General features: G+C 55.1%; 60 protein-coding genes and 2 tRNA genes (2 of these 62 only partly in view). 27 read left to right on the plus strand and 35 right to left on the minus strand.

From position 1 onward, the window contains the following. Positions 1 to 374, plus strand: the final stretch of a protein-coding gene (locus ABR39_RS23685) for an MFS transporter (RefSeq protein ID WP_047349000.1). It extends 841 nt beyond the left edge of the window; only the last 374 of its 1,215 coding nucleotides appear in the window; the start codon falls outside the window, past its left edge; the stop codon is at positions 372 to 374. A gap of 75 nt (positions 375 to 449) precedes the next feature. Here the strand turns inward: ABR39_RS23685 and flgL are convergent, their stop codons facing one another. The 11 genes from flgL to flgB all read right to left on the minus strand — a co-directional run bounded on the left by flgL (position 450) and on the right by flgB (position 10,346). Further along, a complete protein-coding gene (flgL, locus tag ABR39_RS23690) occupies positions 450 to 1,403 on the minus strand; it encodes a flagellar hook-associated protein FlgL (RefSeq protein WP_047349001.1) in 954 nt (317 codons plus the stop codon). A gap of 14 nt (positions 1,404 to 1,417) precedes the next feature. Then, positions 1,418 to 3,058: a flagellar hook-associated protein FlgK gene (flgK, locus tag ABR39_RS23695; RefSeq protein WP_047349002.1), complete on the minus strand. Its 1,641-nt coding sequence runs from the start codon at positions 3,056 to 3,058 to the stop codon at positions 1,418 to 1,420. Positions 3,059 to 3,133: 75 nt separating this feature from the next. Next, positions 3,134 to 4,087 carry a flagellar assembly peptidoglycan hydrolase FlgJ gene (gene flgJ / locus ABR39_RS23700; protein WP_047349003.1) on the minus strand — a complete coding sequence of 318 codons (954 nt, stop codon included), beginning with the start codon at positions 4,085 to 4,087 and terminating at the stop codon, positions 3,134 to 3,136. Continuing rightward, on the minus strand, positions 4,087 to 5,184 hold the full coding sequence (locus ABR39_RS23705; protein WP_029740346.1) for a flagellar basal body P-ring protein FlgI: 1,098 nt from the start codon (positions 5,182 to 5,184) through the stop codon (positions 4,087 to 4,089). Before ABR39_RS23705 ends, flgJ begins: the two co-directional genes overlap by 1 nt. A 12-nt stretch (positions 5,185 to 5,196) precedes the next feature. After that, a complete protein-coding gene (flgH, locus tag ABR39_RS23710) occupies positions 5,197 to 5,895 on the minus strand; it encodes a flagellar basal body L-ring protein FlgH (RefSeq protein WP_023335267.1) in 699 nt (232 codons plus the stop codon). A 57-nt stretch (positions 5,896 to 5,952) separates the two neighbouring features. Next, entirely contained in the window at positions 5,953 to 6,735 is a 783-nt protein-coding gene (flgG, locus tag ABR39_RS23715) for a flagellar basal-body rod protein FlgG (protein WP_008500810.1), read from the minus strand. 11 nt (positions 6,736 to 6,746) lie between these two features. Continuing rightward, the gene (locus ABR39_RS23720; RefSeq protein ID WP_029740347.1) at positions 6,747 to 7,502 is read right to left on the minus strand and encodes a flagellar basal body rod protein FlgF; all 756 of its coding nucleotides are present in this window, start codon (positions 7,500 to 7,502) and stop codon (positions 6,747 to 6,749) included. Positions 7,503 to 7,522: 20 nt separating this feature from the next. Beyond that, positions 7,523 to 8,773 (minus strand): flagellar hook protein FlgE, encoded by a 1,251-nt coding sequence (gene flgE / locus ABR39_RS23725; protein WP_047349004.1) that lies wholly within the window; start codon positions 8,771 to 8,773, stop codon positions 7,523 to 7,525. A gap of 26 nt (positions 8,774 to 8,799) precedes the next feature. Next, a complete protein-coding gene (flgD, locus tag ABR39_RS23730; RefSeq protein ID WP_047349005.1) occupies positions 8,800 to 9,510 on the minus strand; it encodes a flagellar hook assembly protein FlgD in 711 nt (236 codons plus the stop codon). Between the two features lie 11 nt (positions 9,511 to 9,521). After that, complete coding sequence (gene flgC, locus ABR39_RS23735) at positions 9,522 to 9,926, minus strand: flagellar basal body rod protein FlgC (RefSeq protein ID WP_008500814.1); 405 nt, start codon at positions 9,924 to 9,926, stop codon at positions 9,522 to 9,524. 3 nt (positions 9,927 to 9,929) lie between these two features. After that, positions 9,930 to 10,346, minus strand: coding sequence for a flagellar basal body rod protein FlgB (gene flgB, locus ABR39_RS23740; protein WP_047349006.1), 417 nt, complete (start codon positions 10,344 to 10,346; stop codon positions 9,930 to 9,932). 157 nt (positions 10,347 to 10,503) lie between these two features. Between flgB and flgA the strand changes: the two genes are divergently transcribed. From flgA to flgN, 3 genes are all read left to right on the plus strand, one after another. Further along, positions 10,504 to 11,163 (plus strand): flagellar basal body P-ring formation chaperone FlgA, encoded by a 660-nt coding sequence (gene flgA / locus ABR39_RS23745; protein ID WP_047349007.1) that lies wholly within the window; start codon positions 10,504 to 10,506, stop codon positions 11,161 to 11,163. Between the two features lie 93 nt (positions 11,164 to 11,256). After that, positions 11,257 to 11,550, plus strand: coding sequence for a flagellar biosynthesis anti-sigma factor FlgM (flgM, locus tag ABR39_RS23750; RefSeq protein ID WP_047349008.1), 294 nt, complete (start codon positions 11,257 to 11,259; stop codon positions 11,548 to 11,550). A gap of 4 nt (positions 11,551 to 11,554) precedes the next feature. Beyond that, a complete protein-coding gene (gene flgN, locus ABR39_RS23755) occupies positions 11,555 to 11,980 on the plus strand; it encodes a flagella biosynthesis chaperone FlgN (protein ID WP_008500818.1) in 426 nt (141 codons plus the stop codon). A 59-nt stretch (positions 11,981 to 12,039) separates the two neighbouring features. Here flgN and murJ read toward each other — a convergent pair whose 3' ends face one another. The 4 genes from murJ to rimJ form a co-directional block, all read right to left on the minus strand. Next, the gene (gene murJ, locus ABR39_RS23760; RefSeq protein WP_047349009.1) at positions 12,040 to 13,575 is read right to left on the minus strand and encodes a murein biosynthesis integral membrane protein MurJ; all 1,536 of its coding nucleotides are present in this window, start codon (positions 13,573 to 13,575) and stop codon (positions 12,040 to 12,042) included. Positions 13,576 to 13,704: 129 nt separating this feature from the next. Further along, complete coding sequence (locus tag ABR39_RS23765) at positions 13,705 to 14,628, minus strand: Gfo/Idh/MocA family protein (RefSeq protein ID WP_047349010.1); 924 nt, start codon at positions 14,626 to 14,628, stop codon at positions 13,705 to 13,707. A gap of 2 nt (positions 14,629 to 14,630) precedes the next feature. Continuing rightward, positions 14,631 to 15,281, minus strand: a complete 651-nt coding sequence (locus tag ABR39_RS23770; RefSeq protein WP_047349011.1) for a YceH family protein — start codon at positions 15,279 to 15,281, stop codon at positions 14,631 to 14,633. Positions 15,282 to 15,290: 9 nt separating this feature from the next. Continuing rightward, the gene (gene rimJ, locus ABR39_RS23775) at positions 15,291 to 15,875 is read right to left on the minus strand and encodes a ribosomal protein S5-alanine N-acetyltransferase (RefSeq protein WP_008500822.1); all 585 of its coding nucleotides are present in this window, start codon (positions 15,873 to 15,875) and stop codon (positions 15,291 to 15,293) included. A gap of 236 nt (positions 15,876 to 16,111) precedes the next feature. On the opposite strand from rimJ, the gene mdtH reads away from it, so the two are divergent. The 9 genes from mdtH (at position 16,112) to ABR39_RS23815 (ending at position 22,786) form a co-directional block, all read left to right on the plus strand. Further along, positions 16,112 to 17,320: a multidrug efflux MFS transporter MdtH gene (mdtH, locus tag ABR39_RS23780; RefSeq protein ID WP_047349012.1), complete on the plus strand. Its 1,209-nt coding sequence runs from the start codon at positions 16,112 to 16,114 to the stop codon at positions 17,318 to 17,320. Positions 17,321 to 17,443: 123 nt separating this feature from the next. Beyond that, positions 17,444 to 18,004 carry a lipoprotein gene (locus ABR39_RS23785; RefSeq protein ID WP_047349013.1) on the plus strand — a complete coding sequence of 187 codons (561 nt, stop codon included), beginning with the start codon at positions 17,444 to 17,446 and terminating at the stop codon, positions 18,002 to 18,004. A 126-nt stretch (positions 18,005 to 18,130) separates the two neighbouring features. Further along, entirely contained in the window at positions 18,131 to 19,177 is a 1,047-nt protein-coding gene (gene pyrC / locus ABR39_RS23790) for a dihydroorotase (protein ID WP_047349014.1), read from the plus strand. A gap of 74 nt (positions 19,178 to 19,251) precedes the next feature. Beyond that, positions 19,252 to 19,497 (plus strand): DNA damage-inducible protein I, encoded by a 246-nt coding sequence (gene dinI, locus ABR39_RS23795; RefSeq protein ID WP_008500826.1) that lies wholly within the window; start codon positions 19,252 to 19,254, stop codon positions 19,495 to 19,497. 274 nt (positions 19,498 to 19,771) lie between these two features. After that, on the plus strand, positions 19,772 to 20,026 hold the full coding sequence (bssS, locus tag ABR39_RS23800) for a biofilm formation regulator BssS (protein ID WP_008500827.1): 255 nt from the start codon (positions 19,772 to 19,774) through the stop codon (positions 20,024 to 20,026). A 116-nt stretch (positions 20,027 to 20,142) separates the two neighbouring features. Continuing rightward, positions 20,143 to 21,261 carry an N-methyl-L-tryptophan oxidase gene (gene solA, locus ABR39_RS23805; protein WP_047349015.1) on the plus strand — a complete coding sequence of 373 codons (1,119 nt, stop codon included), beginning with the start codon at positions 20,143 to 20,145 and terminating at the stop codon, positions 21,259 to 21,261. 59 nt (positions 21,262 to 21,320) lie between these two features. Beyond that, entirely contained in the window at positions 21,321 to 21,434 is a 114-nt protein-coding gene (locus tag ABR39_RS24300; RefSeq protein WP_048339068.1) for a DUF2770 family protein, read from the plus strand. Between the two features lie 208 nt (positions 21,435 to 21,642). Further along, positions 21,643 to 22,209 (plus strand): cytochrome b, encoded by a 567-nt coding sequence (locus ABR39_RS23810; protein WP_047349016.1) that lies wholly within the window; start codon positions 21,643 to 21,645, stop codon positions 22,207 to 22,209. A 1-nt stretch (position 22,210) separates the two neighbouring features. Next, complete coding sequence (locus ABR39_RS23815; RefSeq protein WP_047349017.1) at positions 22,211 to 22,786, plus strand: YceI family protein; 576 nt, start codon at positions 22,211 to 22,213, stop codon at positions 22,784 to 22,786. Positions 22,787 to 22,827: 41 nt separating this feature from the next. Here the strand turns inward: ABR39_RS23815 and ABR39_RS23820 are convergent, their stop codons facing one another. Beyond that, positions 22,828 to 23,877: a rhodanese-related sulfurtransferase gene (locus ABR39_RS23820; RefSeq protein WP_047349018.1), complete on the minus strand. Its 1,050-nt coding sequence runs from the start codon at positions 23,875 to 23,877 to the stop codon at positions 22,828 to 22,830. A 221-nt stretch (positions 23,878 to 24,098) separates the two neighbouring features. Between ABR39_RS23820 and ABR39_RS23825 the strand changes: the two genes are divergently transcribed. The 3 genes from ABR39_RS23825 to ABR39_RS23835 all read left to right on the plus strand — a co-directional run bounded on the left by ABR39_RS23825 (position 24,099) and on the right by ABR39_RS23835 (position 26,858). Beyond that, positions 24,099 to 25,025: a Kdo(2)-lipid IV(A) acyltransferase gene (locus ABR39_RS23825; protein ID WP_047349019.1), complete on the plus strand. Its 927-nt coding sequence runs from the start codon at positions 24,099 to 24,101 to the stop codon at positions 25,023 to 25,025. A 143-nt stretch (positions 25,026 to 25,168) separates the two neighbouring features. After that, positions 25,169 to 26,386 (plus strand): multidrug efflux MFS transporter MdtG, encoded by a 1,218-nt coding sequence (mdtG, locus tag ABR39_RS23830; protein WP_047349020.1) that lies wholly within the window; start codon positions 25,169 to 25,171, stop codon positions 26,384 to 26,386. A 97-nt stretch (positions 26,387 to 26,483) separates the two neighbouring features. Continuing rightward, entirely contained in the window at positions 26,484 to 26,858 is a 375-nt protein-coding gene (locus ABR39_RS23835; protein WP_020884694.1) for a MysB family protein, read from the plus strand. A gap of 6 nt (positions 26,859 to 26,864) precedes the next feature. Here ABR39_RS23835 and ABR39_RS23840 read toward each other — a convergent pair whose 3' ends face one another. From ABR39_RS23840 to mdoG, 3 genes are all read right to left on the minus strand, one after another. Next, positions 26,865 to 27,092 (minus strand): YceK/YidQ family lipoprotein, encoded by a 228-nt coding sequence (locus ABR39_RS23840; RefSeq protein ID WP_047349021.1) that lies wholly within the window; start codon positions 27,090 to 27,092, stop codon positions 26,865 to 26,867. Positions 27,093 to 27,176: 84 nt separating this feature from the next. Continuing rightward, complete coding sequence (gene mdoH, locus ABR39_RS23845) at positions 27,177 to 29,705, minus strand: glucans biosynthesis glucosyltransferase MdoH (protein ID WP_047349022.1); 2,529 nt, start codon at positions 29,703 to 29,705, stop codon at positions 27,177 to 27,179. Next, positions 29,698 to 31,251, minus strand: coding sequence for a glucans biosynthesis protein MdoG (gene mdoG / locus ABR39_RS23850; protein ID WP_048339070.1), 1,554 nt, complete (start codon positions 31,249 to 31,251; stop codon positions 29,698 to 29,700). Before mdoG ends, mdoH begins: the two co-directional genes overlap by 8 nt. A gap of 254 nt (positions 31,252 to 31,505) precedes the next feature. On the opposite strand from mdoG, the gene mdoC reads away from it, so the two are divergent. Beyond that, positions 31,506 to 32,645, plus strand: a complete 1,140-nt coding sequence (gene mdoC, locus ABR39_RS23855) for a glucans biosynthesis protein MdoC (RefSeq protein ID WP_047349023.1) — start codon at positions 31,506 to 31,508, stop codon at positions 32,643 to 32,645. A gap of 34 nt (positions 32,646 to 32,679) precedes the next feature. Here the strand turns inward: mdoC and ymdB are convergent, their stop codons facing one another. The 5 genes from ymdB to csgB form a co-directional block, all read right to left on the minus strand. Beyond that, positions 32,680 to 33,222 carry an O-acetyl-ADP-ribose deacetylase gene (gene ymdB, locus ABR39_RS23860; protein WP_045908290.1) on the minus strand — a complete coding sequence of 181 codons (543 nt, stop codon included), beginning with the start codon at positions 33,220 to 33,222 and terminating at the stop codon, positions 32,680 to 32,682. Between the two features lie 106 nt (positions 33,223 to 33,328). Further along, the gene (locus ABR39_RS23865) at positions 33,329 to 33,649 is read right to left on the minus strand and encodes a hypothetical protein (RefSeq protein ID WP_047349024.1); all 321 of its coding nucleotides are present in this window, start codon (positions 33,647 to 33,649) and stop codon (positions 33,329 to 33,331) included. A gap of 160 nt (positions 33,650 to 33,809) precedes the next feature. Next, on the minus strand, positions 33,810 to 34,142 hold the full coding sequence (csgC, locus tag ABR39_RS23870) for a curli assembly chaperone CsgC (RefSeq protein ID WP_047349025.1): 333 nt from the start codon (positions 34,140 to 34,142) through the stop codon (positions 33,810 to 33,812). Positions 34,143 to 34,203: 61 nt separating this feature from the next. Further along, complete coding sequence (gene csgA / locus ABR39_RS23875; protein WP_025755853.1) at positions 34,204 to 34,659, minus strand: curli major subunit CsgA; 456 nt, start codon at positions 34,657 to 34,659, stop codon at positions 34,204 to 34,206. A gap of 41 nt (positions 34,660 to 34,700) precedes the next feature. Then, on the minus strand, positions 34,701 to 35,156 hold the full coding sequence (gene csgB / locus ABR39_RS23880; RefSeq protein ID WP_047349026.1) for a curli minor subunit CsgB: 456 nt from the start codon (positions 35,154 to 35,156) through the stop codon (positions 34,701 to 34,703). 765 nt (positions 35,157 to 35,921) lie between these two features. On the opposite strand from csgB, the gene csgD reads away from it, so the two are divergent. Genes csgD through csgG form a run of 4 tightly spaced genes read left to right on the plus strand, consistent with a single transcriptional unit; the run spans position 35,922 to position 38,263 of the window. Further along, positions 35,922 to 36,572 carry a biofilm master transcriptional regulator CsgD gene (gene csgD, locus ABR39_RS23885; protein ID WP_047349027.1) on the plus strand — a complete coding sequence of 217 codons (651 nt, stop codon included), beginning with the start codon at positions 35,922 to 35,924 and terminating at the stop codon, positions 36,570 to 36,572. 4 nt (positions 36,573 to 36,576) lie between these two features. Next, positions 36,577 to 36,966: a curli production assembly/transport protein CsgE gene (gene csgE / locus ABR39_RS23890; protein WP_047349028.1), complete on the plus strand. Its 390-nt coding sequence runs from the start codon at positions 36,577 to 36,579 to the stop codon at positions 36,964 to 36,966. A gap of 23 nt (positions 36,967 to 36,989) precedes the next feature. Then, positions 36,990 to 37,403: a curli production assembly/transport protein CsgF gene (gene csgF / locus ABR39_RS23895; protein ID WP_047349029.1), complete on the plus strand. Its 414-nt coding sequence runs from the start codon at positions 36,990 to 36,992 to the stop codon at positions 37,401 to 37,403. Between the two features lie 26 nt (positions 37,404 to 37,429). Then, on the plus strand, positions 37,430 to 38,263 hold the full coding sequence (gene csgG, locus ABR39_RS23900; RefSeq protein WP_047349030.1) for a curli production assembly/transport protein CsgG: 834 nt from the start codon (positions 37,430 to 37,432) through the stop codon (positions 38,261 to 38,263). Between the two features lie 43 nt (positions 38,264 to 38,306). Here the strand turns inward: csgG and ABR39_RS23905 are convergent, their stop codons facing one another. The 4 genes from ABR39_RS23905 to ghrA form a co-directional block, all read right to left on the minus strand. Next, positions 38,307 to 38,789 (minus strand): DUF1097 domain-containing protein, encoded by a 483-nt coding sequence (locus ABR39_RS23905; RefSeq protein ID WP_131701719.1) that lies wholly within the window; start codon positions 38,787 to 38,789, stop codon positions 38,307 to 38,309. Positions 38,790 to 38,885: 96 nt separating this feature from the next. Next, entirely contained in the window at positions 38,886 to 39,440 is a 555-nt protein-coding gene (locus ABR39_RS23910) for a TorD/DmsD family molecular chaperone (RefSeq protein WP_047349032.1), read from the minus strand. A gap of 20 nt (positions 39,441 to 39,460) precedes the next feature. Then, positions 39,461 to 40,198 (minus strand): phosphatase, encoded by a 738-nt coding sequence (locus ABR39_RS23915; protein ID WP_047349033.1) that lies wholly within the window; start codon positions 40,196 to 40,198, stop codon positions 39,461 to 39,463. Between the two features lie 84 nt (positions 40,199 to 40,282). Beyond that, positions 40,283 to 41,221, minus strand: coding sequence for a glyoxylate/hydroxypyruvate reductase GhrA (gene ghrA, locus ABR39_RS23920; protein ID WP_047349034.1), 939 nt, complete (start codon positions 41,219 to 41,221; stop codon positions 40,283 to 40,285). A gap of 232 nt (positions 41,222 to 41,453) precedes the next feature. Between ghrA and ABR39_RS23925 the strand changes: the two genes are divergently transcribed. After that, positions 41,454 to 41,541 (plus strand) — tRNA-Ser (locus ABR39_RS23925). A 242-nt stretch (positions 41,542 to 41,783) separates the two neighbouring features. On the opposite strand, the gene ABR39_RS23930 is transcribed toward ABR39_RS23925, so the two are convergent. Continuing rightward, positions 41,784 to 42,689: a LysR family transcriptional regulator gene (locus ABR39_RS23930; RefSeq protein ID WP_047349035.1), complete on the minus strand. Its 906-nt coding sequence runs from the start codon at positions 42,687 to 42,689 to the stop codon at positions 41,784 to 41,786. 109 nt (positions 42,690 to 42,798) lie between these two features. On the opposite strand from ABR39_RS23930, the gene ABR39_RS23935 reads away from it, so the two are divergent. The 3 genes from ABR39_RS23935 (at position 42,799) to ABR39_RS23945 (ending at position 44,593) form a co-directional block, all read left to right on the plus strand. Continuing rightward, positions 42,799 to 43,665: a pirin family protein gene (locus tag ABR39_RS23935; RefSeq protein ID WP_047349036.1), complete on the plus strand. Its 867-nt coding sequence runs from the start codon at positions 42,799 to 42,801 to the stop codon at positions 43,663 to 43,665. A gap of 14 nt (positions 43,666 to 43,679) precedes the next feature. Then, positions 43,680 to 44,357: an isochorismatase family protein gene (locus tag ABR39_RS23940; protein WP_025755865.1), complete on the plus strand. Its 678-nt coding sequence runs from the start codon at positions 43,680 to 43,682 to the stop codon at positions 44,355 to 44,357. A gap of 148 nt (positions 44,358 to 44,505) precedes the next feature. Then, positions 44,506 to 44,593: transfer RNA gene (locus ABR39_RS23945), tRNA-Ser, on the plus strand. Positions 44,594 to 44,810: 217 nt separating this feature from the next. Here ABR39_RS23945 and phoH read toward each other — a convergent pair. From phoH to efeU, 4 genes are all read right to left on the minus strand, one after another. Next, a complete protein-coding gene (gene phoH, locus ABR39_RS23950; RefSeq protein WP_008503509.1) occupies positions 44,811 to 45,599 on the minus strand; it encodes a phosphate starvation-inducible protein PhoH in 789 nt (262 codons plus the stop codon). Positions 45,600 to 46,099: 500 nt separating this feature from the next. Further along, positions 46,100 to 47,383: an iron uptake transporter deferrochelatase/peroxidase subunit gene (efeB, locus tag ABR39_RS23955; protein ID WP_047349037.1), complete on the minus strand. Its 1,284-nt coding sequence runs from the start codon at positions 47,381 to 47,383 to the stop codon at positions 46,100 to 46,102. A 5-nt stretch (positions 47,384 to 47,388) separates the two neighbouring features. Continuing rightward, the gene (efeO, locus tag ABR39_RS23960; protein ID WP_047349038.1) at positions 47,389 to 48,516 is read right to left on the minus strand and encodes an iron uptake system protein EfeO; all 1,128 of its coding nucleotides are present in this window, start codon (positions 48,514 to 48,516) and stop codon (positions 47,389 to 47,391) included. A 40-nt stretch (positions 48,517 to 48,556) separates the two neighbouring features. Further along, entirely contained in the window at positions 48,557 to 49,390 is an 834-nt protein-coding gene (gene efeU, locus ABR39_RS23965; protein WP_047349039.1) for an iron uptake transporter permease EfeU, read from the minus strand. A gap of 251 nt (positions 49,391 to 49,641) precedes the next feature. Between efeU and ABR39_RS23970 the strand changes: the two genes are divergently transcribed. Then, positions 49,642 to 50,826, plus strand: a complete 1,185-nt coding sequence (locus ABR39_RS23970; protein WP_032638697.1) for a NupC/NupG family nucleoside CNT transporter — start codon at positions 49,642 to 49,644, stop codon at positions 50,824 to 50,826. A gap of 71 nt (positions 50,827 to 50,897) precedes the next feature. Here the strand turns inward: ABR39_RS23970 and ABR39_RS23975 are convergent, their stop codons facing one another. Next, entirely contained in the window at positions 50,898 to 51,317 is a 420-nt protein-coding gene (locus tag ABR39_RS23975) for a DUF3574 domain-containing protein (protein WP_047349040.1), read from the minus strand. Between the two features lie 116 nt (positions 51,318 to 51,433). Continuing rightward, positions 51,434 to 52,942, minus strand: a complete 1,509-nt coding sequence (gene putP / locus ABR39_RS23980; RefSeq protein ID WP_047349041.1) for a sodium/proline symporter PutP — start codon at positions 52,940 to 52,942, stop codon at positions 51,434 to 51,436. Between the two features lie 423 nt (positions 52,943 to 53,365). On the opposite strand from putP, the gene putA reads away from it, so the two are divergent. Beyond that, positions 53,366 to 55,525, plus strand: the 5' portion of a protein-coding gene (putA, locus tag ABR39_RS23985; protein ID WP_047349042.1) for a trifunctional transcriptional regulator/proline dehydrogenase/L-glutamate gamma-semialdehyde dehydrogenase. 1,803 nt of this gene lie beyond the right edge of the window; the window shows 2,160 of its 3,963 coding nt (coding positions 1–2,160); its start codon is at positions 53,366 to 53,368; the stop codon falls past the right edge of the window.

Raw genomic sequence — 55,525 nt, forward strand, 5'->3', positions numbered from 1 at the left:
CGCAGCTTGGTGCAGTCCTGGTCACCGTCTCCTTCGCCCTGATGTTCCTGATGCCCACGCTGGGGGTCCATGGACAGCTGGTTTTGATCGCCCTCTCCGCCGTCGGGTTCGATCTGGGCCTGCAGTCCAGCCTGGTCGCCCATCAGAACCTGGTATACAGCCTTGAGCCGCAGGCGCGTGGTCGCCTGAATGCCCTGCTCTTTACGGTGGTGTTTATCGGGATGGCGCTGGGTTCAGCGTTAGGCAGCAATATCTACTCGCTGGCTGGCTGGACGGGCGTGGTCGCGCTGGCGACGGTCTGTGGCGTCATTGCGCTGGCCATCCGTCTGATTGAAAGTGCACGCGTTGCCTCTGCACCAGCAGAAGCCGCATAAAAAAAATGCCCAATCCAGACGGATTGGGCAGTAAAACATGCCCAGTTTCAAGACATGCTCTAAGAGGTCAAGATGTTATTTGTTCAGCTGGAACAGGGACATACCCTGCATATCGCTAAACGCTTTATAAGAGGCCTGCAGGGCCGCCTGCTGCATGGTGTAAGAGGAAATCGCTTCGTTCCAGTCGACGTCAACCAGATCGCTCATCTGCTTGGTCTGACCCAGCGCGCGGTCATCACCCAGCGTATCGAGTTTTTCCAGCTCGTTCATCTTGGTTCCCACATCCGCAACAACCGTCAGGACATTGTTCTGGGCGTTCTTAATGCCGATTTGCGCGTTGGCAATCACCTGGCTTTGCGCCGTTGCGGCAGCCGGATCGTTCGCAATCGGCGTCTTCAGCGACGCAATGGCCGTATCAAGGATTTTGAACATGTTTGTTTCGCCATATCCACCGCCCGGCAGCTCTTCCGCATTACTGGTAATGCTGTTAAAAATCTGCTGACCGGTATGGCTAATCGCCATATTTCGCGCCGTATCGACCTGCTGCGTGATGGCCTCAGTACCACCGTTGTAATCCCCGGTCGCGGCATCAAACGGTGCGCTCTCGGTTTTGTATCCCGCGAAAATAAAGCGACCATTGCCATCCGTCGTGTTGGCCAGGTTCATCAGCTGATCGCGGATCCCCTGAAGATCGGTCGCCAGAGAAAGACGGTCGTCATCGCTCAGCGTGCCGTTCGAGGCGTAAACCAGCTTCTCGCGCACGCTTGAGATCGCGGTGTTAACCTGGGTTAACACGCTATCTTCCAGCGAAACCTTTTGCGTTGCAAAGGTACGCGCGAGGGCGAACTGGCTGTTCTGCGACTGAGATTGCGACAAAACGATGGCCTGCGAAGCGGCAATAGGATCGTCCGACGGACGATTGACGCGCTTGCCGGTGGACATCTGCTCACCGTAGCTCAGCCATCTGCTCTGGGAATCGGTGATCCCACGCATGTTCTGCTCGTACATCATCTGGGTGCTAATACGCATTTTTCACCTCAACCTTAACGAATGTTGATAATTGCATCGAAGAGCGTACTGGCAGTTTGTAGAACCTGCGCATTGGCCAGGTAGTACTGCTGATAACGCTGCAAATTGCCATACTCTTCGTCGAGGTTTACCCCAGAGATGGTCTGCTGCTGCTTGATTAACTGTGTTTCCACGTTGGCTTTCGTCTGGCTACTCACCTTCAGTGACGCCGTTGAGCTACCGACGGTACTGACGAGAGAGGCATACGCATCGTTGAAGGTTTTGTTGCCACCCACCACTTTAGCGTTTTGCAGATCGAGCAGCTTCTGACCGTTACGGTTGTCGCTTTCACCGCCGTTCTGCACCGACGCCATCGCCAGTTTGGACTCGTCGCTGATCGCCAGATCCATGTTCATGATGACGTTAGAAACAGGCTTCACGGTAAAACTGTCTTTGGTATTTGCCGTGCCGCTCACATTAACGTTAAGGCCATCAAACGACAGATTGCCGCTGGCGTCCGGGGTCATCGTAAAGCTGGTTTTGTCTGACGTGCGGGTGATGGTCCAGTCGGTGCCGTTAAATTGCAGCTTATAATCTGTCGCCTGAACTTGTTTACTGTCCGCCACAGACGCCGTGACAACAGCGGAACCGCCATTCTTGCTGTTGGACAGCACTGCCGGAGAACCAAAGTCGAACAGCTTACCGCCAGCATCACCGTTAGCATCAAAACCGGCTTCGTGCTGCGTGTTCATCGCATCGGCAAAGGCCAGTGCCATTTGGTTCAGGCTGTTACGGGCTTTATCCAGATCTTCAGCACGGAAGGTCAGTAAACCGCCTAAAGAACCGGTGGTGATAAATTTCTCCGGGATCTCAATATTGCCCGCCACGTCATCGACATAGGCGATGGTAGTACGAGCCGGATCGGCGCTGGACTTCACGGCCGCCAGCTGGCTGGCTTTGCTGCCCTGCACCAGGCTGTAACCGTTACCGAGAGAGATATTAAACGTGCCGCTATCCTGTACGGAGACTTCCACACCCACGATTTTGTTCAGTTCAGTCACGAGCTGATCGCGCTGGTCAAGCAGATCGTTAGGTGACGCGCCCGCGCCAACGCCGGTCAGACGGGAGATCTGATCGTTCAGATTCGCAATCTGCGTCGCGTAGTTGTTGATCTGAGACACGCTGCTTGAGATGGCGGTATTAACCTGCGCATCCTGGTCACGGAGATACTGATCGTTGGTCTTAAACTGATTCACCAGACCACCCGCTTTCCCCAGCACCGTCTGACGTGCTGCCGGGTCTTCGGCGTTGCTCACCAGGGTTTGCAGGCTCTTGAAGAAGTCCTGCAGCGTGGTGGAGAGCGAGTTGGTGGTATCAGAGAGCACATCGTCGATTTTTGACATCTGCTGATAGCGCGTCGTCAGACCGCTGCTCTGCGTCTGCGCGGCGCGCAGCTGGTTGGTAATGAAAGCGTCATACTCACGCTGGACACCGGAGACATACACCCCGTTACCCACCCAGCCACCGCCGGTCAGCGTGCTGTTTGAGGCACCCAGCACGGTCGTCTGGCGGGTATAACCTGCCACGTTGTAGCTTGAAATATTATTACTGACGGTATTGAGTGCCGACTGCGCAGCACTGAGGCCACTCATGGCGCTGTTAATCAAACTGGACATGGGGGTTCCTTTTATACGTTCAGACACGAGTCCTGATGAAGGTTATCGGCAACCTCCACCGGGACTTGAGAACTTTCAGAACAGATTTTCAATATCTGTGCTATAGGCTTTGCTGACCTTCTCGCCCATGGATTTCAGCTGCTGGATCATGCTGGTGAGCTTGCGCGCATAGTTTGGGTCGGTCGCGTAGCCCGCGTTTTGCAGAGCCTGCGCCCCCTGCTCCGCCGTCGCCGCCTGCGTAACGGCGGTATAGCGCGGATTGCGGCTCAGCAGCCCCACATAATCGGACAACGCTTCCAGATAAGAGCTGTAGACGCGGAATTTTGCTTTGACCTTCACCGCCGCACCGTTCTCGTACTCGGTGGTGGTGATCTCCGTCGTCGGCCCTTTCCAGCTGGAAGTGGCTTTCACGCCGAAGATGTTGAAGCTCGGCTCACCGTTTTCCTTGCGGATCTGGCGCTGACCCCAGCCCGACTCCAGCGCGGCCTGTGCCAGAATCAGGTGATGCGGCACGCCGCTCTGCTGGCTGGCAAGGCGCGCAGGCAGAGAAAGCTGCGCCAGGAAGTCTTTGCTGTCACCCGAGAGCGGCTCATCGCCACTGTCCGTCGCTTTAGGTATGGCTTTACGCACCATTTGCGTCAGGGCCTGGTTCTGATAACTGGTCACCGTTTCCAGGTCGAACTTCATAGGCACCTGCTCCGGCCGATCCTGAGGCTGAATACCCTGCGCGGCTTCGGTCTGTTTCACAATCATGTCAGCCAGACCGAGGCCTTTTCCGGCGGTCATCTGCTGCGCAATCTGCTGGTCATACATGCTGGTGTAGAGACGCGTTGAATCACTGCTGAACATCCCGTCTTTCGGCAGGGTTTCACGCATGCTTTTCAGCATCATCTGTACAAACATCCCCTCCACCTGGCGGGCGACCGGGCGGATATTCGCCGCCGGGTCTTTGCCTGCTTTGGTTTTCAGTTCGTTGAGCGACTGGGCATCCCAGGCTGCACTGGTCAACAGTTTGCTATCGGTCAGCATTAGATGATTTCCAGTTTGGCGCGCAGGCAGCCCGCGCTTTGCATGGATTGCAGGATGGACATCAGGTCCATCGGCGTTGCCCCCAGGGCGTTCAGGGCGCGCACCACGCTGTTCAGGTTGGCGCTGGAGCGAACGCTCTGCAGTGACCCGCCGCTCTGGCGCATATCAATCTGCGTTTGCGGTGTCACCACGGTCTGACCGCCACCAAATGGCGTGTTCGGCTGGCTCACGTTCGCGGAGCGGTTAACCGTCACGGAGAGGTTACCCTGCGCCACGGCACAGCTGTCCAGCGACACTTCCCGGTTCATCACGACCGAGCCGGTACGGGAGTTGATGATCACCTTGGCATCCTGTACCGGAACGTTCACTTCCATATTCTGGATATCTGCCAGCATGCGCACCTGGTTGCTGCTGCCCGTGGAGGTACGGATCTGCACGGTGCGCGCATCCAGCGCCGTTGCATTACCGTAGCCGCGGCTGCGATTGATGGTATCGGCAATTTGCTGCGCCATCGTGAAGTCTTCATTATTGAGCTGCAGGTTAATGGTATTGCCCGCGCCAAACTGGGTCGGCAGTTCACGCTCAATGATCGCACCGTTGGTGATACGTCCACCGTTAAGCTGATTCACCTGCACGCTGCTTCCGCCTGCGGATGCACCCGCACCGCCGACCAGAATGTTACCCTGCGCCAGCGCATACACCTGGCTGTCGACGCCCTTCAGCGGGGTCATCAGCAGCGTACCGCCGCGCAGGCTTTTGGCGTTACCCATTGAGGAAACCACCACGTCAATGGTCTGCCCCTGACGCGCGAACGCCGGGTAGGACGCGGTGACCATCACCGCGGCCACGTTTTTCAGCTGCATGTTGGTTCCCGCCGGCACGGTAATGCCGAGCTGGGAGAGCATGTTGTTCAGGCTTTGGGTCGTGAAGGGCGTCTGGGTCGTCTGGTCACCGGTACCATCCAGCCCCACTACCAGGCCATAGCCAATCAGCGAGTTCTCACGTACGCCCTGGACGCTGGTGAGATCGCGAATACGGTCAGCCTGGGCAAAGGTTGCCACCAGCGCGAGCGCCACGGCGAAGATCGATTTAAACATGGGTCACCTCGCTTACATCGGCGATAAATTAAGGAAGAAGCGCTGCAGCCAACCCATATTTTGCGCTTCATTGATATAGCCGTTACCGACGTACTCAATGCGCGCATCCGCCACCTGGGTGGACGGAACGGTGTTGGTGCCGCTGATGGTGCGAGGGTTAACCACGCCCGAGAAACGAATGAATTCAGTGCCCTGGTTGATGGCGATCTGTTTTTCACCCACAACGTGTAAGTTGCCGTTAACCAGCACCTGGTCAACCGTGACCGTCAGCGTGCCGCTGAAGGTATTGCTGGCGTTCGCGCCGCCTTTACCGTTAAAGGTATTGCCGCCAGAGGCATCGACATCAGCACGCGCATTGCCGAACAGGCCCTGCAGATAGCGCGGTACGGTATCGAAGCCAAAATTCGTTTTGCCATCGCGGCTGGCATTCGCCGACGAGCTTTTGCTCGCACTAACGTTTTCCTGCAGCACAATGGTCAATGTATCGCCGACATTACGCGGGCGGCGATCTTCAAACAGCGGCTGATAACCGTAATTAATCGGCTGCGCGGTCTGGAAAATGGAGCCGTTTACCACTGGCGCTGGGCCAGGAACGGGTTGGGCAGTCGTCGCACCCTGGACCAATGGTTTAGACGGGATCAAAGCACACCCGCTGAGGGTGACAGCCAGAACAGTCAGTATCGGATAACGAAACGCCGCGTTTTTTTGCATTGCCTTCATCTTCGAAAACAGGGAGCCGGTGCGGCGTTTACCGCACCGGACTACACCTTAGAGTTGCGTCAGTTTCTGCAGCATCTGATCGGTCGTCGACACTGCTTTACTGTTAATTTCATACGCGCGCTGGACCTGGATCATATTCACCAGTTCTTCCGCGACGTTCACGTTGGAGGTTTCAACATAGCCCTGATACAGCAGGCCCGCGCCGTTAAGGCCCGGGGTGCTCTCATTTGGCGTGCCGGAGGATTGCGTTTCGGTATAAAGGTTCTCACCAATGCTTTCCAGACCGGTATCGTTCATGAAGGTGGTCAGGTTGAGCTGTCCAACCTGAACAGGTGCGGCCTGTCCCTGCTGAGTCACGCTGACCACGCCGTCACGTCCGATGGTGATGCTCAGGGCGTTCGCCGGAATGGTGATCGCAGGTTGAACCTGGAAGCCGCCCGCCGTCACCAGCTGGCCGTTCTGATCGACCTGGAACGAGCCGTCGCGGGTATAGGCAGAGGTCCCGTCAGGCAGTTGCACCTGGAAGAAGCCCTGGCCTTTGATCGCCACGTCTTTGCTGTTGTTGGTCTGAGACAGGTTGCCCTGGCTGTGCAGACGCTCGGTGGCTACCGGACGAACGCCGGTACCGATCTGCAGGCCCGACGGCAGCGTCGTCTGTTCAGAAGACTGCGCCCCCGGCTGGCGGATGGTTTGATAAAGCAAATCTTCGAAAACGGCGCGCTGACGCTTGAAACCATTGGTGCTCACGTTTGCCAGGTTGTTGGCAATCACGTCCATATTGGTTTGCTGGGCGTCCAGGCCAGTTTTCGCGATCCATAAAGAACTGATCATAAGGAGTCCTGTTAACTCATAGCCAGAAGTTGGTTAGCCTTGCCCGCGTTTTCATCCACGCTGCTGATGATCTTCATCTGCATTTCAAAACGACGGGCGCTGGCGATCATGTCGCTCATGGCGGCGACCGGCTTAACGTTGCTGCCTTCCAGCACGCCCGACATCACGCGAATGCTCGGATCGGCCTGTAGCGTGGCACCACGCGTCGCCTGAGCCGCCTGGGTCAGACGGAACATGCCGTCGTCGCCACGCTGTACGTCTTTACCTTCCGCTTTAACCAGCTTCAGACGTCCGACGGGCGCAACGGTATTGGCCGGATCGCCCGGGTTCAGCGCCGAAATGGTGCCGTCCGCGGCGATAGTCAGCTCCGAGCCTTCCGGCACGGTCAGCGGACCCGCTTCACCCATTACCGGGTGTCCCTGAATCGTTAACTGGCCCGTCGCGCTCACCTGGATATTCCCGTTACGGGTATAGCCTTCGCTGCCGTCCGCCGTTTGCACCGCCAGCCAGCCGTCCTGCTGCAGAGCAACATCCAGCGGGCGTGAGGTGTAATCCATCTGCCCTGGCGTCATATCTGCGCCAGGGGTCGATGCGGTGACCAGCGTACGGGTCGGCAGGGAGAGCCCTTCCACCGGGACAGCTCGCAGCGCATTAAGCTGCGCGCGAAAGCCCGGCGTAGAGGCGTTTGCCAGGTTGCTGGCGGTAACGGCCTGCTGATTGAGCGTCTGGCTTGCCGCGCCCATCGCGGTATATATTGCGTGATCCATTGCGCTTTCCTGTTAGCCGCTTAACGCAGGTTAACCAGCGTGTTGAGGATCTGGTCCTGGGTTTTGATGGTCTGCGCGTTCGACTGATAGTTACGCTGCGCGACGATCATGTTCACCAGTTCTTTACTCATATCCACGTTGGAAGCTTCCAGCGCGCCGTTGGTCAGCTTGCCGAAGTTACCGGTGCCCGCTGTACCCAGCAGCGCCACGCCGGATGACTGGGTGGCAGACCAGACGTTATCGCCTTCCGATTTCAGGCCTTCGTTGTTGGCGAAGTTTGCCAGCACGATCTGACCGAGAACCTGAGACTGTTCGTTGGAGTAGTTTCCTACCACGGTGCCATCGTCGTTGATCTCGTAGCTCACCAGATCGCCAGGCTTGTAGCCATTCTGCGTGGTATTCACAACGCTGTTCGCGCCGGTGTTCTGCTGCATGGAATTCTGGAAGCTGAGGGAGAAGGTCGCCGCCGTCGCACCGCCGACAGAGCCGGTGGTGATGTTAATGGCCGGCGTGGCGTTTGGCGTTGCACTCAGTACACCCGCAGCGTTGTAGTTGTAAACGCCCGCCAGGTTACCGTTCGCATCGAAGTTCATCTGCGCCGCTTTCGTCGCGGTAGAACCAGCTACGCTGCCGTCCTGAGTGTAAAGATCCCATTTATTGTCAGCAGTCTTCACGTAGTAGACATACATATTATGGGCGTTACCCTGGCTGTCGAAGACGGTCACGGTACCTTTTTTGTTATAGGTATCCGAGTTGGTCGCATCGAACGGAGCAGTTTGCACAGGATCGGTTGAGTTCAGGTTGATCTGCTGCGCCGCGGTAGTAGTGGCTTTCGCCGACATCAGCGTATTCGGAATGGTGATAGCCTGAGGGTTCGCACCGGTCTGAATCGTCGGAGGGGTGCCTGCTGCCGGATAGCCTGTTACCTGCATACCCTGCATGTTCACCAGCGTACGGTTTTCGTCCAGCTTGAACTGGCCGTTACGGCTGTAGAATACAGAACCGTTGGAATCGACCATACGGAAGAAACCGTTCTGGCTAATGGCTACGTCCAGACCGCGACCGGTATTGGTAGTAGTACCGTCGGTAAAGTCCTGAGTGATGCCTGCGACCTTCACGCCGAGGCCGACTTTGGAACCGGCAAACATGTCTGCAAAGGAAGCAGAACCGGATTTAAAACCATAGGTCGCGGAGTTGGCGATGTTGTTGCCAATGACGTCCAGGTTGGTGGCCGCAGCATTCAGGCCGCTGACCGCTTGAGAAAAGGCCATGACTTACTCCTGATAAGTGTTAAGGCTTAGATAATCTGCCGAACTTCGTCGAGTGTGGTGGTACCAGAGGTACCCAAATCCAGTTTGTTGCCGTCGCTACCTTTAATTACGCCCTGGACCAGCGCGAACTGCAGCGGCTGTGCCACCAGCTGGGTTGTCCCTTTGCTGGCGCTGATTGCCACTTTGTAGGAACCGTTCGGCGCTTTGGTGCCGTCGGTCAGGGTGCCATCCCAGGTAAAGGTGTGAACGCCTGCCTTCAGTTCACCAATTTCGATGGTGCGAACCACCGCGCCGGTTGAGTCGGTGATCGTCGCGGTCACTTTGTCAGCCGGCTGCTGCAGTTCAACGCCAAACGGCGTGGTGGTCGTGGTGGCGTTGCCATCGGTGGTGCTGGTGCCCGCCAGGATCGTGGTACCCGGGATCATCACCCCGTGACCAATCAGGCTTGCCGCCTGCAGAGACTGGGCGCTGTTAATCTGTCCAGAGACGGACCCGAGGGTGGTGTTCAGTTTCTCAATGCCGCTCACGGTACTGATCTGCGCAAGCTGCGTGGTCAGTTCGTTGTTCTGCATTGGGTTAGTCGGGTCCTGGTTCTTAAGCTGAGCCACCAGCAGCGTCAGAAAGCTGCCCTGAAGGTCGGCGGCGTTACTCCCCGTCAGGGAGTTAGAACCTGTCGAACTGTTCGTGTTATTAACACCCGAGTTCGTAGGATCATTCACATTTACGGCGATGGACATGCATGTCTCCTTTACTGGCCGAGAGTGAGTGTTTTGAGCATCATGCTCTTCACGGTATTAAGCACTTCGACGTTGGCCTGGTAGCTACGGGAAGCCGACATGGAGTTCACCATCTCACCCACCACATCCACGTTTGGCATTTTCACGTATCCGCTGGCATCCGCGAGCGGGTTACCTGGCTCATACACCAGCCTGTCCGGTGCCTGGCTCTCTACCACATCCGAAACCTTCACGCCGCCCGTCGCCGCGCCTGGCGCAGCATCGACCTGAAAGACAACCTGTTTGGCACGGTAAGGCTGCCCGTCAGGTCCGGTCACGCTGTCGGCGTTCGCCAGGTTACTGGCGGCCACGTTCAGACGTTTGGATTGAGCGGTTAACGCCGAACCGGCGATATCAAAAATATTCAGCAAGGCCATCTATCAGTTGCCCCCCTGCAGGACGTTCATCATGCCTTTGATTTGTCCGCCGAGTACGGTCAGGCCCGTCTGGTATTTCAGGCTGTTATCGGCAAACTGTGTACGCTCCCGGTCCATATCCACGGTGTTACCGTCGAGTGAGGGCTGATCGGGAATGCGATAAAGTAAATCGGTCGCTGGCGCGGTCATCGCCTGAGCAGGAATATGGCGAGAGGATGTCATGGCGAGTGCAACACCCGTTCCTTCGGCACGTCCACGCTCCATCACCTTTTTGAGCTCACTGGAAAAATCAATATCGCGCGCCTGATACCCCGGCGTATCGGCGTTAGCGATGTTGGCGGCTAAAACCTCCTGCCGCTGGGCGCGTAAATTGAGCGCTTCCTGCTGAAAACGTAACGCGGCGTCGAGTTTATCGAGCATGTCTCCTCCGCTGATGGCAAAATTTCAGTTCACAGCTTAAATCTCACCCGGTCTCCCCTATCGACGGAATAAGCGCAAAATGCGTCGCTATTTATTCCGTTGATGCAAAACCACTGCAGGTAGAATTCACTCAACTCTGGAAACGGTGGAACTTGCGATGCAAACGTTAAAACGTGGCCTGGTGGCGACTTTCTTGCTGTTTAGCCCTCTGGTGCAGGCTGAGGGTTTACAGGAGCAGTTAACGACCTTTTTTGCTGAAAAACTGGCAGGCTTTAGCGATGACGTTACCGTTAGCGTGCGCACGCCACCGAATCTGTACCCGACGTGTGATCAGCCGTCATTCAGCGTGGTGGGGTTCACAAAGCTGTGGGGAAATGTGAACGTGCTGGCACGCTGCGCCAATGAAAAACGCTATTTACAGGTTGCAGTTCAGGCGACGGGCAATTATGTTGTCGCCGCCGTGCCCATTGCGCGCGGCAGCGTGCTGCAGGCAAACAGCGTGACGCTGAAACGCGGGCGTCTGGATCAGCTGCCTCCACGAACCATGCTCGAAATAAATCAGGCACAGGATGCCGTCAGCCTGCGCGATGTGGCGCCCGGCCAGCCGATACAGCTCTCAATGCTACGTCAGGCATGGCGGGTAAAAGCGGGCCAGCAGGTGATGGTCGTGGCCAACGGAGAGGGCTTTAGCATCAACAGTGAAGGGAAAGCATTAAACAATGCCGCGGTGGCGCAAAACGCCCGCGTCAGAATGTCTTCAGGCCAGGTGGTGAGCGGAACCGTCGATGCTGATGGGAATATTCTGATTAACCTATAATCTTTTTAAAGATTTCGCGGCGCTTGCCGATAAATATTCAACTAATGATGATGTCAGGCGCAAACGCCGCGAACCCTCGATGAGGACAACACTATGAGCATTGATCGTACATCAGCCCTGAAGCCGGTAAGCGCTGTACAGCCTCGCGAAACGAATGACGCTGCTCCGCAAAAAGCGCGTCTGGAGAAACCGTCAACGGCCAACAGCACCAGCGTGACCCTGAGCGACGCTCAGGCAAAACTGATGCAGCCGGGCAGCAACGATATCAACATGGAACGTGTTGAAGCGCTGAAAACGGCTATTCGTAACGGTGAACTGAAAATGGATACCAGCAAGATCGCTGATGCCCTGATTCAGGAAGCACAGAGTTTCTTACAGAGTAACTAAGCGTATGAGTCGACTGTCAGAAATACTGGATCAAATGACGGTTGTCCTGAACGACCTGAAAACGGTAATGGACGCTGAACAGCAGCATCTCTCTTCCGGTCACATCAACGGCAGCGCGCTGCAGCGTATTACTGAAGACAAAAGTTCGCTTCTGGCGACGCTGGATTATCTGGAGCAGCAGCGCCGCGCTGAGCAAGATCCTAAGCGCAGCGCCAATGACGATATTATTGAGCGCTGGCAGACCATTACTGAAAAAACTCAGCACCTGCGCGATCTCAACCAGCACAACGGCTGGCTACTGGAAGGTCAGATAGAGCGTAATCAGCAGGCGCTTGAGGTGTTGAAACCGCATAAAGAAACCGGACTGTACGGTGCGGATGGTCAGACAGCGACTGCGCGCATTGCGGGTGTTAAAAAGATTTCGATTTGAAGCATAAGCGACAAATCATGCAGCGGGGAGCACCATAAGGTGAACTCCCCTTTTGGCGTTTATGCCGTACGGCGGGCAAACTCTTTCACCTTGAAGCCCAGCAGGGCGAGCGTGGCAAAGTAAGCCACCACCCCGACGCCCACCACGGCCATCAGCCGCATCAGACGGTAGGGCATGGTGCCCAGGGACCACTCCGGCATCACGTGCAGCATGCCAAGTAACGCGGCAGACATCACCAGTACCGCAACAATCAGACGTACGAGGAAGCTTCCCCAGCCCGGCTGCGGCGTGAAAATATCCTGCTTGCGCAGCTGCCAGTACAGCAGCCCGGCATTCAGACAGGCCGCCAGACCAATCGATAATGACAGACCTGCATGCTTCAGCGGGCCAATAAACGCGAGGTTCATCAGCTGCGTCATAATCAGCGTCACAATGGCAATTTTCACCGGCGTTTTGATGTCCTGACGCGAGTAGAAGCCCGGTGCCAGCACCTTGACGACGATCAGCCCCATCAACCCAACCGAGTAGGCAATCAGCGCGCGCTGCGTCATGGCGGCATCAAACGCGGTGAATTTCCCGTACTGGAAGAGCGACACCGTCAGCGGTTTGGCCAGAATGCCCAGCGCCACTGCGCTTGGCAGGGCCAGCAGGAAGCAGAGACGTAAACCCCAGTCCATCAGGCGGCAATACTCATCATGATTGCCGCTGGCAAAACTTTTCGACAGCGACGGCAGCAGGATGGTCCCCAGCGCCACGCCCAGCACCCCGGACGGAAACTCCATCAGACGGTCTGCGTAGTACATCCAGGAAACCGAGCCGGACACGAGGAATGAGGCAAAGATGGTGTTGATGATAAGCGAGATCTGGCTGACGGAGACGCCAAGAATGGCGGGCCCCATCTGCTTAATGACGCGCATCGCCCCGGCATCTTTGAAATTAATGCGCGGCAGCACCAGCATGCCAATTTTTTTCAGATGCGGCAGCTGATAGGCCAGCTGCAGCACCCCGCCTACGGTAACCGCCCAGGCCAGCGCCAGCACCGGCGGGTTGAAGTGCGGCGCGGCGAACAGAGCAAAACCGATCATGCTGACGTTAAGAAACGTCGGCGCAAACGCCGGGACAGAGAAGCGGTTCCAGGTATTCAGGATGGCTCCCACCAGCGAGGCCAGCGAGATTAGCAAAATATAGGGGAAAGTAATACGCAGCAGCTGCGAGGTCAGGGCAAATTTATCTGCCGTATCGGCAAAACCGGGCGCGGTCACCATTATTACCCATGGCGCGGCCAGCATCCCGATGACGGTTACCACGGCCAGGGCCAGCGTCAGCAACCCGGAGACATACGAAACAAATACGCGCGTCGCGTCTTCACCCTGCTTGCTTTTATATTCTGCAAGGATAGGAACGAACGCCTGGGAAAACGCCCCTTCAGCAAAAATACGGCGCAGGAGGTTCGGCAATTTAAACGCGACGAAAAAGGCGTCCGTTGCCATCCCTGCACCAAAGACCCTTGCCACAATAGCATCACGCGCAAAACCAAGCACGCGGGAGAACATGGTCATCGAGCTGACGGCTGCCAGCGATTTTAATAAGTTCATTAACGTGAATTTCCAGAACCATACGGATTTGTAGGCCGGGTAAGCGAAAGCGCCACCCGGCAAAGCCAACAAGCGGCGCTTAGTCTAACCCGATTTCAACGAATTACTATCCGCAGATGTTACAGCGAGTTATTCACTCATGGCTTCGCGCCAGAGCCGTTCCACAATGCGCTGCGCCATAATGGCCTGCTCGCCGGACGTTTCAGGAACCGTCTGATTTTGCACGCAGGTAATAAAGTGGCGGGCGCATCCTGCAAAACCGCGCTGCTCCAGGGTACTCTGCCAGCCGGGCGCCGGGAGCGTCACCACGCCGTTCCCCTTCTCCTCGCGCCACGCCCGCATGTCGGTAATGTCGTACAGCGCGCCGTCGGTGACGGCCTGGACGCACTCGCGCTGGCTGCCCGCGCGACGATGCATGCTGGTCGTTACCTGCAGATGCTCAATTGCGAAGTGATGTTCGGCATAGACCATCTCGCCCTGTTCGTTCGTCAGTAGCGTCCCGCTTTGCAGCTGCGCATTGCCGCCTGCGAGCCACAGCGCCGTATCCACAACGTGCAGATAGTCATCCAGCAGCGTGAAGCGTAAATCGTTTGGGCCAATGCTGTCGGTACGGTGTTTATCCATGCGCAGCGAGGCAAGCGTGCCGGACTGCGCCTTCAGCTGCTGGTAAAGCGGCGCGAAGCGGCGGTTGAAACCGACCATCAGCGTCAGGTTTTTACGCGCCGCCAGCTCAATCAGCCGTTCCGCGTCCTGAACATTTTCAGCCAGCGGTTTATCCACGCAGACGTGAACCCCGGCATTAAGCAGCTCGCTCACCACCTGATAGTGGGTTGCCGTTGAGGTATGAACAAAGACCGCATCGCACTCGCGGGCCAGATCCTGCAGAGAGGCGGCATACGGGATGCGCCAGGTTTCGCAGATGCGCTCGGCCTTCTCGCGCGTGGGCGACCATGCCCCCTGAAGCGTCCAGTCCGTCGCCGCACCTAATACCGGTAGCCAGGCTTTTTGCGCGATACCGCCCAGCCCTACTACGCCTACACGTAATTTTTTCACCGTTAGTCTCCCAGGTGTGCCAGCAACGCATCCAGACGCTGTTTCAGCCCGGCGACCTCTTCTTCCAGCGCGTCCACGCGGGCAGCCAAATCGTCATTTCCATCAGGAACATCGGTGATGATGGAATTAACTGAAATATCAATTTCGCCGCTGAAGAGATGCATATAGCGGCTTTCACGCTTGCCCGGCTCACGCGCCAGACGCACCACGTAAGGGCCGTCTTCACGTGTGGCCAGCCCTTCCAGGACCTGTTCAACTTCCTGCATATCCGCGAACTCATGCATGCGGGAGGCGCGCGTGCGCAGCTCGCCCGGCGTTTGCGCCCCTCGCAGCAACAGCGTGGTGATGACCGCCACTTCCGCACTGCTCAGCTTCAGGTCGCCAAATTCGGAATTACAAAACCGCTGTTCGTATTTGGTGACGCGGTTGCCGAAGCCGCTCACGGTGCGCAGATAGTGGCGTTTTACCAGCGCATCCAGCACGTCCTGAACGTCATGCTCGCTCAGGTTCATGACCGGCTCGCGGTTGGTCTTCTGGTTGCAGGCCATGGTCACGGCGTTGACGGAGAGCGGATACTGCTCCGGCGTGGTGACCTGTTTTTCGAGTAAGCACCCAATCACGCGCGCTTCTGTACCGTTTAGCTGATACTTCATCTTTTCTCCTTAACGACCTGCAGTCCAGTCCCGGGTGGTTAATGCCGTCAGTACGTGGTCACGCCACTCTCCGTCTATCAGCAGATAGTCTTTGGCATAACCCTCTTTCTCGAACCCTAAACGCGCCAGCAAATTCCCGCTGCGCTGATTATGCGGCATATAGTTCGCCATAATGCGATGGATATGCTGCGTGCGTTGCATGTAGCGGATCGCCACCGTCAGCGCCTCATACATTAGCCCCTGCCCCTGCCATTTCTGGCCAATGGAGTAGCCCAGGTAACAGGCGTGAAACGATCCGCGCACCACGTTTGAAAAATTAGCGATCCCGATAATCTCTTTCTCTTCAGGATCCAGCAGCGCGAAATAAAACGCGCTGCCCTGCTTGTGAAATTCCGTAATCATGCTGAGGCGCGCCTGCCAGCCGGAAGGGTAACAATGGCTCTCATCCCGAACGGGTTCCCAGGGTTTTAAAAACTGGCGATTCTCGGCGTAATAATCCGCCAGACGCCAGGCATCACGCTCATGCACCAGACGAACGACCAGCCTGTCCGTTGTCAGACGCACTTTTGGCACATTACTGCGATAGCCAAACATCGATACCACTCCTTCCCGTCACTTCTGCTTACCCATTAGCTTTACTATACCTGCGCCTGTGCCGTCTGTGAAAACAGTGACATACCATTTTGCCCGCTTTTCACATTTTTCGATGAGAACTCTCTATCAAAGCGCGCTTTTGATAAAAAAATATTGTCACGTGCAGGGGTGGGAAAAAACGCAGCGACACCGCAGAATGTTAGCGTGCTCACCATCCTATTTTCCCTGGAGGGAAAATGTCCCGCGTATCACAGGCCAGGAGCCTGGGTAAATATTTCCTGCTGGTCGATAACATGCTGGTCGTGCTCGGCTTTTTCGTCGTTTTCCCCCTCATCTCGATTCGCTTCGTCGATCAAATGGGCTGGGCGGCGCTGATGGTCGGTATCGCGCTGGGGCTACGCCAGTTTGTTCAGCAAGGCCTGGGCGTATTTGGCGGTGCCATCGCTGACCGCTTTGGTGCTAAACCGATGATCGTCACCGGCATGCTGCTCCGCGCGGCAGGCTTTGCCACGATGGCGATTGCCCAGGAGCCCTGGCTGCTCTGGTTCTCCTGCTTCCTCTCCGGTATCGGAGGCACCCTGTTCGATCCGCCGCGCACCGCGCTGGTGGTGAAATTGATTCGCCCGCAGCATCGCGGCCGTTTCTTCTCGATCCTGATGATGCAGGACAGTGCCGGGGCGGTTATCGGCGCGCTGTTGGGAAGCTGGCTGCTGCAGTATGACTTCCGCCTGGTCTGTGCGGCTGGCGCGGTGCTCTTTATCCTGTGCGCCCTGTTTAATGGTCTGTTCCTGCCGGCGTGGAAGCTGTCGACGGTTAAAGCACCGGTCCGGGAAGGACTTGGCCGCGTCCTGCGCGACAAGCGTTTTGTCACCTACGTACTGACCCTGACGGGGTATTACATGCTTGCTGTGCAGGTCATGCTGATGCTGCCGATCATGGTCAACGACATTGCGGGTACCCCTGCTGCCGTTAAGTGGATGTACGCCATTGAAGCCGCACTTTCCCTGACGCTGCTCTATCCGATTGCCCGCTGGAGCGAACGGCGTTTTCGTCTGGAACATCGCCTGATGGCTGGCCTGTTCCTGATGACGCTCAGCATGATGCCGATCGGCCTGGTGAACTCACTTCAGCAGCTGTTTACGCTGATTTGCACGTTCTATATCGGCTCTATCATCGCCGAACCTGCCCGTGAAACGCTGAGCGCCTCGCTCGCGGATGCACGCGCCCGCGGCAGCTATATGGGGTTCAGCCGGCTGGGGCTGGCCCTCGGTGGCGCATTAGGTTACGCCGGCGGCGGCTGGTTGTTTGATGCCGGTAAAGCGTTACATCAACCCGAGCTCCCCTGGATGATGCTCGGCGCGGTGGGCTTTATGACGCTCCTTGCCCTGTGGTGGCAGTTCAGCCCGAAACGCAGCGCGAGCGGCATGCTCGAACCCGGCGCATAGCCTTTCCCTCGGGCGGGAACCTCTCCCGCCCCACTTCTCAGTTTTTTCTGCTGGTTTCTGCTATTTCACACTGACATACTGGCGTAACAGGACAGAAGCGCCGATTTTTCGTTGAGGAACACTATGAAGAAAATTGTCTTTGCTGCTGCATTAATTGTCAGCGGTCTGCTGGTTGGCTGTAACCAGCTCACGCAATATACCGTCAGTGAACAGGAAATTAATCAGGCGCTGGAAAAACATAACAATTTTTCTAAAGACATCGGCGTGCCGGGCCTTGCAGACGCGCATATCGTGCTCACGAATCTGACCAGCCAGATTGGGCGGGAAGAGCCAAACAAAGTCACCCTGGCCGGTGATGCGGACCTCGATATGTCATCCCTCTTTGGTAATCAGAAAGCCAACATCAAGCTCAAGCTGAAGGCCCTGCCCGTTTTCAATAAAGAGAAAGGGGCCATTTTCCTGCAGGAAATGGAAGTCGTCGATGCCCAGGTTTCTCCGGACAAGATGGCGCCGGTTCTGCAAACCCTGATGCCCTACCTAAACCAGTCGCTGCGTAACTATTTTAACCAGCAGCCCGCGTACGTCTTAAGTGAAGACAAAAGCAAGGGGGAAGCTCTGGCGAAAAAATACGCAAAAGGCATAGAGGTGAAACCGGGAGAAATTATCATTCCTTTCACCGATTAACCTGAAGGGCGCTGCGGCGCCCTTTTTTTTACGGAAAAGTGTGCAAACGAAAACGTTTCCGCTTATGATTTGTGTCCGGCAAAAACAGCCATCCTTATGACTGATTCCTGACAAGCCGGAGCTTCCATGACTGCACAACCCCAGGTTCTTAAAATCCGCCGCCCTGACGACTGGCATATCCATCTGCGTGATGGCGATATGCTGAAAACCGTCGTGCCTTATACCAGCGAAATTTATGGCCGCGCGATTGTTATGCCTAACCTGGTTCCGCCAGTCACCACCGTCGATGCCGCGATTGCCTACCGCCAGCGCATCCTTGATGCCGTTCCCGAGGGTCATGATTTTACCCCGCTGATGACCTGCTATCTGACCGATTCACTGGATCCGAACGAAGTGGAGCGCGGTTTTAACGAAGGCGTATTCACGGCGGCAAAACTCTACCCGGCGAATGCCACCACCAACTCCAGCCACGGCGTCACCAGCATTGATGCCATCATGCCGGTTCTGGAACGCATGCAAAAACTGGGCATGCCGCTGCTGGTCCATGGAGAAGTAACGCATGCCGAGATTGACATCTTCGACCGTGAAGCGCGTTTTATCGAAACCGTGATGGAACCTCTGCGCCAGCGTCTGCCAGCGCTTAAGGTGGTCTTTGAACATATCACCACCAAAGACGCAGCAGAGTATGTACGTGACGGCAATGAACTTATCGCCGCCACCATCACACCACAGCACCTGATGTTTAACCGTAACCACATGCTGGTGGGCGGGGTGCGCCCTCACCTGTACTGCCTGCCCATCCTCAAGCGCAACATCCACCAGCAGGCGCTGCGCGAGCTGGTTGCCAGCGGGTTCTCCCGCGCCTTCCTTGGCACCGATTCCGCGCCTCACGCCCGCCATCGTAAAGAGGCGAGCTGCGGCTGTGCAGGCTGTTTTAACGCCCCAACGGCACTTGCCAGCTACGCGACCGTATTTGAAGAGATGAACGCCCTGGAACATTTCGAAGCGTTCTGCTCCCTCAACGGCCCGCGCTTCTACGGCCTGCCGGTCAATGACTCCTTCATTGAGCTGGAGCGTAAAGCGAGCCACGTTGAGGAGTCCATTGCGCTGACGGATGACACGCTGATCCCATTCCTGGCCGGTGAAACCGTAAACTGGACGGTAAAACGTTAAAAAACCGAAGCCCCTTGTTGTCAAACCCATAATATACCTGTATAAATAAACAGTATATTACACAGGGGGCATTTATGCGTATTGAAGTCACCATAGCCAAAACTACCGTTCTGCCAGCCGGCGCGCTTGATGCCCTGGCAGGCGAACTATCCCGTCGTATTAACAACACTTTTCCCGACAACGCGGGTGCCGTAACGGTGCGTTACGCCGCGGCAAACAACCTGTCCGTCATTGGCGCTGCGAAAGAAGATAAAGATCGCATAAGTGAGATCCTGCAGGAAACGTGGGAAAGCGCAGACGACTGGTTCATCACTGATTAACACTGCTCCCTCATTGTGTTTTTTTGCCGGGTCGCCCCGGCTTTTTTTCGTCTGAACATTCTGGAAGCTCAAATTAATTCGGCATCTTCTTTAAGAATCGTGAACAAGATGGTGTTTTATTGCTCGAACAATCCTAAAAAGCAGAAAAATGTGTTGCCAGCTGTTTATTTTTCCCTTCGGAACCCTTATTACTTGATATACTGAAGATGCTTTCAGAAAAACATGCATTGAACCTCAGAGCCGTTGTCTTCTAACACGCATTAAGGGGGTTATAATGGAAAAGAATAGTGAAGTGATCCAGACCCATCCACTTGTTGGCTGGGATATCAGTACCGTAGATAGCTACGATGCGCTGATGCTGCGTTTGCACTACCAGACCCCGAATCAACTCAACCGTGAAGAAGCGGAAGTTGGACAGACGCTGTGGCTAACAACAGACGTCGCCCGTCAGTTTATTTCTATTTTAGAAGCAGGTATTGCAAAAATAGAATCTGGCGACTATCAGGAAAATGAGTATAAGCGGCACTAACCGTATGCCCACTTTTCACTCAACAGGCACCCTCGCGGTGCCTTATTTATTTCTCCCTTGTCTAACCCCGCGTTGTTAATTACTCTGCTAACAAAACGTAAGTTTACGAGACGCATATGAGATACGACTTAATCATTATTGGTAGCGGCTCCGTGGGTTCCGCCGCCGGTTATTACGCGACACAGGCAGGTCTGAACGTCCTGATGATTGACGCCCATCGTCCTCCCCATGCGGAGGGTAGCCATCATGGCGACACCCGCCTCATACGCCATGCGTATGGTGAAGGCGAGCGCTATGTGCCGCTGGTGCTTCGCGCCCAGACGCTGTGGGACGAGCTGGCGAAACAGACCGAAGAGCGTATTTTCGAGCGTACCGGGGTTATCAATCTTGGCCCGGCTCATTCGGAATTTCTCGCCGGCGTCGAACGCAGCGCGACTGCCTTTAATCTTGAGGTTGAAAAGCTTGACGCGGCGGCCATTATGGCGCGCTGGCCTGAAATTACCGTCCCGGACGATTATATTGGCCTCTTTGAAGCCAATTCCGGCGTGCTGCATTGTGAAACGGCGATCAAAACCTGGATCGACCTCGCAGCAAACGCAGGCTGCGCGCAGCTGTTCAACTGTCCGGTCGATGCCATCACGCATGACGCTGATGGCGTTACGGTGACCACTCTTGACGGCGAATACTCAGCGTCCCGCCTGCTGGTCAGTGCAGGAACCTGGGTCACGCGCCTGCTGCCGGACCTGCCGATCCAGCCGGTGCGCAAGGTCTTCTCCTGGTTCCAGTCAGATGGCCGCTACAGCGCGCAGAATAAATTCCCGGCTTTCACCGGGGAATTACCGAATGGCGATCAGTTCTACGGTTTCCCGTCCGAGAAAGACGCGTTGAAAATCGGTAAACACAACGGTGGCCAGGTTATCTCCTCTCCTGAAGAGCGTAAACCCTTCGGCGCCTTCCCACAGGATGGCTCAGAAGCCTTCTCGTTCCTACGTAATATTCTTCCAGGGGTCGGTGGCTTACTGTATGGCGCGGCCTGTACCTACGACAATACGCCGGATGAAGACTTTATTATTGATACGCTGCCAGGGCATGACAACACCCTGCTGATTACCGGGCTGAGCGGTCACGGCTTTAAGTTTGCTTCCGTGCTGGGTGAAATCGCCGCGCAGTTTGCCCAGGGTATCACGCCGCAGTTTGATCTGGCGCCCTTCTCCCTCTCGCGTTTTAACGGATAATCTCAAACGGGCTCCGGACATCGGGGCCCGTTTCATTCACACTGCTATTGCGGAGCGTTATGCGCAGGATCGTTAACTTTCTGATGAATAATATTCGCGAGCATTTTATGCTCTATCTCTTATTGTGGGCGCTGCTGGCGATTATTGATTTTGTTTACATTGTATTTTATTGAAAAGCCACATTGACAATAATTGACATTAACTTAGCTTTACTGAAACTCTCAATTTCATCTTGCACGAAGACATTGAATTACCTTTATCGATCCTATTCAAAAGCGCTGAAATAAATAAAATAAAAATCAATATACATTTATTTCAGTTGCAATATCATGCCTTCCCGTTCATTTTTACCCTTCGGTTAATTTGAAAATGGACATTCTAATGCAATTGCGTAACTCCTCCCGGCGCTACGGAATAATATCCATAAGTTTGCACTGGATATTTGCTATTGCCGTCTACGGTATGTTTGGACTTGGGCTCTGGATGGTCACGCTCAGCTATTACGATGGCTGGTATCACCAGGCGCCGGAGTTACATAAAAGTATCGGTGTCCTGCTGATGCTGGGGCTGGTTTTTCGCGTGGTCTGGCGACATATTTCCCCGCCACCCGCCGCGCCGAAAACCCACGGTAAAATGACCCGCCTGAGTGCCGTTGCGGCGCATATCGCGCTTTATGCGCTGCTCTTCGCCATCCTGATTAGCGGCTACCTCATCTCGACGGCCGACGGTAAGCCGATTAGCGTCTTTGGTATATTTGACGTCCCGGCAACGCTCAGCGATGCGGGCGTGCAGGCCGACACCGCCGGGGTTGTTCACCTCTGGCTTGCCTGGAGCGTCGTGATCCTGTCCGTGCTGCACGGGCTCGCCGCCCTCAAACACCACTTTATTGATAAAGACGATACGCTAAAGCGCATGCTTGGCCGCTCGTCCGTTGACTCTGGAGTATAAAATGAAAAAACACCTGCTGGGTATCGCACTGGGTTCTCTGTTATTTACCACCGGTTCCGCGGTGGCGGCTGATTATAAAATTGATAAAGAGGGCCAGCATGCTTTCGTCAATTTCCGTATTCAGCATCTGGGATATAGCTGGCTATACGGGACCTTTAAAGATTTTGACGGCACGTTCAGTTTTGACGATAAAAACCCTGCCGCCGATAAAGTCAATGTGACTATTAATACTAACAGCGTCGACACGAACCATGCTGAACGTGATAAACACTTGCGCAGTGCGGAATTCCTGAATGTGTCGAAATTCCCGCAGGCCACCTTTACCTCTACGGAAGTGAAGAAAGACGGTGATAAGCTCAATATTACCGGAAACCTGACGCTTAACGGCGTAACTAAACCGGTCACTCTTGATGCTAAATTAATAGGTCAGGGAGACGATCCCTGGGGCGGGAAACGTGCAGGTTTTGAAGCCGCAGGTAAAATTCATCTGAAAGATTTCAATATCACAACGGATTTAGGCCCGGCGTCGCAGGACGTTGAGCTGGTTATTTCGGTCGAAGGGGTTCAGCAGAAGTAATCATTGCGCCCGGCACGGTGAACACCTGCCGGGCGTTATCATTATTCCGGGTCGGGGATACCCAGTTTGGTATTCAGACGGCCGCGTGATTTATTGAAAATCTTATTGCCATTTTCACGTCCCGCGCGACGACGACGCTGCTCTTCTTCCGGCAAGACGCTCTCTTCACTGCACAGTTCGCTGCAGCAGCCGTTAAACTTCTCGGCACAGGCCGGGCACTGAATGAACAGCAGATGACAACCGTCGTTTTTACAGTTGGTATGGGTATCGCACGGCGCGCCGCACTGGTGGCACTGGGCAATCACGTCTTCAGAAATACGCTCCCCCATACGCTCGTCAAAGACAAAGTTTTTGCCGATAAAACGTACCGGTAAACCCTGCTCGCGGGCGCGGCGGGCGTACTCAATAATGCCGCCTTCAATGTGCCAGACCTTATTAAAGCCGTTGTGCTTCATCCACGCGCTGGCTTTCTCACAGCGGATACCGCCGGTGCAGTACATAACGATTTTTTTATCTTTATGTTCCTGCATCATCTCAACCGCTTTCGGCAGCTGCTCGCGGAAGGTGTCGGCCGGGATTTCCATCGCGTTCTCGAAGTGCCCCACTTCATACTCGTAGTGGTTGCGCATATCAATGAACACGGCATCCGGATCGTCCAGCATCGCATTCACTTCCGCAGCCTTCAGATACTCACCGACGTCCGCCGGGTTAAACTCAGGGTCGTCAATGCCATCCGCCACGATGCGTTCACGCACCTTCATGCGCAGCACCCAGAAGGATTTCCCGTCATCATCCAGCGCAATGTTCAGGCGCAAGCCGTTGAGGGCCGGGTCGAACTGATAGAGACAGTCGCGGAAGGCGCTCACTTTGCTTTCCGGTACGCTAATCTGCGCGTTGATACCTTCGCGGGCAAGATAGACGCGTCCGAAGACGTTCAGCGCCGTGAACGCCTGATAAAGCGCATCGCGGGTCGCCTGCGGATCGTCGATGGTGAAATATTTATAGAATGAGATGGTCGTGCGCGGTTCGGTTTCGGCCAACATACGCGCTCTTAACATCTCATTCGATACGCGGTTGTGTAACACTGGCATGGTGTACAGTCCTGGAATCGTTAGAGAGAATTAAAAATCGGTCGGCATCATATAGCAAACAAAACCAATTTACATCCACACAATTTACGCTACATTTCACACACTCTGATTAATCAGGCATAACAATTGCTGTATTCGTGCACGTTTCGAAAGCAGATATTTTGGCTACGTCTCAAAAAATGAGACACTAGCAAAACAGGACGTTTGAACACAGGAAAGACATGACCCAGTTACCAAAATTTACTGCTGCGCTTTTGCATCCCCGCTATTGGTTGACCTGGCTTGGCATTGGCTTTTTATGGCTACTGGTACAGCTTCCCTACCCCGTTATTTTCCGGCTGGGCAAATCTCTGGGCCGTTTCGCGCAACTCTTTATGAAGCGCCGCGTCAGAATAGCGTACCGCAACCTTGAGCTGTGTTTTCCGCAGATGAGCGAATCTGAACGTCACGACATGGTCTCGAAGAATTTCGAATCCGTCGGGATGGGGCTGATGGAAACCGGTATGGCGTGGTTCTGGCCGGACAAACGCATGGCCCGCTGGAGTGAAGTGACCGGAACCGGCATGGAACCGGTGCATACGCTTCAGGCTAATCAGACCGGCGTTCTGCTGATCGGCGTCCATTTTCTGACGCTGGAAATCGGGGCGCGTATGTTTGGCATGCAGGCGCCGGGCATCGGCGTTTATCGTCCAAACGACAACCCGGTCATCGACTTAATCCAGACCAATGGCCGCATGCGCTCCAACAAAAGCATGATCGACCGTAAAGATCTGAAGGGCATGATCCGCGCGCTGAAGTCCGGTGAAGTTGTCTGGTATGCCCCCGACCACGACTACGGTCCGCAATCCAGCGTATTTGTCCCCTTCTTCGCCGTTGAAGAGGCTGCCACGACGACCGGCACCTGGATGCTGGCGCGCATGTCCAAAGCCGCCATCGTGCCCTTTGTTCCCCGCCGTAAGCCGGATGGTTCGGGCTACGAGTTGATCATGCTGGAGCCGGAACTCGCGCCGCCGCTTGACGATGCAGAAACCACGGCGCGCTGGATGAACGGCGTTGTCGAGAAGTGCATCATGCTCGCGCCGGAGCAGTATATGTGGCTGCACCGCCGCTTTAAAACCCGCCCAAAAGGCACCCCGTCCCGCTATTGATTTTCAGCATGCGGTCCTTCGGGCCGCATGCTGTTTTAGCTTTAAAAGCTCCTTCTCATTGCGGCAATCATAACCCAGGCGCATAATTAGCAGGCTTATTACTCTATGCCTCAGGTGCTCTGCACCTCATTATGCGGATTGTTATGTCACCCTCAGATGCCCCCATAAACTGGAAACGTAACCTCACGGTTGCGTGGCTTGGCTGTTTTCTCACCGGCGCGGCGTTTAGCCTGGTCATGCCTTTCCTGCCGCTCTACGTCGAACAGCTGGGCGTAACGGGCCATAGTGCGCTCAATATGTGGTCCGGCCTGGTGTTCAGCATCACGTTTCTCTTTTCCGCAATTGCTTCACCCTTCTGGGGCGGCCTTGCCGACCGCAAGGGGCGAAAAATCATGCTGCTACGCTCGGCGCTGGGGATGGCGATTATCATGGCGCTGATGGGCGTGGCGCAGAACGTCTGGCAGTTCCTGATCCTGCGCGCGTTGCTGGGTCTGCTGGGGGGATTTATTCCCAATGCGAACGCCTTAATCGCCACGCAAATTCCTCGCCATAAGAGCGGCTGGGCGCTGGGGACGCTCTCAACCGGTGGCGTGAGCGGTGCCTTATTGGGGCCCCTGGCCGGTGGATTACTGGCAGATAGCTACGGCCTGCGGCCGGTCTTCTTTATCACCGCCAGCGTGCTTTTCCTCTGCTTTATCGTCACCCTGCTCTGCATTCGTGAAAACTTCACGCCCGTCGCCAAAAAAGAGATGCTCCACGCCAGAGACGTGCTGGCCTCGCTCAAAAACCCCAGGCTGGTGCTGAGCCTGTTCGTGACGACTTTGATTATTCAGGTCGCTACCGGTTCAATTGCTCCTATCCTGACGCTGTACGTTCGCGATCTGGCGGGCAACGTCAGCAATATTGCGTTTATCAGCGGGCTGATTGCCTCCGTGCCCGGCGTGGCCGCGCTAATTAGCGCCCCGAGGCTCGGGAAACTGGGTGACCGCGTTGGGCCGGAAAAGATCCTGATCTGTGCGCTGGTGATTTCCGTGCTGCTGCTTATCCCCATGTCGATGGTGCAATCTCCCTGGCAGCTGGGCGTTCTGCGCTTTTTGCTGGGCGCTGCCGACGGGGCGTTACTGCCCGCCGTGCAGACCCTGCTGGTCTACAACTCCACGAACCAGATTGCCGGGCGTATCTTCAGCTATAACCAGTCGTTTCGCGACATCGGTAACGTCACCGGACCGCTTCTCGGGGCTGGGATCTCCGCCAGCTTCGGTTTTCGCGCCGTCTTTATCGTGACGGCTGGCGTCGTGCTGTTCAATGCAGTGTATTCGTGGTTCAGTTTATCCCGCGCGTTACGGCCCGTGACGGAATAAGACGAACGCCTGACGGCTTATTTTCGCATTCATACTTGCAGAATCTGATATTCAGCTATTCTTTCCCTAAAACCATCTGAAAAACAGGGAGACACCGATGACCATGTACGCCACGCTGGAAGAAGCTATTGATGCCGCTCGCGAAGAGTTCCTCGCCGACAACCCCGGCGTTGAGGAAGAAAATGCTGACGTGCAGCAGCTTAATATCCAAAAATACGTTCTGCAGGATGGGGATATTATGTGGCAGGCCGAATTCTTTGCCGATGACGGTGAAGAAGGGGAATGTTTGCCGGTCCTGAGCGGTGAAGGTGCGCAGGCCGTCTTTGATGGCGACTATGATGAAATCGAGCTACGGCAGGAGTGGCTGGAAGAAAATACCCTGCACGAGTGGGATGAGGGCGAATTTCAGCTCGAGCCGCCGCTGGATACGGAAGAAGGTCAAACCGCAGCCGACGAATGGGACGAGCGTTAATTTACGCTACTCGTACGGGCCGTGGCTGGCATCGATGGGCAGCAGCAGCGTGTCAAAAATCAGCGAGAACGGCAGATCGAGCACGGTCAGATAGCGCCATGCGGAGTCGCGGACATCCCATTTCACGCCCGGGTAGTACTGATTCCCGTGGCCTTGCCCTGGAATGGTGCGACTGATGATACTGCCGCAGCCGCTGAGCAGGCATGCCATCATGACGACGATGATTATTCTCATGAGTAACCTCTAAAAAAATACCGGCGATTAAGCCGGTATTTTATTTGGCGGGTAGCGCTTTGCTTACCCGCCCTGCTTAACAACTTACTTCGCCTTCAACGCCAGCGGGTTCAGCTTCAGTTCTTTATAGTAGTTTACCCACGAAGAGTATCTCTCCGGAGCGGACCACACCCGATAGTGAAGTCGCGCCATCGTGACCGGGTCGCTCAACAGCACCAGACGACGGTCGCGGTTGAGTTTTTCCGGGGTCTCGTTCAGCGCTTGCTCAACGTGACGATCGCGGGCAATCTCCAGCACGTGGCTGGCACGGTGACGTGCCGTCGCCATTGCCGTTGCCAGGGCGTTGAATGACGGGTTAAACACGGCGTGCATAAAGCCGTCATCCAGCGAGCGATTGCGGTTCTGCTCAAGATAGGTGTCGGTATCCACCAGCACCTGCGGCGGGGAGTACTCTTCCGGGATCAGGAACAGCTTCCAGCGTTTCGTGCGCAGCCCTACCGTTGAACGGCTGGAAATGACGGACACAAACGGCGACAGGATCAGCGAGAAGACAATCGGTGCCAGCCAGAACAGGAAGCGCAGATCCAGCCAGGCCATCCCGGCCGCCCACACCAGACCCAGCAGCAGCTGAGAACCGTGGCGCATGAAGGCTTCGCTCCATGGCGTGGAATCGTCATCACGCTGCGGTGAGTTCCAGACCACTTCCCAGCCCAGGAACGCACTGACCACAAACACGGTGTGGAACAGCATACGCACCGGTGCCAGCAGCACGGAGAACAGCACTTCCAGCAGCAGTGAAAGGGTCACGCGGAAGAAACCGCCGTACTCTTTCGAGCCTTTGCACCAGATCAGGATGATGCTGAGCAGCTTAGGCAGGAACAGCAGCACCATGGTGGAAGCAAACAGCGCAATCGCCAGCTCGGGACGCCACTGCGGCCACACCGGGAACAGCTGGCGCGGCTGCAGGAAGTATTGCGGCTCCGTCAGGGCATGGACGACCTGCAGCGCGGTCGAGAGCGCGAGGAACATAAACCACAGCGGTGCGGAGAGATAAGACATCACGCCCGTCAGGAACACCGCACGGTGAACCGGGTGCATCCCTTTTACCAGGAACAGGCGGAAGTTCATCAGGTTACCATGGCACCAGCGGCGGTCACGCTTGAGCTCGTCCAGCAGGTTCGGCGGCAGCTCTTCGTACGATCCCGGCAGGTCGTAAGCAATCCAGACGCCCCATCCGGCACGACGCATCAGCGCCGCTTCCACGAAGTCGTGCGACAGAATAGAGCCGGCAAACGAACCCTCACCCGGCAGCGGCGCCAGCGCACAGTGCTCAATGAACGGCTTCACGCGGATAATGGCGTTGTGACCCCAGTAGTGCGATTCACCCAGCTGCCAGAAGTGCAGACCCGCCGTAAACAGCGGCCCGTAGACACGGGTGGCGAACTGCTGGCAGCGCGCATACAGCGTGTCCATACCGGACGCTTTTGGCGAAGACTGAATGATGCCCGCATTCGGGTTGGCTTCCATCAGACGCACCAGACCGCTCAGGCAGTCACCGCTCATGACGGAGTCAGCATCCAGCACGACCATATAGCTGTACTGGTTACCCCAGCGACGGCAGAAGTCATCGATGTTACCGCTTTTACGCTTCACACGACGGCGGCGGCGACGGTAGAAGATCTGCCCTTCGCCCTGCACTTCTGCAATCAGCTCCATCCACGCTTTCTGTTCTGCCACGCAGATATCAGGGTTGTAGCTGTCGCTCAGGATGTAAACGTCGAAATGTTCCGCGTTGCCGGTGGCCTTGACGGACTCCCAGGTCGCGCGCAGACCCGCAAATACGCGGTCAACGTCTTCGTTACAGATAGGCATAATCAGCGCGGTACGGTGCTCAGGATTGAGGGGTTCATCCCCGACCGTCGACGCTGAAATGCTGTATTTGTCACGCCCCATCAGCAGCTGCAGGAAGCCCATCAGCGCGGTCCAGAAACCGGCCGATACCCAGCAGAAGAGGACAGCGAACAGCAGGAGGATGCCGCTCTGCAGAATATACGGCAGCAGCTGCATGAAGGAGACCCAGAGATCCTGGCCCATCATGTCCGTTGGGTTGATAAATGCCCAGCCCTGGTAAGGCAGGATGGTTTTCATGTACCAGGTCGCGACGACCGTCTGCGCCAGCGTCAGAAGCAGCAGGATGTAGCGACGGATGGTCCCCACGGTACGCCATTTCTGTTCGGACGCCTGCTCTTCTTTCGTCAGACGTGACAGATAGCGCGGCGTCACATCGCGCCCGCGCAGGCGATCCCAGAAGCGCCCAACCGGGTTGGTGCGCCATGGATCGGGGAACATCGAGGAGCGCGTGGCCTTCGGCATCGCCTGAAGCTGATCGCGTCCTTCGTCGTCTTTAATCAACTGCCCTTCTGCCAGCGAGTCTGGCCATGCCTGCTCCAGACGCGCCTTTACTGACCCGAGCGGCGTATCATCATCACGGGAAAACTGACGATGTTCACCATCCAGCGCGGTGTGAACCGCGCGGATGTCGCTCTTAGGCAGTGCCGCTTTCTCAATATCCGTCAGCGGCATGGCATCAATATATTCAGATGTATTATTCATTGGCAGGTAGCTGGTAGCTCCAGGTTTCACTCAGCGGCTGATCGTTACTGACCAGCGCAGCACGCATTTCAGTCGTCTGTTTCGGATCTTTCACTTTCACGCGCAGGGTCAGGCGCCAGCCTTTGGTGACCGGGTTGTAACGCACGGCGTTCTCAACGATTTCACCGTTATCACCGATGCTGGCCTGAGCGGTAACCGCAGTATCCGGCGGCAGTTTCTTCATATCCTGGCCTGCGAAGTCCACGACAAAGGCCACGGTACCGTCAGGCTGACGGATAAGATTAGACTGCTTCACATCACCCGTTGAGCGGCGAGTCTGCATCACATACGCGTTATCCGGCGCATGCAGCTTATCTTCGTCGCGGCTGAAGGTAATGGTGTACTTGAAGTTCATCTCTTTACCGGCTTCCGGCAGCTGATCCGGCGTCCAGTAAGCGACGATGTTATCGTTGGTTTCGTCGTTGGTTGGAATTTCAACCAGCTCGACCTTACCTTTACCCCAGTCACCGTTTGGCGTGACCCAGGCGCTTGGACGCTGGTCATAGCGGTCGTCCAAATCTTCAAAGCGGGAGAACTGACGACCACGCTGCAGCAGGCCGAAACCTTGTGGGTTTTCCATCGCGTAGCTGCTAACGGCCAGATGTTTAGGGTTATTCAGCGGACGCCAGATCCACTCGCCGTTACCGGCATGAATAGACAGACCGTTGGAGTCGTGCAGTTCCGGGCGGAAGTTGGTTGCCGGCGACGGCTGGTTCGGCCCAAACAGGAACATACTGGTCAGCGGCGCAACGCCCAGTTTGCCCACTTTATCACGCAGGTAAACCTTGGACTGCACGTCAACTACCGTGTCACGACCCGGCATAATCACAAAGCGATAGGCGCCGGTTGCACGCGGGGAATCCAGCAGCGCATAAATGGTCAGACGTTTGTCCGTTGGTTTTGGACGTTCAATCCAGAACTCGCGAAAACGTGGGAACTCTTCACCTGATGGCAGCGCGGTATCAATGGCCAGTCCGCGCGCAGAAAGCCCGTACACCTGTCCCGCGCCAATCACGCGGAAATAGCTGGCGCCAAGCATGCTGACGATTTCGTCGTTTTTATCTTTGCTGTTGATCGGGTAAAGCACCTTGAAGCCTGCGAAGCCCAGGTCTTTCACCGTATCTTTGTCGTGTTGCACATTGCCGAAATTGAAGTAATCCGGGCTGTATTTGATCTTACGTACCGCTGTCGCCGTCACTTCATTAATGGCAACAGGCGTGTCGAAGTACATACCCTGATGATAAAATTCAAGCTTGAACGGGGTCTTAATATTGCTCCAGTACGCTTTGTCGTGATTGAACTGGATCTGCTGATAGTCCGCATACTTCATGTCGCGGAAAACGGAGGGCAAGTTACTTTTCGGCGCTTCGTAGCTCTTGCCTGCCATCGATTTTGCCTGTTTTGCGACATCGTCGATGTTAAAGGCCAGTGCCGATGAGGTATACAGTGATAACACTACTGCAGCACCTAACCAACGCATTTTCATCATCTGTGGTTTATGTTTCATAATAAGTAAGCACTTCCCCCTTTGTGTGCTTATATCGATCCGATCCATTTTAATGGAAACTCAGGCAATCCGACAACATTATCACTGCTTTGTTCAGCTGCTGGCTCATGGAATAAGCAAATGAAAGAACCCGCTATTCACTTTGCGTGCTTATCCTGGAGACAGGGTGTCGGTCTTGGTGTAGGGTTGCCTTCGAATGTAACCATTATGAGTCTTAGGGATAAGACGAAAAGTCTGAGAATGCACAAAGTTATATGAGCACATCACCAACAGAACGTGAATATTTCCTCGACTCGATCCGGGCATGGCTGATGCTATTGGGGATCCCGTTTCACATCTCACTGATTTACTCCAGCCACACCTGGCATGTTAATAGTCAGATGCCCTCCTGGTGGCTGACGCTGTTTAATGACTTTATTCACGCCTTCCGTATGCAGGTGTTTTTTGTCATATCCGGCTATTTCTCTTACATGCTGTTTCTGCGCTACCCGCTCAAACGCTGGTGGAAGGTGCGCGTGGAGCGCGTGGGGATCCCCATGCTGACCGCCATTCCGCTGCTGACGCTGCCGCAGTTCATTATGTTGCAATACGTCAAGGGCAAGGCGGAGAACTGGCCAAATCTGTCCCTGTACGAAAAGTACAATACGCTGGTCTGGGAGCTGGTGTCTCACCTGTGGTTCCTGCTGGTCCTGGTGGTGCTCACAACGGTCAGCATGTTTATTTTCAGCCGCCTGCGCCATCATTTGAGTCATAAAGCCGACACCTTCTTCGCCAACATCACGATGGGCAAACTGACGGTGCTCTTTTTGCTGCTCGGGATCGCCTATGCCGCCGTGAGACGAACCCTGTTTATCGTCTATCCGCCGATTTTGAGCGATGGGTTATTTAATTTCGTGGTCATGCAATCGCTGTTCTACATTCCGTTCTTTTTAATCGGCGCGCTGGCCTTTATTCATCCGAAACTTAAATCGCTGTTTACCACCCCGTCACCTTGGTGCGCGCTGGGGGCTACTCTCGCGTTCGCGGCCTATCTGCTGAACCAGCGCTACGGCAGCGGCGACGCCTGGATGTATGAAACGGAAAGCGTGATCACCATGCTGCTGGGCTTGTGGATGGTGAATGTGGTATTCGCGCTGGGCCACCGTTTGCTGAACTTCAAGTCCAGCCGCGTGACCTACTTCGTTAACGCATCGCTGTTTATCTATCTGGTGCATCACCCGTTGACGCTGTTCTTTGGGGCTTACATCACCCCGCATATCGCCTCCAACACGCTGGGCTTCTTTACCGGCCTGGTGTTTGTGGTGGGGATTGCAATCCTGCTCTACGAAATCCATCTGCGGATCCCGCTCCTGCGTTTCCTCTTTTCAGGAAAACCTCAGGCGAAAGCCTCATAAACAACGCGGCGCACAAATGTGCGCCGCGTTTGCTTCAGGTGTCCAGTTCCTGCCCGCGCTGGGTCAGCAGCCGTTGATAAAGGTGCGTGGTTTCTTCATCAAAACAGACAAAGATAACTTTCTCCGGCATCGGTTTTAACGACAGATAGCGGTAAACAGTTTCGACGGCAATCGTTGCAGCGGCCGCTTTAGGGTAGCCATACACGCCAGTGCTGATGGCCGGAAACGCCATGGTTTTGTAACCGTTGTCGGCGGCAAGCCGCAGACAGTTTCGGTAAGCCTCTTCCAGAATACTCGCTTCGTGCCGATCGCCGCCGTGCCATACGGGGCCTACGGCGTGAATGACCGCTCTGGCAGGCAGGTCACCCGCAAGCGTAATCACCGCATGACCGGGAGGACATTCGCCCTGTTGTTGCCGTACGGTTTTACAGGCTTCCAGCAGCTGAGGGCCAGCCGCCCGGTGAATAGCCCCGTCCACTCCGCCCCCTCCCATCAGGGATGGATTGGCCGCATTGACGATGACGTCGACGTGCATTGTCGTAATATCACCATGGATAACTTCAATTTGCGGTTTCATAAAACCCCTCTGCAACCCGCCTTTTTTTTAAGTGTATCGCAGTGGCGTCAGGGAGAAAAAACTATCAGAAAAAATCCTCTTCCGCCCAGGGACGGAAGAGAGAGCATTAGCGATACTGGATTTCGACAACCGCGAGCGTTTTTTCAGGATTAAGGTATTTCATGCTCAGCGTCGCCAGGTTTGAATCAGACGCCTTGCCGTTAAGCGCCTCTTCATAACTGACCATACGCGTTTGCATACGGTTATTTTCAGGGCAAGACATGGCAAATTGTCGCTGTTGCGGTGTGACTTCACAGGGGTCTGCGACAATAGCACCGCGAAAATGAATCACACCGCCCTCAGCAAAGGTGGCTGAATATGCAGGAAAACTTAAAGCAGAAACAATCAGGCCCAGACCCGTCGCGAGCTGAGCGAAAGCGTTATTCATTACAGGTACTCCTCAATGAAAATCGTCCTTGAGGGGTAAACGCACTTCATTATGACAAACGAAGTCTCACGTTAAGGAACATAATGACTTGCTCCCTGATATCAGCATAGCTCAACGGTACAGCCCCGCCACATTCTCAACTCATTGATTTAGTGAATGATTATAGCGAGCGCTCCGCTGGCGACCACTGCTGTGATAGATGAAGCGATTTACCATCAGAAACGGTGACAACGATTTTTACCGTGTCGCCTGCGTGAATATTTAAACTCAACCGCATCAAATCAATCGTCTGATTAGCGGGGATAAAAAGTGTGTTTTGCTGTCGGGAAGAACTTTGTCCCCCCTGCCCTTCCCGCACTGAGACAATCTGGACCTGACAATCACATGATTCCGTCAGCATCACCTGCGGAATAATGGTGGTCATATTTTCCTGCTGGGACGTTTTAAAGGTTATCTGACTGGAAAGCGCGGCAAGGAGAATTAAGGTATTCATGATGAACTCCCGAAAAAAAACAGGGCGCACGCCCTGTTTTTTTGTAGCACAGATTTCAGTATTAATACTGATAAGCTGATGCGTGGTTACCTAAACCAATCTGGGTAACGTTGACAGTAGAATTAGAGGCAGTCTGGTCAACAAGTGCACCGTTAAATCCACCGTACTGGCTCACATTCATAGTGGAGTCATGACTGTTCCACTGGTCAAGTGTAGCGCTGTTGGCAAAACCATTCTGGGTCAGAGAAATGGTGCTGTCATCGGAACCTTGTCCAACATCCGCGCCATTACCGCCACCACTCTGGCTAATAGACAGAGTTGAATTTCTGGCATTAGTCTGCAAGGCGACAGCTGAGTTACCGCCACCGCTCTGGTAAATATTCAGGGTTGAATTTGGGCCATAGCCGCCATGACCGTGACCGTGTCCATGGCCCCAGCCACCTTGATCAATAAGACCGGCCATAGCACTACCAGAAACTACGATTGCTGCAAGAGCTGCCACTTTGATAAATTTCATGGTAAAACCCCCATCGGATTGATTTAAGTCGCCGCGAATAACTAACGTTGAATAACGCGAATGGCCATTTGCGACTGTTTTTGCACTACAACTGCGGTTTTCTGTGTACCGTACTGCGTGATGCTTGCTCTATTACCCGACCCTTTCTGGATAATTTTCGCACTATTTCCAAATCCGTCTTGCGTAATATCAGCATCATTCGCGAAGCCGCTCTGAGAGATATACGCAAAATTATAAGTCCCTGATTGATCAACTCGCGCTCTGTTACCTGACCCATCCTGGGAAACGATGGACAGTAATTTTGAACCGCCCTGGCGAACCTGCGCATCATTTAATACGCCCTGCTGACCAATAATGGCTGCCTGATTTAATGACAAACGGCTTAATTCATTAACCGCAAAGTTATATTCAGCGTTAGCCAAATCTGAATTCGCTGCGGCTACAAACCCAGGCACCCCCAGTAATGTAAACATCATAAATAACGATGTGTTTTTCATGTTGTCACCCTGGACCTGGCTATTTTAAATTTCCATCACCGTATAGCTATGGCTTCATGTTAGAACGACTTGTATTTTGTTAACGCGTCGTTACGGTGAAGAGTATGTCGGCTGAAACATTTTAAATATCTCACCCACGCGGCTTATTTTTATTTATCAGGTCACCACAAAGTCGTAATTTTTAGAAAAAATCACTTTAATCAGGCCAGCTTATTTTTTTATAACGCATTTGCTGAAAGCGGGTTGTACAACAGGGGAAAGGCTGTCCACGCGTCTTCCCGCGTTGTTTAAACGTAACGGCACCAGAACATTTTTCCTCATCACGTGACACGAGACCTGTTTTCTTAAGCTCAAGCCTCGCTCATTAGAGGACTTAGAAATAATCAGTAACTCATACTTGATTAATGCGATTAAAAAATATCAAATAATGTTAATAATCAATCAAATAAAAATATTTGTATGATTTTTAAAATCTGTGCATCTATATTTATGTGTACAACTTTTTTATCAAATCCCGCCATTCAACACGACGTCATTTTACAAGTTAATATTGATTATTACATTTAGTTACATGTTTAACACTTGCTTTAAACTTCGTAAAAGCTAGATTGAAATTAGATGTACGAAATTGGTTTTATATTTACCTCCCTGCGGAGGTTATGGTTTGTTTCTACACACAGCAGTGCATCATCTGTCAGTATTTCTGGGGTCCTCTTTTAAACAGGAGGACGGCTGCCAGGTGCCAAAAAAAAGTGGGGTTTCATCATGTATAATGAAGTCCATAGTTTACATGGTCATACATTACTGTTGATCACAAAACCTTCTTTGCAAGCGACCGCTTTATTACAACATTTAAAGCAAAATTTATCACTGAACGGGAAATTGCATAATATTCAACGTTCTTTCGATGATATTGCACCTGGCAGCATCATTCTTTTCGATATGATGGAAGCTGATAAAAAGCTTATCCATTACTGGCAGGATACTTTAAGCAGGAAAAACAATAATATCCGCGTGCTATTATTGAATACGCCTGACGAGTACCCGTTCAGAGATATTGAAAGCTGGCCGCATATCAATGGCGTTTTCTACGTCACTGAAGAAGAAAATCGGGTGGTAGATGGCCTGCAAGGTATATTGCGCGGAGAGTGTTATTTTTCGCAAAAGCTTGCCAGCTATCTCATCACGCACTCCGGAAACTATCGCTACAACAGTTCAGAGTCAGCGCTGCTCACGCACCGCGAGAAAGAGATCCTGAACAAATTGCGCATTGGTGCTTCAAATATTGAAATCGCCCGTTCGTTATTTATCAGCGAAAATACGGTAAAGACACACCTTTATAATCTTTTCAAGAAGATAGCTGTTAAAAACCGAACTCAGGCGGTTTCATGGGCAAACGATAACCTCAGGCGTTAATCACATGAAGCGCACCTTGAGTTGGATTGCCGCAGCGGGCTTTCTGCTCGCTGCCGGGAACCTGCAGGCCGTCGAGGTCGAAGTTCCTGGATTGTTAACAGACCATACTGTCTCATCGGTCGGGCACAATTTTTACCGTGCTTTCAGTGATAAATGGGACAGTACCTATACCGGAAATATAACAATCAACGAGCGGCCCAGTGCACGATGGGGAAGTTGGATAACAATAACGGCTAACCAGTTCGTTATATATCAAACGTTTTTATTCCCCACCAAAATAGACTTCGATAAAAACGTAGCCTTAGCGCTGGCACAATCAGAAGACGCTATTAATCGCCTGCAAATAGATAAAGCCCTATTAAGCACCCGCGATTTAGCAAAAGACGAGTTCTAGCGAACCGATATCCGGAGGCTGTCATGCGTATTGCATATGCAGTTGTTTCGATAATGCTAATAACCCCTATAAGCTGGGCCGGAAATATGACGTTTCAGTTCCGTAACCCCAACTTTGGTGGTAACCCTAACAACGGCGCGTTCCTGCTGAATGAAGCTCAGGCGCAAAACTCCTATAAAGATCCCAGCTTTAAGGATCTTGGCGTGGATACCCCCTCCGCGCTGGATAACTTCACTCAGGCTATCCAGTCGCAGATTTTGGGCGGTTTGCTGACCAACATTAATACCGGCAAACCCGGCCGAATGGTGACGAATGACTTTATTGTCGACATCGCTAACAGAGACGGACAGCTCCAGTTGAACGTTACCGATCGTAAAACCGGAAAAACCTCCACCATTCAGGTTTCCGGCCTGCAAACTAACTCAACTGACTTCTAAACAACCACAAAATAAGGACAACGATCATGCAGCGCTTCCTGATATTTGTTGCAGTGTGCTTATTGAGCGGTTGTTTAACTGCTCCACCTAAAGAAGCTGCAAAACCAACATTAATGCCTCGGGCCCAGAGTTATCGTGATTTATCGCATTTACCTTCCCCTACGGGGAAAATATTTGTCTCCGTGTACAACATTCAGGATGAAACCGGGCAGTTCAAGCCTTATCCGGCAAGTAACTTCTCCACGGCAGTGCCGCAAAGCGCCACCGCCATGCTGGTTACCGCGCTCAAGGATTCGCACTGGTTTATTCCTCTGGAACGCCAGGGGCTACAGAACCTGCTGAATGAACGGAAAATTATCCGTGCCGCACAGGAAAATGGCACCGTCGCGGACAATAACCGGACGCCTCTGCAATCGCTGGCGGCGGCAAACGTGATGATTGAAGGATCGATTATTGGTTACGAAAGTAACGTTAAATCGGGCGGTGCGGGTGCACGTTACTTCGGTATCGGCGCAGATACCCAGTATCAGCTCGACCAAATCGCCGTAAACCTGCGTGTGGTCAACGTCAGTACGGGTGAAGTGCTCTCTTCGGTGAATACCAGCAAAACCATACTGTCTTATGAAGTGCAGGCCGGGGTGTTCCGCTTCATCGATTACCAGCGTTTGCTGGAGGGTGAAATCGGCTACACCTCTAACGAACCGGTCATGATGTGTCTGATGTCAGCCATTGAAACCGGCGTGATCTTCTTAATCAACGACGGTATCGATCGCGGGCTGTGGGATCTGCAAAACAAAGCAGACGTGCAGAACCCGATACTGGTGAAATACCGCGATATGTCAGTACCTCCGGAATCCTGACAGGAAGCGTATAAAAAAGGCGAGATACCTATCTCGCCTTTTTTTATTCACTCACCGCAGTGATGTTTTGCGCTTTTTCCCGCCGGGATGCCAGCCAAAGACCGCTGTTTTTCATGGCATAGCCAAACAGCAACCCCAGCGCCAGTGAGGGGACAACCAGCTTCCAGTCACCCTGCCCTGCAAAGGTCGCGCACGCTCCCATAAAGGTGCCCGGCACAAATGAAAGCAGCAGATGCTTAGCCTGAATGCACATCAGGAAGGCGACGACACCCGTCATGATATACCCCAGCATCTCCAGATGCGGTGCCAGCGCGCTGCCTTTGATGATAACCAGCGCCCAGATAACACCGCTCATCAGCGTGCAGCCTGAGATAAACAGCCCTTTGACGCCGCCCTGCGGGCAGGCGAAGTAGGCCGTGCAGCCGAGGAACCCGGCCCAGCTGAGCAATCCGAGAGACACAGCCACCCATCCCCACAGTCCGGAGAGAATGCCCGTCGTTAATGCGATACAAAGTAATATGTTCATGGCGCGCATCTTAGCAGAAGCGCACCATGGAAATGAGATCATCCGCACATTACGTGCAAATCAAAATGAGTCGTTGCAGAATTTATGTGATCTAAATCACTCTTCATTCTCTTCTTCCAGCTCATCCCACATAGCCGCGATCGCGTCGCGGGTCAGCGGAGCCAGCGTTCTCCAGAATGGCGAGGTGGCATGCGCTTCGACTTTACCCAGGAAAGTCCCTACCCACGGCAGCAGGTACGTTTCGAACAGGGTTTCGATGGCTTCGTTCTCATCATCTCCGGCGTTGTCTTCGATCCAGGATGCGGCCAGCAGCAGCGTACCGATATGGTCAGCTGGCGTATCGGTCAGCGGCATACCGCGGGTGGAGAGGAAAGCGCGGACTTCCGCTTCCGTTGCCCCTTCCTGCCAGGCAGAACGGTATGGCGAAACGCGGCACTCATCACCGACGAACAGCGCATTGTAATCCGTCGCAATCTGCTGCATATCGCAGCTTTTTTGCAGACGCTCCAGTAAATCATCCTGCTCCAGTGGCCAGTTCTGCGCCAGCTTACCTTCACGAATTAACGTAAAGAGCGGCACCAGCAACGGGTCTTGCGGCTGGCGATAATAGAGCGTACCCAGCACGCGACAAAGGATGGAGAACTCATTCATTTTTTTATTCCATTACACAATTAAAGATCGACAAATTCGGCAATCGGTTCCATTCCACGCGACTCGAGGAAATCGAGCATGCGGCGCGGAGTCACGTTCAGGATTTGGGCTTCCGGGAAGTTAACGTCATCCAGTACTTTCAGACACTCGCTGAAATCACCCAGCGTAAACGCGGTATGGGAATCTGAGCCCAGCGCCACCATGCCGCCCGCATCACGCACGGCGGCGGCCACTTCGCGGCAGTTGGCTTCACTGCCCTTACGCGAGTGAACAAAGGAGGAGTTGTTAATCTCCAGCGCCACGCGGTGCTTCGCAGCCGCCTGCGCCACAGCCTGAATATCAATCGGGTACTTCGGGTTACCCGGATGACTAATAATATGTACGTTGCCGCTGGCAATGGTGGCAATCATCGCCGCGGTGTTGGTCTCTTTATCCTGGGGCGCAAAGACCGGCTCGTGAAAGCCGGCAAGAATCAGGTCAAGGGAGGTCAGCATCGGGCCGGTGCAGTCGATCTCACCGTCGGTATTTTTGATGTTCGCCTCAATGCCGCGCAGTATCCCAATGCCGTCCACCAGACGTGGCCAGATACGCATATTCACAAAATGCCAGTAGTGCGGCGCATCCGCCATGTCCGGGCCATGATCGGTGATCGCAAAAAGCTTGATGCCTTTGAGCTTCGCCTGGGCGATATAATCATGGAGGTTGCTATACGCGTGGGTACTGGCGACGGTGTGCATATGCAGGTCAACGGGATACATCATTCTCTCCTCTGCGGTTTTTCCAAAGGATAGCAGTTATCAGCGGCGAATATTAGCAAAAACCCGGCGAACGCCGGGTTTCTCTCAGTAGCCGCGCTGTCTGTCGACCTGGCCGGTGACCGCGTTGCCCTTTTCCATTTCGCTGATGGTATGGGATATATAGGCCACTGCTTCTGCCGGACGCGTCACGGCGGCCACGTGCGGGGTCATTGCCACGCGCGGGTGTGCCCACAGCGGACTTTCCGCCGGCAGCGGCTCGCGGCTGTAGACATCCAGCATGGCACCTTTTAGCTTTCCGCTGTCCAGCGCTTTCAGCAGATCGGCCTCGACCAGATGCACCCCGCGCGCCAGGTTCATCAGATAGCTCTCATCGGCCAACTGGCCGAGCAGGGCTTCATTGATGATCCCCACCGTTTCCGCCGTGTTTGGCAGCAGGTTGATGAGCACGCGCGTGCCGTTCAGAAAGGCCGGGAGTTCATCCGTTCCGGCAAAGCTCTCCACGCCCGGATAATCTTTGCGGCTGCGGCTCCAGCAGCGCAGCGGGAAGCCCCACGGGGCAAGGGCTTCAGCCACTTTTGAGCCCAGCACGCCGGCGCCGAGAATGCCGATGGTAAACTCATCACGCTGATAATCCGGCAGCGGCTCCCAGCGGGCCTGCTGCTTAAAGGCCTGATAATCATCAAAGCGGCGGAACCAGTGCAGCACCTGGCTCACGGCATATTCCTGCATTTGCTGGCCCATTCCGGTATCTTCCAGGCGGAACAGGGGAATCTCTTCCGGCAGCATTTCAGGGTGGGTCTTCAGCTTGCTCAGAATGGAATCCACGCCGGCTCCCAGGGCAAAAACGGCCTTCAGCTTACGACCCTGCAGCATTTCTACCGGCGGATGCCAGACCAGCGCGTAGTCTGCATGTTCGTTATCACCGCGCTTCCACTCGCGAACGCGTGCGCCGGGTAACGCCGCCGTAAGCGCCTTGATCCAGTAAGCCGTATCAAACGTGGGGTGATAGAAGAGTATATCCATAGTCATTCCTGCCTTTTATTGCGCTGATTTATTTTGCTTTTTAACTGGATTGTCAGCATAACAAATTTATTGCGCGTCTGTGTTGCTGATAAAAAAGGCGCTTTCAGCACATTTAAGAATCAGGTTGTCTGAAGTTTGTCTAAACGCGCTAAATTACTGAAAAAGTGAGTTGACGGCAGTTCGGCTTTTCCTTACATTAGCGCCCGTCCCGGTAACAACGGGATGACAATATGGTGAGGTGTCCGAGTGGCTGAAGGAGCACGCCTGGAAAGTGTGTATACGGCAACGTATCGGGGGTTCGAATCCCCCCCTCACCGCCATATTCGAGATGAGAGCTCGTACGAAAGTACGGGCTTTTTTCTTTTATATTCTCCGAAAGGGGGGGATGAGAATCCCCGACCGGGGTTCGACAACTGGCGACAGCCAGTTGGACAGACTGAGAGCGAAGCGAACAGGCTGCCCGCAGGGCGAGCGAAGCGAGTCAATCCCCCCCGGTGCTATATGCAGCTCGGTGCGGCCTGAGCCCCTCACCCTACCCCTCTCCCCAAGGGAGAGGGAAGTGCTACTCCTCCACCATCTTCGCATACTCTTCCGTCAGAAAATCCACCAGCGTTCTGACGGACGGCAGCAAACCGCGTCTGGAGGGATAAACGGCGTGAATCACTTCCCGCCGCGGTTCCCACGCCTCAAGCAGCCGAACCAGCTCCCCCGACGCCAGCTGATCCTTCACCATCAAAATCGGCAGCTGCACCACGCCGATGCCTGCCATCGCAGCTTCACGAAGCGCGAGCATATCGGTGGTGATCAGCCGGGGATGATAATGGATCTCCGCTCTGGCGCCGCCGGGGCCGGACAGTTCCCATTTATGGATATGTTTACCTTCATTCATGCTTAGCCCGGGCCAGGCGCTAAGTTCAGACGGGGCAACCGGTTCTCCCATGCGTTGAATCAACGCCGGACCGGCGACCAGACAATGCCCCCTGTCAGCCAGCACCCGTAACACCAGGTCGCTGTCATCAAACGGCCGCGGGCGCACGCGGATCGCGATATCCACCCCCTCACCCACCAGGTCTACCCGCCGGTTAGTCGCCTCAAGCTGAAGATTGATCCCGGGATAGCGCGCCATAAATCGCGCCAGCATCGGGCCAACGTGGACATGCAGCAGCGTTATTGGGCATGTGATCCTGACGATGCCGCGCGGTTCAGCCTGCAGCGCCGCCACGGCTTCCTCCGCGGCCTCCGCCTCCACCAGCATCGCTTTACAGTGCTGATAGAAGGTCTGCCCGACCTCGGTCACCGTGAATTGTCGGGTTGTGCGATGAATGAGCCGCACGCCAAGGCGCTCTTCAAGCTGCGCTATCCGGCGGCTTAGCCTGGACTTGGGCAGGTCAAGCGCCCTTCCCGCCGCCGCAAAGCCACCGTAGTCGACCACCTTCACAAACCAGACGAAGTCATTGAGATCCTGCATAAATCCTCATCGTTCTATTTTCTGAACAGTGAATGCCATTTTCACTATCTACCGGGATATTAACTCTGAATATAAGCTAATTACATCAACAGAACATCAGGAGTTAATCATGAAAAACGTAACAGGCGTTTATACCGCTCCTCGTCAGCACTGGGTTGGCGATGGTTTCCCGGTACGTTCAATGTTCTCTTATCAGACGCACGGCGAGCCGCTCAGCCCGTTCCTGCTGCTGGATTACGCGGGCCCGTACACCTTTCCCGCAGATGGTGCAAAACGCGGCGTAGGTCAGCACCCTCACAGGGGTTTCGAGACGGTCACCATCGTCTATTCCGGTGAAGTGGAGCACCGCGATTCTACGGGCGAAGGCGGCGTTATTGGCCCCGGCGACGTGCAGTGGATGACCGCAGGCGCAGGCATTTTGCACGAGGAGTTCCACTCCAGCGCGTTCTCGCAGAAGGGCGGGGAACTGAAAATGATGCAGCTTTGGGTCAACCTGCCGGCGAAAGACAAGATGGCGACGCCGGGCTACCAGAGCATCACGAAGGACGCGATCCCGGTGGTAACGCTACCGGACAACAGCGGCACCCTGCGGGTGATTGCCGGCCGCTACGACGCGGTTACCGGCCCAGCGCACACCTTCTCGCCGCTGAACGTCTGGGATATCACCCTGAATCAGGGCAGTCACGTCACGCTCAATCAGCCTGAAGGCTGGAGCACAGCGCTGGTTGTGCTTGAAGGCAGCGTCTCGGTGAACGGCACCGCTCAGGCGGGTGAAGCCCAGCTGGTCGTCCTGAGTCAGGAAGGCGACAAACTGCACCTGGAAGCCAGCAGCGATGCAAAAGTGCTGCTGATGGCCGGCGAGCCGCTGAATGAACCTATCGTGGGCTATGGCCCGTTTGTGATGAACAGTAAAACCGAAATCAACGAAGCCATTCGTGATTTCAACTCCGGCCGCTTCGGCCAGATCCGATCGTAATAAAGGAGAAGAAAATGTCTACACCTGCGAATTTTAATGGAGCACGTCCGGTCATTGATGTGAACGATGCGGTGATGCTGCTTATCGATCACCAGAGCGGTCTGTTCCAGACCGTTGGCGATATGCCAATGCCGGAACTGCGCGCCCGTGCGGCAGCGCTGGCAAAGATCGCTACCCTGGCGAAGATCCCGGTGATCACCACCGCCTCCGTCCCGCAAGGGCCGAACGGACCGCTTATTCCGGAGATCCACGCCAACGCGCCGCATGCGCAATATGTTGCCCGTAAAGGCGAGATCAACGCCTGGGATAACCCGGAGTTTGTGGCGGCGGTAAAAGCGACCGGACGCAAGACGTTGATTATTGCAGGCACGATCACCAGCGTCTGCATGGCCTTCCCGTCGATCAGCGCGGTGGCGGACGGGTATAAAGTCTTTGCGGTGATTGATGCCTCCGGCACCTACAGCAAAATGGCGCAGGAGATCACCCTGGCGCGCGTGGTGCAGGCCGGCGTAGTGCCGATGGATACGGCAGCGGTAGCCTCTGAGATCCAGCGGACATGGAACCGTGAAGATGCCGCAGAGTGGGCTGAGGTATACACCCACATCTTCCCGGCTTACCAGCTGCTGATTGAGAGCTACGGCAAAGCGCAGGAAGTGGTTAAAAACAGCGAAGTGCTCGATTCACAGCGTTAATCCCCTGCTCCACGGCGTAAAAACCGTGGAGCTGATTATTGCTTAACCGAACAGGCACTAAAGCTGAAAATCTGCTTGACCGTGTTAGCGCAACTCCCTATAGTAGCGCCCCGTTGCCCCCCCAAGCGGTCAGGCAGCAAAACAATATGGTGAGGTGTCCGAGTGGCTGAAGGAGCACGCCTGGAAAGTGTGTATACGGCAACGTATCGGGGGTTCGAATCCCCCCCTCACCGCCATATTTGAGATGAGAGCTCGTACGAAAGTACGGGCTTTTTTCTTTTGGATCGCCACCGTGGGATTCGCCCCTGGAACTCCCTGCGCTCTTCATGCCTGGTGGCGCTGCGCTTACCAGGCCTACGCGTAATGTAGGTCGGGTAAGCGCAGCGCCACCCGACATTATGCCCGCACAAAAAACAAAGCCCGGTTTCCCGGGCCTTGAACATAACAGCAAACTCAATAATACGCTTGCAGCGTGCGCTGACAGAGCGCCGAGCGCACGCAGTCATCTTTGGTGAAGCGTACCACCCCAATCATCTCATCTTCCTCAAAACGTGACATGGCGTCGCTCAGCCCGGATTTCACGCCGGACGGCAGGTCACATTGGGTAATATCGCCGTTAACGATAACCGTCACGTTCTCCCCGAGGCGCGTCAAAAACATCTTCATTTGCGCAGCGGTCACGTTCTGAGCCTCGTCAAGAATGACGACCGCATTTTCAAATGTACGTCCGCGCATATAGGCGAACGGCGCGATTTCCACCTTGCCAATCTCTGGTCGCAGGCAGTACTGCATAAAGGATGCGCCCAGACGTTTTACCAGTACGTCATAGACGGGCCTGAAGTACGGGGCAAACTTCTCCGAAATATCGCCGGGCAAGAAACCGAGATCTTCATCAGCCTGCAGTACAGGACGGGTAACAATGATTCTCTCCACGTCCTTATGGATCAGCGCTTCCGCCGCTTTGGCTGCACTAATCCAGGTTTTCCCGCATCCGGCTTCACCGGTTGCAAAGATGAGCTGTTTACTCTCGATAGCATTCAGGTAGTGCGCCTGAGCCTCATTGCGCGCCACAATTGGAGAATTATCACGGCTGTCTCGGGCCATGCCAATTGCTTCTACGCCACTCATCTGCACAAGCGAGGTGACCGATTCTTCTTCACGCTGTTTATGGCTACGTGAATCCCGTCTCAGCACACGTTTTGCTTCGCGACGAGCTTTGATCACTGCTTTTTGTCTTCCCATGGATAGCACCTTGAGTTGTTGGTATTCATCACACGCGCCAGCGTCGGCACGATTATGCGCACGAACATCAGAGGGTTGGCTTCCTTGTAAGCCATTGCTTGCTTTATCGGATGACGATACGGAACAGCTACGCGCACCGTTCTGCACGTCGGTCGAATCAGATTCTTGAGGGAGGGGGGAGAATTTAGTGGTGAGGAAATCGCTGCCGGAGTCTGAGCCTCCGCGCCGGGTGCTGCGGTTGTTATGTTTACCTTGTCCAGTACAGGACGCAACCATTCGCGATCTCCATAGTGATTCAGCATCACTGCCGGGAACTACCGCTGTCTTATCTTAAGTACATCAGGAGTTATCATAAATGCAACATTTATTTTACCTGAATGCAACTTTTAAGACTGTCCCTACAGGTGGAATCAGTCTCATATAGAAATATTACAGAAATATAACAGCAGGATAGTCATATGAAAAAATAATGTCCCCGCGAACAGTTGCGGGGACGATTATCAGGCTTCAATAAGACCCTGAGCGAGATATGCGTTGCTGTCACGCACGCCTGGCAGAGCAAAGAAATAGCCGCCGCCGATAGGTTTAATGTACTCTTCCAGCGCTTCGCCGTTTAAGCGCTTCTGCACGGTCAGGAAGCCCTTTTCCAGATCGTGCTGGTAGCAGACAAACAGCAGCCCCATGTCAAGCTGACCGGCGTTGGTCACCCCGAGGGAGTAGCTGTATCCGCGGCGCATCATCAGGCTGGACTGCGTCTCTTTGGTGCGCGGGTTAGCCAGACGAATATGGCTGTCCAGCGCAATCACGTCGCCATTCGGGTCGCTGGCGTAGTCGGGCACGTCATGCTCGTTCTTCATGCCGAGCGGCGCGCCGCTTTGCTTATCGCGACCGAAGATCGTCTGCTGCTCTTTGAGCGGCGTACGGTCCCAGAACTCGACGTGGAACTGAATGATTCGCACCGCCTGATAGCTTCCCCCCACCGCCCATGCCGGTTCGCCCTGATTTGCGGTTACCCACACCACGTCTTTCATCAGTGCAGCATCGCTGCTGTCCGGGTTGGCGGTGCCGTCCTTAAAGCCCAGCAGGTTCACCGGCGTCTCTTTCCCCTTGCTGCGGGCGGCATGGTCCGAGATAAACCCTTCCCGCTTCCAGCGCACGCTCAGCAGATCCGGCGTGTGCTTGATGATATCGCGCAGGGCGTGGATCACCGTGTCCTGGGTATTGGCGCAAATCTGCAGGAGCAGGTCGCCGTGACAGAGAGCGGCGTCCAGCGAATCGTTCGGGAAGCGCGTCATTTTTTGCAGCGCTTTCGGCTTCTGCTTTGCCAGGCCGTAGCGTGCATCAAACAGCGATTCACCCAGCGAAACGGTAATGGTCAGGTTATCCGGGGCGATAAACGGCCCCAGAATGCCGGAGTCCATCGGCGGCAGGCGCGGGTTTGGCGTATCGGGCGCCGGTCCGCCGGCGGTGAGAAACGCGATGCGCGTCGTCAGCAGGCGGAACAGGCGCGCCAGATCGGCTTTATCGCTGGCCAGCGAATCAAAGGCCACCAGCATCATCGACGCCTGCTGCGGCGTCAGGATGCCCGACTGATGCTCGCCATAAAACGGCTGCGTCTCCATGCGGGCATTGGGTGACAGCGTGCCGGGCGCGCTTTGCGGTTTCGCCGCATGCGCCACCGGACACCCGCCAGCCAGAGCAAGCGCGCCACCCAGCGCCCCTACCCCTTTTAACAATCGACGACGTGAAGGCTCAACCGCGTCGTTCTCGCTATGCTTGTTCATCGTGCTTAGTCCAGACCCAGTACGCCACGCAGCAGAGAGAGATCTTCCGCCAGGGCGGTAATCGGGCCTTTCAGCGCGTTACGGTCGGCATCGGTCAGCTTGTCGTAAGTTTCAAAGCCGTCTTTGGTACGGTACTTCGCCAGAATGGTGTCGACTTTTTTGAAGTTGGCATCCACTTTAGCCAGCAGCTCACCGTTCTCTTTCTGCAGCTGAGGACGCAGCAGGTTAACAATTTTCTGCGCGCCGTCGACGTTGGCCTGGAAGTCCCACAGGTCGGTATGGCTGTAGCGATCCTCTTCGCCGCTGATTTTGCTCGCGGCCACTTCTTCAATCAGACCGGCCGCGCCCCCCACCACTTTTGACGGCGGGAAGGCCAGCTCGCTGATGCGCTTTTGCAGCTCCAGCACGTCGCCGTTCAGCTGATCGGCATATTTCTCCATCCCTTTGGCAGAATTATCGCCAAACAGGGCTTTCTCCAGCCGGTGGAAACCGGTGAATTTCGGATCGGCGGCTTTCTGCTCGAAATCATCTTCGCGGGCATCGATGCTGCCATCGAGGTCAGAGAACAGCTCGGCAATCGGCTCGATGCGCTCGTAGTGCTGACGAGTTGGCGCATAGAGGGATTTCGCTTTTTCGATGTCACCGGCTTTCACCGCATCGGTAAAGGCTTTGGTTGCCGCCGCCAGGTCCGCCGTCTCTTTCGTGACATACGCCTTATACGCGGTAATGGCATCACCCAGGCTCAGCACCGCAGCGCCTTTCGCCGCATCAGCCGTTGCTTCACCTTTGACGATCAGCTTCCCTTTAGGGTTGGTCAGCAGGCCGCAGGTCATCTCATACTCGCCCGGCTGCAGGTTGGCGGTCATCTTCTGGCTGAAGCCAGGGGCGATGTTTTCGCGCTCTTCCACCACCAGAACGCCTTTCAGGATCTCCCATTCCAGCGCTTTCTGGCTGTGGTTCTGAATAATGAACTGGGTTTTGCCGCTGTTCACCGTGAGGGTCATCGGCTCACACTGCTTGTCATTGACGGTGACTTTAACCTGAGGAACATCCGCGCCCCATGCGGAGAATGCAGAAGCGAACAGCGCGGCAATGCCTGCGCATAACGCACTACGACGGAACTGAATTGCCATGACTCTTCCCTTTAAAAGTATGTTGTAACTAAATCAACTATTATGGCGTAACGCGTGACGCCTGCGTGCCGGTACGCGGCGGCATTGCGAACAGCACCAGCGCCGGAACCAGATAAATAAAGTACATCGCCACTTCGCTGACGCTCGGCGTTTCCTGATAGCCGAAGATACCTTCGAGCAGGGTGCCGGTCAGAGAGTGCGTGGAGAGAACGTTGCTGAGGTCGAACGCCACGTCCTGGAAATGGTTCCACAGGCCCGCTTCATGGACGGCGCGGATCGCCCCTGCCGCCAGGCCCGCAGCCACCAGCAGAATAAACAGGCTGGTCCACTTGAAGAACGCCCCCAGGTTCAGGCGAATACCGCCCCAGTAGAGCAGGAAACCGAGCACCACTGCCGTGGCAAGACCCAGCACGGCACCCAGCGGTGGCCAGATCCCCACATCCTGCTGAAACGCCGCCAGCAGGAAGAAAACAGACTCCAGGCCTTCACGCGCAACGGCGAAAAAGACCATCATAATCAGCGCCCAGCCGTGGTTGTTGCCCTTTTGCAGCGCGTTATCCACCGCCTGCTCCAGCTGCACCTTCACGTTGCGGGAGACTTTACGCATCCAGAACACCATCCAGGTAAGGATCACCACCGCAATCACGGCGACGATCCCTTCGAACAGCTCCTGCTCTTTCTGCGGGAACTCCCCGGTGGTTTCGTTGATGAGGATACCCAGGCCCAGACAGAGCGCCGCGGCAAGGAATACCCCGACCCACATGACGCCAATCCAGCGCCCGCGCTGGGTTCGCTTCAGGTAACTGGCGATTAGGCTAACGATAAGGGCGGCTTCGAGCCCTTCACGTAACATAATGAGAAATGGAACAAACATGCCGACACCTTAAATGTTTATCGCGGTCAACTGATGCAAAGAAAGGTAAATTCTTGTGATAGTGATTATCATTACGGCGTAAAGAAACACAAGCGAAATATGTGGTGTTTTGATGACGAGTTGTAAACGCCAAGCCTGATAATAGTTACCTACGTAACGTTCAAGTTTATAAGTTATAACGAAAATGCCCATTTACGCTGATTCAGGGCTGTGGCTAAATATCCGCCTCAAACACCTGGTGAAAATAAATTATGTTTAAAATTGTCCATTTCCTGCTGGCGCTGGTCATTATTCTTGCGCTTGCCTGGCTGGTGAGTTTCGACCGCCGAAAAATTCGCATTCGTTTTGTTTTACAGCTGATTGTCATAGAAATTGCCCTGGCGTTCTTTTTCCTGCACGCCGAAAGCGGGTTATTCCTGATTAAATACGTCTCGGGATTTTTTGAGTCACTGCTTAAATTTGCCGGCGAAGGCACCAATTTCGTCTTTGGCGGAATGGGGGAAAAAGGGCTGGCGTTCATTTTCCTCGGCGTGCTTTGCCCGATTATTTTTATTTCCGCGCTGATTGGTATTCTTCAGCACTGGCGAATTCTGCCGATTTTTATTCGGGTAATCGGCACGCTGCTGTCAAAACTGAACGGTATGGGCAAGCTGGAATCCTTTAACGCGGTGAGTTCGCTGATCCTCGGTCAGTCGGAAAACTTCATTGCCTACAAAGGCGTGCTGGGCGATCTCTCCTCTCGTCGTCTGTTCACCATGGCGGCCACGGCAATGTCGACGGTCTCCCTGTCGATTGTCGGCGCGTATATGACCATGCTCGACGCCAAATTTGTCGTCGCGGCGCTGATTCTGAACATGTTCAGCACCTTTATTATTCTCTCCGTCATCAACCCGGCGCGCCCGGAAGCGGAGCCGGATATCCGGCTTGAAAAACTGCATGAATCGCAGAGTTTCTTCGAGATGCTCGGCGAGTATATTCTGGCCGGTTTTAAAGTGGCGATGATTATTCTGGCGATGCTGATTGGCTTTATCGCCCTTATTAGCGCCGTTAACGCACTCTTCTCCAGCGTATTTGGCATGAGCTTCCAGCAGATCCTGGGCTATGTATTTTATCCCCTGGCGTGGCTGGTGGGGATTCCGCTGAGCGATGCCTTAAACGCGGGCAGCATTATGGCAACCAAACTGGTAGCGAATGAATTTGTGGCGATGATTGAGCTGCAAAAAATAGCGCATCAGATGTCGCCGCGCGGGCTGGGTATTTTATCCGTCTTCCTGGTATCGTTCGCGAACTTCGCATCAATCGGCATTGTGGCCGGGGCGATTAAGGGCCTGAACGAGCAGCAGGGGAACGTGGTATCGCGTTTCGGTCTGCGTCTGGTGTACGGCGCGACGCTGGTGAGCCTGCTGTCGGCGAGCTTTGCGGGGTTGGTGCTGTGATGTAATGCCCGGCGGCACTTCGCTTGCACGGGCCTACGATACAACAACGGCGGGTTATCCCGCCGTTTTTATTAGAACTGCACGCACACCGGCTGGTCGACGCGCATCACCGACTCCTGCGCGAAGCGGGACTTATAAATCCCGCGCAACGCTTCGATGTTCTTCTCGCTCTGCGCATCTTTACCGTGGATCAGCATCAGCGCTTTGCTGGGCTCGCGCGCCACTTTTCCGTCGTTCCCCAGCCACTGCCCGCGCGCGTCAAACACCGTTAAGCCATCGCGAAAGCGTGGCGTCACGTCCTGGTCAACAAACTGCTGCCACTCGTTGCCGGTAATCTGCGCCCCGGCCGGACGATTCAGTCCGAAATAGAGCGTGGTTTGCTGCATCTGGTTATCCGCTTTGCAGGTCTCCACCGCCGCGTGCTGCGATGGCGCGGTGCAGCCAGCCAGCATCAATAATGCCGCCGTCATTAACCCTGTTTTGATTGTCATGCTTCGCTATCCTCATTGTTATAAGCACATGGATATCACAGGAAAACACGGATTTTGGCAAGAAAAAAGCCGGGTGCGCTTGCGCTTACCCGGCCTACGGTGTTCCGTGTGAAAAATTATTCAGGCTGCAGCTTAGACGGCGGCGCGGAGTGGTAATGCGCGTCTGCTTCAGCAAAGCGTTTCTGCATAGAGGCAGACGGCGCTTTACCCAGCAGGCTGAAGACCACGATGCCGATGCTGCCGAAGATGAAGCCAGGAATGATTTCGTACAGGCCCAGCCAGGCGAACTGCTTCCAGACGATAACGGTCACCGCACCGATAATCATCCCCGCCAGCGCGCCGTTCCGGGTCATACGTGACCACATGACGGAGAACAGCACTACCGGACCAAATGCCGCACCAAAGCCCGCCCAGGCGTAGCTCACCAGACCCAGCACGCGGTTATTCGGGTTGGCCGCCAGCGCGATGGCAATCAGCGCCACCACCAGCACCATGAAGCGCCCTACCCAGACCAGCTCTTTCTGGCTCGCGTTTTTACGCAGGAAAGCTTTGTAGAGGTCTTCGGTGATCGCGCTGGAGCAGACCAGCAGCTGACAGCTCAGGGTGGACATCACCGCCGCGAGGATCGCGGAGAGCAGAATACCGGCAATCCACGGGTTAAACAGAATCTGCGCCAGCTCGATAAACACGCGTTCGGCGTTCTGGTTGACCGCGCCCGCCTGCGCCGGGTTGTTGTTGAAGTAGGCGATACCGAAGAAGCCTACCGCACACGCGCCCGCCAGACACAAAATCATCCACGTCATGCTGATGCGACGGGCATGAACGATGGTGTGGTGAGAATCCGCCGCCATAAAGCGTGCCAGGATATGCGGCTGACCGAAGTAGCCCAGTCCCCAGCCCATCAGGGAGACGATGGCGACAAAGTTCAGCCCTTTCAGCATGTCGACGTTTTCAATGCTCTTCTGCTTAATCACTTCCAGGGAATCGCCAAAGCCGCCAACGGTGAAAATCACAATCACCGGAGTCAGGATCAGGGCGAAGATCATCAGGCTCGCCTGCACGGTATCGGTCCAGCTTACCGCCAGGAAACCGCCCACGAAGGTATAGAGGATGGTCGCCGCTGCACCGGCCCACAGGGCGGTTTCGTAGCTCATGCCAAAGGTGCTTTCGAACAGGCGCGCGCCGGCCACGATGCCGGAGGCACAGTAGATAGTGAAGAACAGCAGAATAACCACCGCGGAGATAATGCGCAGAACGCGGCTGTTGTCCTCAAAGCGTCCGGTGAAGTAGTCCGGCAGCGTCAGGGCGTTGTTGTTGGCCTCGGTGTGCACGCGCAGACGGCCCGCCACCAGCTTCCAGTTAATCCATGCGCCCACGGTCAGACCGATGGCGATCCAGCTTTCAGAGATACCGGAGATGAAAATCGCGCCCGGCAGACCCATCAGCAGCCAGCCGCTCATGTCCGATGCGCCCGCAGAGAGTGCGGTGACCATCGGGCCTAAACTGCGTCCGCCCAGAATGTAGTCGTCAAAGTTTTTCGTTGAACGCCACGCCAAAAACCCTATCAGGATCATGCCAAAGATATAAACGAGAAATGTCACCAGCATCGGTGTGCTAATTGCCATTCAAATTCTCCAAAAGTGTCGAGCGACAACCGTCCGGGTTGCCTTGTTATATGATCACCGGAACGAGGTGACGGTATCTTGTGTTTCGGTTGGGCGCGCTATCCTGCCGTATGCGCCTTCCGCTGACAAACGATTTAACACTGCATTTACATCAATTTCATCCCTGGTTTGATACGAGTTTCCTATAGGTTGCACTCGCTCACGCTTTTGTGGGTTGCACCTTTTAAAAGTGTTAACTCCCGCATAAAAACAGGCTTCCCGTACAAATGCCAGTGCGTTTTTCCAGCTAACCATTCGTTAACAATCCATTCATTTCCTGGGTTGCAAACCAGGTCACATTTAACACGGTTGCACAAAGTTGCAACATGGTGGATATTTCACGCTAACGACCAAACACGATGAAAGAACAACAGGAGCTTTGGCATGGGTATGACCACCATGGGGGTTAAGCTGGATGACGCCACCCGCGAACGGATTAAGACCGCAGCAACCCGCATTGACCGCACGCCGCACTGGTTAATTAAGCAGGCGATTTTTAACTATCTCGAAAGACTCGAGAGCGATGAGGGCCTGCCGGAGCTGCCTGCCCTGCTGGCCGGCGCGGCCAATGAAAGCGAGGAGACCCCGACCGCTGGCGACGAAAACCACCAGCCGTTCCTCGAGTTCGCCGAGCAGATCCTGCCGCAGTCCGTCAGCCGTGCCGCCATTACCGGCGCATACCGTCGCGCCGAAACCGACGCCGTACCGATGCTGCTGGAGCAGGCCCGCCTGCCCGAGGCGATTGCCGCTCAGGCGCACAGCCTGGCGTACCAGCTTGCCGACAAGCTGCGTAACCAGAAAACCGCCACCGGCCGCGCCGGCATGGTTCAGGGATTGCTACAGGAGTTCTCCCTCTCGTCTCAGGAAGGCGTGGCGCTGATGTGCCTGGCGGAAGCGCTGCTGCGTATTCCGGATAAAGCCACCCGCGACGCGCTGATCCGCGACAAGATCAGCAACGGCAACTGGCATTCCCACATTGGCCGCAGCCCGTCGCTGTTCGTCAACGCCGCGACCTGGGGCCTGCTGTTTACCGGCAGACTGGTCTCGACCCACAACGAAGCCAACCTCTCCCGCTCCCTGAACCGCATTATCGGCAAGAGCGGCGAGCCGCTGATCCGCAAAGGCGTGGACATGGCGATGCGCCTGATGGGCGAGCAGTTTGTGACCGGGGAAACCATTGCCGAAGCGCTGGCGAACGCCCGCAAGCTGGAAGATAAAGGTTTCCGCTACTCCTACGACATGCTGGGCGAAGCGGCCCTGACCGCCGCCGACGCGCAGGCCTATATGGTCTCTTACCAGCAGGCGATCCACGCCATCGGTAAAGCGTCTAACGGTCGCGGTATTTATGAAGGCCCGGGCATCTCCATTAAGCTCTCCGCCCTGCACCCGCGCTACAGCCGCGCGCAGTACGACCGGGTGATGGAAGAGCTCTACCCGCGCCTGAAGTCCCTGACCCTGCTGGCGCGCCAGTATGACATCGGCATCAACATCGACGCCGAAGAGGCCGACCGCCTGGAGATCTCCCTCGATCTGCTGGAAAAACTGTGCTTCGAGCCGGAGCTGGCAGGCTGGAACGGCATCGGCTTCGTGATCCAGGCCTACCAGAAGCGCTGCCCGTTCGTCATTGATTACCTGATTGACCTGGCCAGCCGCAGCCGTCGCCGCCTGATGATCCGTCTGGTGAAGGGCGCCTACTGGGACAGCGAAATCAAACGCGCCCAGATGGAAGGGCTGGAAGGCTATCCGGTCTATACCCGCAAGGTTTACACCGACGTCTCTTACCTCGCCTGCGCGAAAAAGCTGCTCGGCGTGCCGAACCTGATCTATCCGCAGTTCGCCACCCACAACGCCCACACCCTGGCGGCGATCTACAGCCTGGCCGGGCAGAACTACTACCCGGGCCAGTACGAGTTCCAGTGCCTGCACGGCATGGGTGAACCGCTGTACGAGCAGGTCACCGGTAAAGTGGCGGACGGCAAGCTGAACCGCCCGTGCCGTATTTACGCCCCGGTAGGTACTCACGAAACCCTGTTGGCCTACCTGGTGCGTCGCCTGCTGGAAAACGGCGCGAACACCTCCTTCGTTAACCGCATCGCCGACACCACCCTGCCGCTGGACGAGCTGGTTGCCGATCCGGTGCAGGCCGTAGAGAAGATGGCGGCGCAGGAAGGCCAGATTGGCCTGCCGCATCCGAAGATTGCCCTGCCGCGCGAGCTGTATGGCGCAGGCCGCGTCAACTCGGCGGGTCTGGATCTCGCCAACGAACACCGTCTGGCGTCGCTCTCCTCTGCCCTGCTCAACAGCGCGCTGCAGAAATGGCAGGCCAAACCGATTCTGGAGCAGCCGGTTGCTGACGGCGAAATGCAGCCAGTCATTAACCCGGCGGAGCCAAAAGACATCGTCGGCTACGTGCGTGAAGCCACCGAAGCGGAAGTGGATCAGGCCCTGGACAGCGCGGTGAACAACGCCCCTATCTGGTTTGCCACGCCGCCGCAGGAGCGCGCCGCCATTCTGGAACGCGCCGCGGTGCTGATGGAAGATCAG

It is taken from the genome of Enterobacter genomosp. O, from assembly GCF_001022965.1.
GTDB lineage: Bacteria > Pseudomonadota > Gammaproteobacteria > Enterobacterales > Enterobacteriaceae > Enterobacter > Enterobacter cloacae_L.

Coding starts and splice junctions, on each gene's coding strand:
- flgH (WP_023335267.1), bottom strand. CDS start 5,895: ATGCAAAAAAACGCGGCGTTTCGTTATCCGATACTGACTGTTCTGGCT.
- ABR39_RS23940 (WP_025755865.1), top strand. CDS start 43,680: ATGTCTACACCTGCGAATTTTAATGGAGCACGTCCGGTCATTGATGTG.
- putP (WP_047349041.1), bottom strand. CDS start 52,942: ATGGCAATTAGCACACCGATGCTGGTGACATTTCTCGTTTATATCTTT.
- ABR39_RS23970 (WP_032638697.1), top strand. CDS start 49,642: ATGTTTAAAATTGTCCATTTCCTGCTGGCGCTGGTCATTATTCTTGCG.
- ABR39_RS23820 (WP_047349018.1), bottom strand. CDS start 23,877: ATGCCAGTGTTACACAACCGCGTATCGAATGAGATGTTAAGAGCGCGT.
- ABR39_RS23975 (WP_047349040.1), bottom strand. CDS start 51,317: ATGACAATCAAAACAGGGTTAATGACGGCGGCATTATTGATGCTGGCT.
- ABR39_RS23705 (WP_029740346.1), bottom strand. CDS start 5,184: ATGTTTAAATCGATCTTCGCCGTGGCGCTCGCGCTGGTGGCAACCTTT.
- flgL (WP_047349001.1), bottom strand. CDS start 1,403: ATGCGTATTAGCACCCAGATGATGTACGAGCAGAACATGCGTGGGATC.
- mdoH (WP_047349022.1), bottom strand. CDS start 29,705: ATGAATAATACATCTGAATATATTGATGCCATGCCGCTGACGGATATT.
- ABR39_RS23840 (WP_047349021.1), bottom strand. CDS start 27,092: ATGAGAATAATCATCGTCGTCATGATGGCATGCCTGCTCAGCGGCTGC.
- mdoG (WP_048339070.1), bottom strand. CDS start 31,251: ATGAAACATAAACCACAGATGATGAAAATGCGTTGGTTAGGTGCTGCA.
- pyrC (WP_047349014.1), top strand. CDS start 18,131: ATGACTGCACAACCCCAGGTTCTTAAAATCCGCCGCCCTGACGACTGG.
- flgA (WP_047349007.1), top strand. CDS start 10,504: ATGCAAACGTTAAAACGTGGCCTGGTGGCGACTTTCTTGCTGTTTAGC.
- rimJ (WP_008500822.1), bottom strand. CDS start 15,875: ATGTTTGGCTATCGCAGTAATGTGCCAAAAGTGCGTCTGACAACGGAC.
- ABR39_RS23835 (WP_020884694.1), top strand. CDS start 26,484: ATGACCATGTACGCCACGCTGGAAGAAGCTATTGATGCCGCTCGCGAA.
- dinI (WP_008500826.1), top strand. CDS start 19,252: ATGCGTATTGAAGTCACCATAGCCAAAACTACCGTTCTGCCAGCCGGC.
- flgK (WP_047349002.1), bottom strand. CDS start 3,058: ATGTCCAGTTTGATTAACAGCGCCATGAGTGGCCTCAGTGCTGCGCAG.
- csgB (WP_047349026.1), bottom strand. CDS start 35,156: ATGAAAAACACATCGTTATTTATGATGTTTACATTACTGGGGGTGCCT.
- ghrA (WP_047349034.1), bottom strand. CDS start 41,221: ATGGATATACTCTTCTATCACCCCACGTTTGATACGGCTTACTGGATC.
- phoH (WP_008503509.1), bottom strand. CDS start 45,599: ATGGGAAGACAAAAAGCAGTGATCAAAGCTCGTCGCGAAGCAAAACGT.
- ymdB (WP_045908290.1), bottom strand. CDS start 33,222: ATGAAACCGCAAATTGAAGTTATCCATGGTGATATTACGACAATGCAC.
- flgC (WP_008500814.1), bottom strand. CDS start 9,926: ATGGCCTTGCTGAATATTTTTGATATCGCCGGTTCGGCGTTAACCGCT.
- ABR39_RS23770 (WP_047349011.1), bottom strand. CDS start 15,281: ATGAAGTATCAGCTAAACGGTACAGAAGCGCGCGTGATTGGGTGCTTA.
- csgF (WP_047349029.1), top strand. CDS start 36,990: ATGCGTATTGCATATGCAGTTGTTTCGATAATGCTAATAACCCCTATA.
- efeB (WP_047349037.1), bottom strand. CDS start 47,383: ATGAACAAGCATAGCGAGAACGACGCGGTTGAGCCTTCACGTCGTCGA.
- flgE (WP_047349004.1), bottom strand. CDS start 8,773: ATGGCCTTTTCTCAAGCGGTCAGCGGCCTGAATGCTGCGGCCACCAAC.
- csgE (WP_047349028.1), top strand. CDS start 36,577: ATGAAGCGCACCTTGAGTTGGATTGCCGCAGCGGGCTTTCTGCTCGCT.
- flgN (WP_008500818.1), top strand. CDS start 11,555: ATGAGTCGACTGTCAGAAATACTGGATCAAATGACGGTTGTCCTGAAC.
- murJ (WP_047349009.1), bottom strand. CDS start 13,575: ATGAACTTATTAAAATCGCTGGCAGCCGTCAGCTCGATGACCATGTTC.
- efeO (WP_047349038.1), bottom strand. CDS start 48,516: ATGGCAATTCAGTTCCGTCGTAGTGCGTTATGCGCAGGCATTGCCGCG.
- flgD (WP_047349005.1), bottom strand. CDS start 9,510: ATGTCCATCGCCGTAAATGTGAATGATCCTACGAACTCGGGTGTTAAT.
- csgA (WP_025755853.1), bottom strand. CDS start 34,659: ATGAAATTTATCAAAGTGGCAGCTCTTGCAGCAATCGTAGTTTCTGGT.
- mdoC (WP_047349023.1), top strand. CDS start 31,506: ATGAGCACATCACCAACAGAACGTGAATATTTCCTCGACTCGATCCGG.
- ABR39_RS23865 (WP_047349024.1), bottom strand. CDS start 33,649: ATGAATAACGCTTTCGCTCAGCTCGCGACGGGTCTGGGCCTGATTGTT.
- mdtG (WP_047349020.1), top strand. CDS start 25,169: ATGTCACCCTCAGATGCCCCCATAAACTGGAAACGTAACCTCACGGTT.
- ABR39_RS23825 (WP_047349019.1), top strand. CDS start 24,099: ATGACCCAGTTACCAAAATTTACTGCTGCGCTTTTGCATCCCCGCTAT.
- bssS (WP_008500827.1), top strand. CDS start 19,772: ATGGAAAAGAATAGTGAAGTGATCCAGACCCATCCACTTGTTGGCTGG.
- flgM (WP_047349008.1), top strand. CDS start 11,257: ATGAGCATTGATCGTACATCAGCCCTGAAGCCGGTAAGCGCTGTACAG.
- ABR39_RS23935 (WP_047349036.1), top strand. CDS start 42,799: ATGAAAAACGTAACAGGCGTTTATACCGCTCCTCGTCAGCACTGGGTT.
- ABR39_RS23815 (WP_047349017.1), top strand. CDS start 22,211: ATGAAAAAACACCTGCTGGGTATCGCACTGGGTTCTCTGTTATTTACC.
- ABR39_RS23915 (WP_047349033.1), bottom strand. CDS start 40,198: ATGTATCCCGTTGACCTGCATATGCACACCGTCGCCAGTACCCACGCG.
- ABR39_RS23930 (WP_047349035.1), bottom strand. CDS start 42,689: ATGCAGGATCTCAATGACTTCGTCTGGTTTGTGAAGGTGGTCGACTAC.
- csgG (WP_047349030.1), top strand. CDS start 37,430: ATGCAGCGCTTCCTGATATTTGTTGCAGTGTGCTTATTGAGCGGTTGT.
- ABR39_RS23785 (WP_047349013.1), top strand. CDS start 17,444: ATGAAGAAAATTGTCTTTGCTGCTGCATTAATTGTCAGCGGTCTGCTG.
- flgJ (WP_047349003.1), bottom strand. CDS start 4,087: ATGCTGACCGATAGCAAACTGTTGACCAGTGCAGCCTGGGATGCCCAG.
- flgG (WP_008500810.1), bottom strand. CDS start 6,735: ATGATCAGTTCTTTATGGATCGCGAAAACTGGCCTGGACGCCCAGCAA.
- solA (WP_047349015.1), top strand. CDS start 20,143: ATGAGATACGACTTAATCATTATTGGTAGCGGCTCCGTGGGTTCCGCC.
- csgC (WP_047349025.1), bottom strand. CDS start 34,142: ATGAATACCTTAATTCTCCTTGCCGCGCTTTCCAGTCAGATAACCTTT.
- flgB (WP_047349006.1), bottom strand. CDS start 10,346: ATGCTCGATAAACTCGACGCCGCGTTACGTTTTCAGCAGGAAGCGCTC.
- ABR39_RS23810 (WP_047349016.1), top strand. CDS start 21,643: ATGCAATTGCGTAACTCCTCCCGGCGCTACGGAATAATATCCATAAGT.
- mdtH (WP_047349012.1), top strand. CDS start 16,112: ATGTCCCGCGTATCACAGGCCAGGAGCCTGGGTAAATATTTCCTGCTG.
- ABR39_RS23720 (WP_029740347.1), bottom strand. CDS start 7,502: ATGGATCACGCAATATATACCGCGATGGGCGCGGCAAGCCAGACGCTC.
- ABR39_RS23905 (WP_131701719.1), bottom strand. CDS start 38,789: ATGAACATATTACTTTGTATCGCATTAACGACGGGCATTCTCTCCGGA.
- ABR39_RS23910 (WP_047349032.1), bottom strand. CDS start 39,440: ATGAATGAGTTCTCCATCCTTTGTCGCGTGCTGGGTACGCTCTATTAT.
- csgD (WP_047349027.1), top strand. CDS start 35,922: ATGTATAATGAAGTCCATAGTTTACATGGTCATACATTACTGTTGATC.
- ABR39_RS24300 (WP_048339068.1), top strand. CDS start 21,321: ATGCGCAGGATCGTTAACTTTCTGATGAATAATATTCGCGAGCATTTT.
- efeU (WP_047349039.1), bottom strand. CDS start 49,390: ATGTTTGTTCCATTTCTCATTATGTTACGTGAAGGGCTCGAAGCCGCC.